The sequence below is a fragment of the Sphingobium sp. genome, from assembly GCA_035196065.1.
Classification (GTDB): Bacteria; Pseudomonadota; Alphaproteobacteria; order Sphingomonadales; family Sphingomonadaceae; genus Sphingorhabdus_B; species Sphingorhabdus_B rara.
On record CP136575.1, the window covers coordinates 2,846,077 to 2,903,074 of the forward strand.

Here is a 56,998-nt window from a genome sequence, read left to right on the forward strand (position 1 = left end):
ACTGGAACGCGCGCGAAGGTTTCAAACCAATATTTCGCGACCATCCCTGCATAAAAGCTGGTGCCGCAAGCGACGATGGTGATGCGCTTCACGCCGACAAGGTCGAAATCCATCTGCGGCAGCGCCACGGTCTGTTCGAGCGACCGGATATAGCTTTGCAGAGTTTGGGCAACCACGGTCGGCTGTTCGAAAATCTCTTTCTGCATATAATGGCGGTAATTGCCCTTTTCGATCTGGGCTGCGCTGACACCTGAAGTCGTAATCTCCCGCGAGACAGGATTATTTTCCTTATCGAAAATCTGCGCGCCTTCACGATAGACGATCACCCAATCGCCTTCTTCAAGATAGGCGATCTTTTGCGTCAACGGCGCCAGCGCCAGCGCGTCAGACCCCAAATAGGTTTCACCATCGCCATAGCCGACCACCAAGGGCGACCCCAGACGCGCGCCGATCAGAAAATCCGGATTTTCGCGGAAAGCGATGGCGAGTGCGAATGCGCCGCGCAGTTGCGGCAGCACCGCCTTCACCGCCTCGGTCGGGGCTTGGCCTGCCTCAATCTGTTCGGAAACAAGATGCGCGACGACTTCGGTATCGGTCTCGCTCTCAAAGGTCCGCCCGCGCGCAGTCAGCGCATCGCGCAGCTGCTTGAAATTCTCGATAATGCCATTGTGGACAAGCGCCACTTCACCCGTCGCATGCGGGTGCGCGTTATTCGTCGTCGGCGCACCATGCGTTGCCCAACGGGTATGGGCGATGCCGATATTGCCAGGCGCAGGGTTTCCAGCCAGCTCCTTGACGAGGTTGCCCAGCTTCCCTTCCGCACGGCGGCGGATCAACTGGCCGTCGAGTACAGTGCAAACACCCGCGCTGTCATAACCGCGATACTCCATCCGCTTCAGGCCATCGACCAAACGGTCTGCCACTGCTTCCTTGCCGACGATGCCAATAATGCCGCACATGCGATTTGCTTTCAATTAGAGTGTATAGGGTACGCGGATGCCCGGCATTTCTGCCGGAAAATCTTTTGTATTTCGTGTAATCAATACGCGTCCGCGTGTCTGAGCCGTTGCAAGAATGATCGCATCCATCGCTTTCAGGCCACGGCGCTCACGACGCAAAGCTGCGGCGCGCTGACCAATCTCTGCGTCGATTTCATCGACACTAAAACCGGTAAGAAGGATTTCTGCCCGTCGCAACCCTTCACCTTCGCCTTTTGACATGACCTCGATCCAGACAGCCCGGCTGATCCAGGCGCGGGACCCAAAATCGGTCGCACGATCAATCTCCGCGCGCGCTTGGGGAAATCCAGACAGCGCGTCGATGATGATGTTGGAATCGAAAGTAAAACCTCTCACTTTGGCTGCGGTCTCTTCGGCTCGGGATATTTCCCCTTCAGCATATCGAGATAGATTTGCCGCTGCCGGTCATCTTCTTCATCAAACAGATCAGGATATTCAGCCTTCACATCCTCATAATCGTCATCCCAATAGCGGGTCCATGAAGCGCGCTCTCTACGTTGCCATTCCACAGAATCACCAATGTCAGTGCGATCTTTCCAGGCACCGAAACCTATATCCAACCAATCCTTATTACCCGCCAACGGCGCTTCAGCACGATAAGCCGACACAGCCTCACGCAGAACAGCCGCGCGCGACTTGCCCTGCTCGGCGGCTAGCTGGTCGAGCCATTTGATGTCTTCATCGGGTAGATCGGCGAGGATGCGAGTCATGATATATTGATATCATATCATGATATCATGTCAAGCTTCACTCGCATTTGACCGCGAAGCCGTCGTCCAGCAGACCTTCGACCGAATCATTTTTGATTGCCTTAGCGATCTTCTCGCTGGCGGGACGCAAAATCGAAAAATGCGTGCAGCCTGGAGCCAGCGCAATATGCACCATTGGATTGCGATTGGTCAGTCGAAACTGGTCAATTGCTCCGACGTTACCTTGCCGGTCGCCTTCAGCAATGAGTGTCGGCATTCTGATTGACGATAGCCAGTGCAGCGGGGCACGTAACTTCGTTGCATGTTGATTGCTTGAATCGAACGGAAGTGCGCCCCACAAAAATGGTCCATAGCCACGAGGATCGGCAACCGGTCCGAACGCAAAAACACTCTTCCACTCATCGGCATATTCCGCAGCGAGCAGGACCATAGTGCCACCGCTGCTGTGACCGCCAAGATATACCTTGTCGGGGTCAACCCACGACTGTTGTTTCAACCATTGCGTGGCCGCGATCAGATCGTCCAGTTCGCCATAAAAACCTTCAATCTGACCCGGATTGCCATTCAAACCACGAACTGCAGGATAGAACACCGCGACTCCAGCTTCGCGAAACGCAGCTGCCGATTGATCGGTTTCTATCGGTTGCTTGCTCCAAAAATCACCGATTGCCGTATCGCCGCCGCTCACCCAAACAATGGCCGGATGCCGATTGCCGTCACCAGGGTCGGAGGTGAGATAACCTGCCATATTCCCCAGCGGCCCAGGCCAAGATACGAGCGTAAGGCCAGATTTTGCCGGTGGCTTTCTCGGCTTAGCCGATTGGCGGAGGTTGTTAATTACCTCAGGTCCTTGACCAGCACGTGCTTCACGCAACGTCTTCTCGGACTGAGCCGCTGCTGTGCTGGATAGTGCTAGTGCGACAAGAATCGCTGCCACGAAAGACGAAACGCAACGCTTCATCACTTCTTCTCGGCCTTCTTCTTTCGCATCGCATCATGGAAGCGATCTGCCCAGCCGGGTTTCACCATTTGCTCGGCGCGCACCATGCGAAGTTCGCCATCGGCTACATCCCGGCTCACTGCGCTGCCCGCCGCGACAATCGCATCACGGCCAATCTTCACCGGGGCAATCAAGGCGCTGTTCGATCCGATGAACGCCCCCTCGCCGATCACCGTCTTATATTTGAAATAGCCATCATAATTGCAGGTGATCGTGCCAGCCCCGATATTCGCGCCCGCGCCGATTTCAGCGTCGCCCAGATAGGTCAGATGGTTGGCCTTTGCGCCTTTTTTCAGATGCGCTTTCTTGGTTTCGACGAAATTGCCGATCTTCGTCTTTTCTTCCAGCACAGTCCCAGGACGGAGGCGAGCAAAGGGGCCGACTTCGGCTCCGCTGGCAATGCTGGTGCCTTCAATATGGCAATTGGCGCAGATCTTCACATTGTCAGCCACCGACACACCGGGGCCAAAAAAGACATTGGGTTCGATCAGCACATCGCGGCCAATCGCCGTGTCATAGGAAAACCAGACTGTGTCTGGCGCAGTTAAAGTCGCGCCATCGTCCATAGCCTGCGCCCGGCGACGAGCCTGCCATTCGCCTTCCATCTCTGCCAATTGCGCGCGACTGTTGATGCCGGCAACATCGAAAGGATCGGTGGCTACCGCCACACAGGTCCTTCCATCGGCATTGGCGATGTTGACGATATCGGTGAGGTAATATTCCTTTTGCGCATTATCGTCGGTCACCCGGGCGAGCAGCGCGAACAAGTCCGCAGCCTTCACCGCCATCAGGCCGGAGTTGGACAATTTGACAGCCTTTTCGAGGTCCGTCGCATCCTTCTGCTCGACCATCTTCACGATCTTGCCACCCTCAACGATCACACGACCATAGCCGGTGGGATCTTCAGGCTCGAACGCCAATACCACTACGGCGGGCGCGTCCACGCCGTTCAGCCGATCAATCATTGCCTGCATCGTCGCTGACGGCACGAAAGGAACATCGCCATAAAGGATCAATACATCGCCATCGAAACCCGCCAGCGCACCCTCAGCCTGCTGCACCGCATGGCCCGTGCCAAGCTGCGGTTCCTGCACCACGGTTTCGGCACTGCTACCCAGCGCGTCCCGCAACTGGTCCGCCTTGTCGCCGACAACGACGACTTTTTTTGCGGGCGAAAGCGCATCAACGCTTGCCATCAAATGCATCAGCATCGGCCGGCCAGCTATCGGGTGCAGCACCTTGTGCAGATCTGATTTCATGCGGGTGCCCTTGCCCGCGGCGAGGATGACGGCAGCAATTTTGTTCATGGACCACGGCTTTAGGAGCAAATGATTGCACTTTCCAGAATTTGCAGACGAATGTTTCGTAAATCATTTCCATTTTGCAAAAACGACGCATCTCGACTTTGCTGCATTGAAAGTTATGGCCCGAACCATGACTGATTTTCCATTCGCTATCGTTGGGTTTGATCTCGACGGAACCTTGCTCGACAGCAGCTATGAACTGGCAGCATCGCTCAACCATGCGCTGGCCAGCATTGGCCGCCCTCCGATCGCAACCAACGGCGTAAAGGCACTGGTCGGGATGGGCACGCGGCATATGCTGAAATTGGGGCTGGAACAGTCAGGCGGTGCAGACGATGAAACGGTCCACGCCCTGCACCCGGTACTGGTCGACCATTATCGCGCAAATCTGGGCAGCAATTGCCCGCCCTTTCCGGGCCTGGAAGCGGCGCTGGATCAACTGGCAGCGACGGGTGCGAAGCTGGCGGTGGTCACAAACAAGTTTGAAAACCTGGCGGTCGAACTGCTTGGCAATGTAGGGCTGGCCGACCGTTTCGCGACCATCATCGGTGGCGACACAATGGGAAAGGGAAATGGCAAACCAAAGCCCGACCCGATCCACGAAATGATCCGGCGCTGCGGTGGTGGCCCAGCCGCCTTTGTCGGCGACACGATCCATGACGTGCACGCCGCGCAAGCCGCGGGCATCAAAAGCATCGCCGTCAGTTTTGGCTTCCTTGATCAACCCGCCGAACAATTGGGCGCCGATGCGGTAATCGGCCATTATCAGGAATTGTTCGACACGCTTCAGCGGCTCGGCTGACCTTTACGCCATTTCACCCATAAATGCCGCGCCAACATCAGCGGCGGCATGCGCAGCAGGTGCGAGCGGATGTAGAATATGAGCCGAAGCCATTTGCGCGTCGGCCGCCCCCAGCCGTCACGTGCGGTGAGGCGGTGGATGAAGAGATAGTCGGTGAATGCAAGCCGTTCCTGTTTTGGATAAACATGGGTTCCATAAAGATGGTGCGAAAGACGTGCAGCACGCATCACCGATGCATATAGATGACGGCACCCGGGCGCAGCGTAGATATCATGCCAGTATTTTCCGCTGGTGCGGTTCTGCATTTCGTTGGCAATACAATGGAAATCCCACAAGTTTCGGAGACCGCCGGTAAGGTCGCCGTCTGCGATCAAATGCGCGGCGCAATGACAAAGAATGTCGTGTGGCGACAAAATATAGGTCTTGCCTGGTTGGAAGGGCGTGGGCAGCGGATAGCGATAATCAAGATCATCGTCAGGATGTTCAAATTGCTCAGGAAGCGGCAGCGCAACCGCGCAATCCAACATCCCTGCAGCATCCGGCGTCGGCCCCGCTGTCAGCGGCAGGATGGTGTGATGCACGTCGATCATCCGGTCGCGCTCCTTATGGATCATCGGGGGGAGTTCGTGCATATGGTCGCGGTAATAGGCGTCGTCATAGGCGTCTTCCTTCACCCATTCCCAGCCGCCTCTGTCCAGCAACAGCGCCTCCACCTGCGGCAGATCTTCGCGCGCCACCATGATGTCGAGGTCGCCAATCGATCTGCCGTCACCGGCAAGCAGCCCAGCGGCGGCATAAGCAGTGCCCTTAAGCAGCACGACCTTGCCGTGATAGTCCGCCAAAGCGCGCCGGGCGCAATCGGCCTCCCAAAGCGCGGACCGCCGCTGATATTCTGCGTTGATCTGCGCTTCGGCTAGGATTTCTGCGACGTTCGAAGGCACTGACTCAAATTTGAGTCGCGCTGCCAAGGTACCGATAAGCTGCTCGGCACGCGCCATGGTGAGCAGATCGGTCCAGCCACGCGCATCAAGACTGGCCGTCGATGCGGGGTGGCGGAGCGCATCGACAAGGAGCATGGCATCGCGCTTCACGGCCGGTCGCCCCAAAGCTGCTCGACCAGCGCAATGGCCTCTTCACCGCTTTCATAATCGATCGCCAGCGACGGCACCGACTTCACAAAACGGGTCAGCGCCGTAAATCCTGCCTCGCCCAGGGCGACATAGTTGGTCGACGCCTGCGTCAGCCGCATGAAGGTTTCCCCGGCCGCCACGCTGCGCACCGCCCTTGGTTCGCCAAAGCGCGGAAAGAGCAGCAGCGCCGGTCGGCCGCCCTCGCCCATGCGTGCAATGGCATCAGCAGGCGGCACCATGTGGCGGATATCGCCTTTAGGCGTATCCCGCATCAACGGGCCAAAGAGCGCGTCTGGCCGGGCCGCCTCCATCGCTGCAATCGCGCTATTCTTTAGGCTGATCAGCCGCGGAAAGGGCATGATGTCGCCGCTCAACGGATCAAGCAGCACAAATTCGTCGCCCAGAAAGCGCCAGCCCCGGCAGGACAGCAAAGCCGCAAGCGTCGACTTGCCCGACCCGGATGCGCCGGTCATCACCAGAACACGCCCGTCGCGCTCAACCGCGCTGGCATGAAGGAGCAGGTGGCGCCGCCAGCCAAGCGCAACTTGCAGGTTCATCGCCATTTCAGCGGCGAGCAGCCCCTGCGAAAGCGGCAAGGGCGCAGCATCGGGCAGCATATAGTCGCCCTTGATCGCTACCGATGGCCGCAGCCAGCGCCGCAGCCGGCTAGCAGCTTCCAACCGCACTGTGAAATCGACATATTCCGGTCGCGGATAACCGGCATATAGCGCGGCCATCCGCTCGATCGGCGCACGCCATACCGAACCGATGCGAAATGCGGCGGGGCCGATGCGGACGTGGAATTCATGCACCGGACACGCGCTCCACTAAGCCCAGATCGGCCAGTTCTTCCAAACGGATGGCAATCAGTGCAACGGCCTCGGCACGCTTGCCAAGGTCGAACTGAGTTGCCAGCCGAGCCGCGAGCGTTGCCGCGTCGACCGCATCGTTGCGCATGGCGGCAAGCATCTGCGGCACCGGCTCTGTCACCATATGGGTGACCCCGGAACGGCGCTGATAGATAAGCGTCAGCATATCGAGCGGGTCGACAATAAGGCTGTCGGCGGGTTCTGCTTGGTAAAGTTTATCGGTCGCGGCCACGGCCAAGGCGTAACGCGTTGCCGTTAAAATTCAATCCGCTCAATCAGCGGGGCATTTGCAACGAGGCAAAACAAGTGAAACCGCTCTGCCCAGCCTGCAGCCGGCGGATATAATTCACATAGGCCTGGCTTTGTTCATAGCTCGTACCCGGCAGGGTCCTGCCTGATAAAGCCCGCTTCACTTCTTCGCCGGTAAATTTCTGGCCGGTGGCAACGAATGATCCCGGCGTATCAGGCGGCACCAGCTTGCCCGCAGCATCAATATTCATGCCTGTGCCATGCGGCCCGGGAACAGGGATCTGACAGTTAAGGACTGAGCCAGCCGTCTGCGCCAGCGCCGGACGGACCGAGACGATTGCGGCGACACCGGCCACGCCAAGCATCAGAGCCCGGCGGCTGGATCCACTCGCTTTGTTCGCGTCGCTATTACCCTCGTCACCAGTCATGCATTTTCCTTAGCAAGATCGCCGCGTAAATCCATGGCCTGAATTGTAAACATCGGGCCGCGTCTTGGAACGGGACATCCCCGCACTGACGGGTTAACGGCACGAAAAAAGGGGCAGCCATACAGGCCGCCCCTTTTCTTTATTCAATGTGATCGAAAATCGATCAGCTGGTCTTTTCCGGCATCATCGAAGAGTGTAGATGGTCGATCTTCCACGCACCATCTTCGAGCCGGTAGATGAAGGAATAGCGCGCCTTCACGTCGGTTTTTACACCGGTCGCAGCGTCGGTCAGGGTCACTGTCCAGGTGCCAAGTCGCGCTGCCTGGTTGCAGCCCATCTTGAAAGTGCTGCTATTGATCGTGCCGACCGGGCTGCCCTTGAGGAAGCCAACGAAATAGTCCTGGATTTCGCTATGGTTGGTGCGCGGCTTGTTCGAAACCGTTGCCAACAGAACGGCGTCCTTGGTGAAAAGCTTGGTCACCGTCGCAGGGTCCTTCGTGGCCCATGCCGCGTTGAATTGGCCAAACAGCCCATCGACCTGCTGCTGCGTCACCGCAGCGCATTTCATCCTCGACGTTTTCGATTTGGCTTCCGCCATAGGCGCGAATGCGACGAGTGCAGCTGCACCGCCTAGGGCCAGGATAGCGTTACGAACCATATTAACTCTCCGATATGCGTAGCGTTTCCCCGCTGCGCATATCGGAACTAATTTATGGCGATTCAACCAGGCGTTACGTCACAGCATGTAACTTGTTACGCCCATCGAACATCAACTAAAATTCGATCTGCATCCGCGCTTGAAACAGATCCGTGCCATAGGACTGGCGATCGACTGGCACAGTGGACAGCGGATCGACCAAAGAGGCAACGGGCCCGCCATTGACCTGGATGCGTCCATAGTTGACCATGAAACGGATATAGTCGATCGGATACCAGTTCAGACCGAGCAGATAGCTTGTCTGCGAACCGCCGCGCCCCAGCCGTCCCGGCAAGGCCGCAAGGCTGCCGATGCCGGTTGTGAAATTGTTGGTGAGGCCGTTTTTCAGCGCGGCATCGTCAAGATCGATATGATCGACGCGCGCCGCAATCTGGAATGCGCCCGATCCACCCTTGTTCAGCGGGTTCAGCACCTTGGTCCGCGTCCAGATACCTTCGCCACGACGATATCCGCGCGTTTCACCGGTCAGGAAGAAACCTATTTCGCCATAAGCGCCGAAGTAAGAAGGATCACCTGTCGGCGTTACGGCCAGATTGCCACCGCTGAATGCATCCAGCCCGGTTGCACGATCGCCGGCACGATAGGCATCAGCCTTCAGCCATTGACCCTCACCCACAAAATAGAGCCCCTTGAACACACCCGCAATCTCGGCCCCGATGATCCGGTCGCTCTTTGCCGCAAAATTGCCGGTATCGACGAAACGTACGTCCGTCAGCTGCGTGTTGGGACGTGCGCGATACCGGGCGACCTGTCCGGTCGATGGTGTATTGACGCCAGCAATGCCGCCATTGGATGCAAATTCACGATGCTGGTAACCGAGGCCGAAATGCAACTGCCCACCCAGAGCCTTGGGCGCGTAAACTAGGCGCGCGGCACCAATATAACCATCATTGTCGAATGTGCTGTCAATGCTGTGCGCAGCAAACATGCCAGCCTCGGCGCGCCAATCGTCATTTCCGCTATGCCAGGCCAAGGCAGCGCCAAGACGGCGGCTGTTCAGGAAGGCATCGTTGAATGCCGCGCGTTCAAGGAAGGAGTTGTTGTTCGAGCTCGAAATCTGCTCCATCCCGTTGAGCGTTTCGAAATTGCCAATGCGCACAACAAGCGGGGCATTGGCCGGGCTGTAGCTTAAAAAGACATCACCGAAGTTAACCGTCGAATTGGCAAAATCTGCCTCGACCTTATAGCCAAATCCACCCGGCATCGTTCCTTCTGCACCCAGGCGGACGCGGCGGACGCGGCTGTTGAAGCCGAGGTTACGGTTGGCGGCATAATCGCCGGGCAGACCAACATATCCGGTATCATAATGCAGGCGGCCACGCGGCTTGAATGTCCATCCACCGTCACCCTTGATTTCAGCCGCCCCTTTGAAGGCGATTTCGGGTGCAGGCTTCGAATCGGGCTTTTTCTCAGGCGCTGGGGCAGGTTGCGGCGCAGGCGCGGCTGCGACCTTTTCGACCTTCGCCGAAAGTTCCGCGAGTTGCGCCTTCAGCGCAGAAACCTCTGCACGCAATGCCTCGACCTCGGCATCGTTCGACTGCGCCGCAGCTGGATCGGCCATTGCCAGGGCGATAACCGCCGTACCTGCGAGATAGATCGATTTTGCCAACGTCATAAAAATTGCTCCTGCATCATGCGAACAAGCATGTTGGTCCGCATGATGCAAGGCCTGCCCGTCGTCGGTGACGGGCAGTATGACGCTTTTGTTGCAGCTATGTTACAATTTAAAAATGCTGCTGTTAGATGATCGTCAGAATGCCACGGTCACTTCCATCCCGACAGTGCGTGGCGCATTGAAATTGGCATAATCACCCAGCACCAGCCTGTTGGCGTTCGAACGGCGGTAGATGATAGAATTGTTGAGAAGGTTCCGCGCCCAGAGCGCGACTGTCATATTCTGGCCGTTATCCGACATCGGAATTTCAGCGAGCGACAGTCGGGCATTGACGATAAAGCTCTTGTCGGTTTTCACATTCTCACTGGCAAAGGTAAAGGCAGGTGACGAATAATTTCCGTCGACATGCAGCTTCAACATTGCGCCATTGGCACTGACCGGAATGTCATAATCGATCGAACCCGACAGTGCGTGCTTGGGCGTGTAAAGGATATACACGTCCTGGAACACCGGCGTTGTCACCGGCGGCGTCAATGATGCGTTAAGCTGTTCCTGAACTGTATTCCGCGCGGGCGGAACCTTGGTGTGGGTATAGGCATAGGACATTCCAAGCGACAGGCCATCTGCCGGCCGCACCGTCAGATCGGCTTCGATGCCGCGAATTTTCGTCGTCCCGGCGGCGTTCACGGTTTCCAGCGTGTTCCGCACGGTGCCATTGGTTTGCGGGATGAAGAAGTTGAAATCGACCTGTGTGTCGGTGCGATCCATGATGTAGCCGGCTAGGTTCAGGCGGACGAGGCGATCGAAAAATTCGGTCTTCGCGCCAACTTCGTAAGACTTCACGGCCTCCGGACCGAACGACCGGTAGTTGAGCGAGCGTGAACTGGCCCCGCCGGCGCGATAACCGGTCGCATATTTCGCATAGAGATTGATGCTGTCGCTTGCCTGCCAGGCAATCGTCGCAAGCGGATCGAAGCGGCGGTCATTTTCGCGGAAGGTGAAACTTGTCGCCGCTCCATTGACGGTGAAAAGGCGACCATTTTTCTCGTCACGGGTCATGCGGCCACCCAGCGTGAGCGCAAGCGTTTTGAGATTATAGGTCGCCTGGCCATAGACGGCATAGCTTTTTGCAAAGGCGACGCTCGCACGCGCAACCGGCGATAGCGGATAGGTAGCCGGATCGATGATCGAATAGGCGGTTCCGTCGGCGTTCCAGCGGTTAGTGTTGGGCGTGCGCGCAGAATCTTCGGCGCGTTCGTTGAAATAATAACCGCCAAAGACATAATCAAGATCGCCGGCTTTGCCGACCACTTGCAATTCCTGGCTGAACTGGCGCTGATCGAGCGTGGCGATGCTGTAGCGGCTGAAGCTGCCATTGGGTGCGAAAACCGGGGTGCGATTGGCAAGACCCGAATTGTCGAACTGCCGGTCGCTTACGGTGCGCCAAGCGGTGATTGAACGGATCTCGGCATCGTCGGTGATGTCCCAAGCCAGTTTTGACGTCACGCCAAAGGTTTTGCCAATGCTGGGCTGTTGCAGCACGCCGACAGAGGCGGTTTTAGCGCGCTCGGGCTGGACGGTTACAAGGGCGGGAAGCGGTGCCACAAAGCCAGACGGCAGGCGCCCGCCATTGGCCTGGATCTGGGCAACGGTTGCAACAGGGCGACCGGTGGGGTTGAAATTGATCAACTGGCTAAGGAAAGCCGTGCTTTCATCATGGCCCGAATCGATCGAGAAATCGGCGGTGAAATCTTCGCTGGGCTTCCAGCGAACGGCGGCGCGGCCACCATAACGGTGAAAATAATTCCAACCCTTTTGCCCGGCGAGCGGGTTTTGGGTGGTGGCATTCTGATGCTGTAGCGACGCGTCCAATTTGATCGAGAAGCCCGCAACTTCAGGCAGATCAAGCCGCAGCGTGCCATTGTAACGCCCGTAATTGCCAAGCCCTGCCGTCACGCGGCCGCCAAATTCGCCGCTCGGTGCGCGCAGCACCATATTCACGGCACCGCCTTCGGTGTTCCGGCCGAACAATGTGCCTTGTGGCCCTTTCAGCACCTCAATCCGTTCGACATCAAGGAAGCCGGCATTCAGACCATGCTGGCGGCCGAGATAAACGCCATCAACATAAACGCCGACACCCTGTTCGCGCGCCGGCTGATTGGCATCATCAGGAACGATACCACGCATGCCGATGGTCAGCGCGGTCTGGCGCGATTCAAAGGTCGAAATGCGCAGCGAGGGGATACCGCCATCACCCAGATCCAAAAGGCTTGATGCCTGACGCTTTTGCAGATCCTCATCGCTCATCACCGCAATTGCGATCGGCGTTTCCTGCAAATTGGTTTCACGCTTGGTCGCGGTCACGACAATGTCGACCAGCCCGCTGCTATCCTGCGCCTCGCCAAAGGCTTCACCGCCAGCTTCAACGGCGCCTGCGTCAGCATCAACAGCCATGGCATCGTTGGCAAATGCCGGCACCGTTGCAAAAGCTGCAAGCGCGGTGCCTGCGAGAAAAGCGGATCTTGGAAACATAATGGTCACCCCGTGTGATTCGTTGCTGTTGGGGCGGCACTAGGGCGGCGACGTTACAGGCGAGCGACGCTTTGGTGACGGATCAGCGTCAGATTATTGACCGATTTATGACAGTGGGACGCCCTGCTTTACGCTTGCGTAAAGCTAAGGGTCGTGCCAAGTCGCGCCGCATCCATTATCTGTGCGGGGTTCGGAAAAGACGCCGCGCGTCAATCTAGCGTCAGGAGAAAAACCATGACCATCAATTTCAAGGATAAAGTCGCAATTGTGACCGGCGCTGGCGGCGGTCTGGGTCGGGCCTATGCGCTCGAACTCGCAAAGCGCGGCGCAAAGGTTGTTGTCAACGACCTTGGCGGTTCGCGCGACGGCACCGGCCATTCGGACGCCGCGCTGCAGGTGGTTGAAGAAATCAAGGCTGCCGGCGGTGAAGCCATGTCGAACGGCGGCAGCGTTACTGAATATGAACAGATGGTGGAAATGGTCGCCAAGGCAAAAGAAGCCTGGGGCGGGGTACATATCCTTATCAACAATGCCGGCATCCTGCGCGACAAGAGCTTTGCGAAGATGGAAATTGCCGACTGGAAATTGGTCATTGACGTCCACCTGAACGGTTCGGCCAATTGCACCAAGGCGGTGTGGGATATGATGCGCGAACAAAATTACGGCCGCATCCTGATGACCGCTTCATCGACCGGCCTGTACGGCAATTTCGGCCAGGCCAATTATGGTGCGGCAAAGCTGGGGCTCGCAGGCTTCACCAAGACGCTGTATCTCGAAGGCGCGAAATATAATGTGAAGTGCAACACAATCGCCCCGATCGCTGCCACCCGCATGACCGAAGACATCCTGCCGCCTGCGGCCTTTGCGATGTTCGATCCGGTCAATGTCGTGCCTGCTGCATTGTTCCTGGTATCCGAAGATGCGCCGTCCAATGTCATCATGGGTGCGGGCGCAGGCTTCTTCCACACAGCCAATGTCACCATGACGCAAGGCAAGTTGCTGTCGGGTGATGATCTAACGCCGGAGGGCGTTGCTGCCAATTTCGCCGAGATCAGCGATCGCGCCGGTGAGATGGTTCCCCAGTCGGGCGGCGAACAGTCGATGCAGGCGATGAAGCTGCTGCAGGCCAAAGCGGGCTAAGCTGCCTTCTGAAAGTTCAAGAAACGCCCTCCTGCCACGCGGCCGGGGGGCTTTTTCTATGGCTCGACCAGTTTCAAAAGTTTGCGTTCGACCGGCGCGAGAACGGGGGCCAGTTCATGCCCACGTTTCAACACCGCGCCGCCCTCACCGATCAACGCCCACATCCCCTGCTTGTTTCGCAATGCAGGGTTTTTGACGATGCGATATTCGGGCCGCTCGGCAGTGCGGCGAAAGGCGGAAAAGACGGCCATGTCGCGACCAAGGTCAATCGCGTAATCGCGCCAATTTCCGGCAGCGACCATGCGGCCATACAGGTCGAGAATGCGGGTCAGTTCGTCACGGTCAAAACCCACTTGGCTGGGCAAGCGGGCGCTGACCGGAAAGGGTGTGATAACCGCGCTCAAGCCGAGGTCCGACCGCCCTTCTTGCCGCTATTGCCCTTTGCCGCTGCCGCAGCATCACGTTCTTCAAGCAACAGGGCCAACCGCTTTTGCAGGGTTTCCATTTCGCACTGCAGGATTTCCAGCTTTTGCGTCGCCGGATCGAATCTTTCGGTGCAGGGGGTACCATAGGGCACAAAATTCTGGGTTTCAGGCTTGACCTCAACCAGCGTCGGCTTGGCAGGAATGCCCACCATTGTCGCGCCTTCGGGAACATCCTTGGTAACCACGGCATTGGCCCCGATACGGCTGTTCGCGCCAACATATATCGGCCCCAATATGGCGGCGCCGAGACTGATGATCACATTATCGCCGATCGTGGGATGGCGCTTTCCGCCCTGCCCTCCGGTCGGGTTAGTGCCGCCGAGCGTCGCACCCTGATAGATGGTAACATTATCCCCGATTTCAGCAGTTTCGCCGATCACGACAAAGCCATGGTCGACAAAGAAAAACCGCCCGATCTGCGCCCCCGGATGAATATCGATCGCGGTCAGAAAGCGGGAAAAATGATTCACAAAACGCGCAAGGAAATACATCTCTCCGCGAAACAGCCAATGCGCAACGCGATGAAGGGCGAGTGCCCACACGCCCGGATAGAGCAAAATCTCCCAGCGGCTGCGCGGTGCAGGATCGCGCGCCTTGATGGAATCAAGATAGTCGACGATGTTTGAAAGCATCGCTGTTACGTCTCCCGCCGCATTTTTTCCGGCCTTTTCCATGGACATTCTCCTGGTCTGGCTCGGGTCGCAATAAGGAACATAGTCATCCCTTGCCGCTTTTGCCATTGTTTCCGTCACAGCAGATGACAATTACACATGGCTTAAATCGGTAAAATCGATTAATGAAGCGTCTATTAATCGACAGGACAGCCATAAATGAGCACCTATCTCCCAACGCTCAAACAGCTTCAATATCTGGTCGCACTCGAACAGCATGGCCATTTTGGCAAGGCTGCGGACGCCTGTTACGTCACCCAGTCGACACTGTCGGCCGGGATTCGCGAACTCGAATCACTGCTCGGCCTGGTGCTGGTGGAACGGACACGGCGGGTGGTACGATTCACCCCGCTTGGCCAGAAAATGGTGCTGAAGGCGCATCGCATCCTGCGCGAAGCCGAAGAACTGGCCGACATGGCGCGTGCCAGTGGAAAGCCGCTCGCAGACGAACTGCGGATCAGCGTCATACCCACCATCGCGCCCTTCCTCCTCCCGCGCCTGCTACCCGAACTGCGCAGTCGTTATCCCGACCTGAAACTTTACCTGCGTGAGGAAACCAGTGCCGCAGCCTGCGATGCGCTACATCGGGGTCAGGTTGATTGTGTGTTGCTGGCACTCCCCTTTGCCTGCGGAGATATCGAGCATGCGACGCTCTTCCGCGACCGGTTCTTCGTCGCTTTTCCTAAAGGTGAACCGGACAATCCACCGAATACGATCCTTCCCGAAATGATCGACGAATCACGGCTATTGCTGCTTGTCGACGGCCATTGCCTGAAAGATCATGCGCTGGCGGCCTGCAACCGCCCCGAACTGCGCGCGTCGGCGATGATGCTGGGCACATCACTGCACACGCTGATCCAGATGGTCGATGGCGGGCTGGGCCAAACACTGATCCCCGAAATGGCAGTGAAATACGGGCTGTTGAATGGAACGCAGGTGCAGGCGCGGCCATTGGAGGCACCCTACGCCAATCGCGAAATTGCCCTCGTCTGGCGCACGAACAGCCCACGCCAGCCCGAGTTTGAGCTTCTTGCAAACATCATCCGCGAGGTCGTTTCTGTCTGACGGCAGCGAGGGTCAACCGGGAACGTCATCCGCGGTCATTGATCCCACCGTTCGGCCCGCGCCATATCGCTATCCTTGGCCTCGACCCAGATGGCCGCACCGTCGCGAAATTCCTTTTTCCAAAAGGGCGCGTCGGTTTTCAGCCGATCGATCAGATAGGCACAGGCTTCCAGCGCATTCGCCCGGTGCGACGATGCCGTCACGACCAGCACAATCGCTTCGCCGACCGTCATCCGCCCGACACGGTGGATGATGGTGCAGCCCGCAAGCTGCCAGCGGCGCATGGCGTCCTCGCAAACTTGCGCCAGACTAGCTTCAGTCATCCCAGGATAATGTTCAAGCTCGATGGCATCGACCCCGCCATCACGCCGGACTATTCCGGTAAAGGTCGCAACCGCGCCGATAGCTTCTCCGTCCAAGGCGGCAATTTCTGCCGCTGTATCAAATGCCGCGCGCTGGATACGGACGGTTATCATCCGCCAGTAACCGGCGGAAAAATCGCAAATTCGCGCGCGCCATCAAGCGGCGCATCAGCCTTCACCATGATCTGGTCCAAAGCGAAACGAAGCCGATCACGCCGTGCAAAAGCAGATGCATGGGCAGGTGACTTGCCGCACAGCCACTCAACCGCATCGGCAACCGTCACGATGCTCTGGGGGAATTCGACCTCTTCACTGTCGGTGGCAATTGCCTCGCGCACCGCCGCAAAATAAACAACCCGCATCATCAATCCATATGCTTGACGCCGGCGCGCAGATAATCCCAGCCGGTGATCAGCGTCAAAATGGCTGCAACCCAGAGCAAACCGAGCGCGGTGATTTTCAGCCAATCCCATAGCGGCAACGCACCTGCAAGGATCAGCCCACCAAAAGCAACAAGCTGCGCCGTCGTCTTCCATTTCGCCATTTTGGAAACCGGAACGGAGACCTGAAGCCCCGCCAGAAATTCGCGCAGGCCGGAAACCGTGATTTCGCGCAGCAATATGACCAGCGCGGCGATGACATGCCAGCCATCGATATCGCGGGTGAAGACGAGCAACAGGATGACCGCACCGACCATGATCTTGTCGGCGATCGGATCAAGAAAGACCCCCAGTTTGGAGACGGTCCCTTGCGTGCGGGCAACATAGCCGTCGAAATAGTCGGTAATCCCCATCAAGCAGTAAAGCGCAAAGGCCAGCCAATAATCGACCGGCAGCGGCTGAATGCTCTCAGGCTTCACCCCCGGCCACAGCAGGAAGACCAGCATAGGCACCGCCAGAATGCGCGACAATGTCAGGATATTGGGGAGGCTCAACATTGTCATTCCATCCTATCTCTGCGATTTGGCAACAACAGCCGCGTTTTGGGTTCGGTCCTCAACTTCAGGGTAGCTGAGCCACAAACTGCCTAATGCCGACTTTAACGGGTCGAGCCATTTTTCATAGGCGCGCCATTGATCGACACCGTCGCGATTGATCGGACGGCGCACCTGTTCACTCGATGCTGTGCGGACTGCGCGGCGGTTTTCATGGAAGTTGAGGCAGGCCTCTTCAAACGGCACGCCAACATAGTCGAGCATTGCCCGCACATGCACCTCGGGTTCCTCGATCAGCTGTTCATGGATCACACGATGCACCCGACCGGGAAGCACGCGATCAAAATGTGCCATCAACCGCACATAATCGGCATAATAGCGCCCCATGTCGGATAGGCTGTAACTGAATGCCTGTCCCTTGGCGAAATGCTGGCGGAAATTGGAAAAGCAGCAGTCAAGCGGATGGCGCCGCGCATCAATGATCTTCGCGTTGGGCAAGATCAGGTGAATAAGGCCGGTGTAGATCCAGTTGTTCGGAAGCTTGTCGATAAAGAATGGACGATCCGTCTTGCGCTGAACGCGGGTGCGGTTCAGAAAATCGTCTCCCAGTTCAGCCAAACGGTCTGCCGACATCTGGACAACGGCATCAACCCAACCGCTGGCCACGCCCTTGCCCTCGCGAAGTGCGATTGCCGGCATGTCGGGCAACTCCATCGTGCCTTCGATCAGGCTATGGCTCGCCAATATCTGTTCAAGCAGCGTTGAACCTGCCCGCGGCATTCCCAGGATGAAAATCGGATCGGCAGCGCCCTCTTCCAGATTGGAACGGTTGGACAGGAATTCTGGGGTGAAGCGCGCGATAATCGCATCGACATGCGCGGTAATGATGTCGGGATCATATTGCAGCTGGCCGTGCCTTATCCGGTTCGCCTGGTCATAATGGCCAAATGATGCCTCCGCCTCGCGCCGGTCGTCATAAGCCTTGCCCAGCGCAAAATGCAAATGCAGCCGATCATCGTCGGAGAGGCTATCGCCGCTGTTCAGCGCATCTTCCATGGCGGCGATATCGGCGGCGTCAAATTGCACCGTTTTCAGATTGGCAAGGCTCCACCAGACTTCGCCCAACGTCGGCTCTTCGGCAAGCGCGCGCCGGTAGGCAGCAATGCCTTCGTTCTGCTTGCCAACGGTTTTCAGCACATGGCCATAGCTCATCCAAAGCTTTGCATGCTGCGGGAACCGCTCAGTCAGCGCGCCATAAAGTGTCAATGCCTCGTCATATTCGCCAATACGGCCTAGCGCGGCAGCCATCAGGCTCTGCCCGCCGGCATCATCACCTTCGGCGGCGAGAACGTCGTTCAACAGCTCGACCGTCTCTTCAAACCGGTTCTGCCGATACAATATGCCGGCAAGATTGCTCCGCGCGACAATGAAATCCGGCGCGAGTTCGAGCGCACGCCGGAGCAGTGCCTCACTATCCTTATATCGCCCGAGCCGCGCCGCCAGTTGCGCCATCAGTCGGATCGCCGCGACATCCAGCGGATCTTGCCGCAAATGGGCGCGCAATAACGGTTCGGCATCCGCCAGACGGTCTTCGTTGATCGCCGACGCCGCTTCGATCAGGTCGGGATTGCGGATGCCACGGTTGACATAGCGACTGACCGGATCGGTGGATTGCGGGATCATGGACGCCATATCTAGCGCAGGCCGTGCGCCGCGCCAAGCGCCACGTCGGAAACATAGATACGCGTTGCGTCATCCCCGGCGCTGTCAAACAAGGCCGCCTCTGTACCAGTCATCCAGACCTGGCTGCCCGTCGCCGCAAGCCGTGCAAAAAGCGCAGTGCGCCGTTCAGGATCAAGATGTGCGGCAACTTCATCGAGCAACAATATGGGCGGTGCGCCGCGTATGTCGGCAACAAGGCCCGCATGGGCGAGGATCAGCGACAAGAGCAGCGCCTTTTGTTCCCCAGTTGAACAGGATGCCGCTGCTTGGCCATGGCCTTCATGCCGGACGATCAGATCATTGCGGTGCGGACCTGAAAGGGTCCGGCCGGCCGCACGATCGCGCGGACGGCCCTGACGCCACATCGCGATATAGGCATCGCGATCAGGTGTGGCAGCATCTTCCAGTTCGATCAGCGGCCGCGCAAAGATGGACGGCGGCATGCCCGCCAACCTTGCCGACAATTGCGCCACCGTGCGCGCCCGGCTTTCGGCTATGGCGACAGCCGGATCGGCCATCGATGCCTCGATCGCATCGAACCAGGCTGCGTCACGCTGCCCTTCGGAGAGCATGCGGTTGCGTTGCCGCATTGCATTTTCATACCGGCTGCTGTTGCGCGCATGGGCGGGTTCGAGCGCGAGTACCAAGCGGTCGAGAAACCGCCGCCGGGCCCCAGAACCATCGACGAACAATCGGTCCATCGCCGGCGTCAGCCACAATATCGCGAGCCATTCCGAAAGATCGTTGATCGCGGCATTGGCGCCATTGATATGAACGATCCGGCGCCCCGGCTGCTGCCCCAGCACGCCTGTTCCCAATGCCGTTGCCCCCATATGCGCGGCCACGGTAAAGCCGCCCGCACCTGCTTGACGCGCCATTTCGTGCAAATTGGCCCGGCGCAGCCCGCGTCCGGGCACCAGCAAGGATAGCGCTTCGAGGATATTGGTTTTGCCTGCCCCGTTCGCGCCATGCAAAATGACAAATCGGCCGGCGGGTTGCACGCTTATCGCCGCATGATTGCGAAAATCGGTAAGGTCCAACCGGTCAATAACCATGACAAGGCCCTAGCGCAGCACAGGCCGCGGTCAACGCCCAAATAAAAAGGCCCCCACGGCCGCGATCGCACGCAACATAGATGCGAATGGTTGGGATATTTTCCCAATGTTCAGCTTTGCGATATGCCACGATAAATATGTAAACTCTCTTATATATTTGTTTTTATTATAATTCCTATTGTTGGCACGGCTCATGCAATCTCATCGATATCACCGGAACATCCCGGAAAGCCAATATAAGGAACTTTAAAATGACCATTTCGACCCGCAATCAATTCGCTTCGCTATTCGCCGCGATCGCATGCGCCTTCATCACCATCGGCACCAGCATCGCTCCTGCCATCACCTCGGTATCAACCCAACTTGCCTGATCGGCAGGTCTGACTTTCAAAAAGGAATTTGAGATGAACACCCAACACCGCAACCAGCTTTTCGCATTCACAGCCGCCATGTTCTGCGCCTTTGTCATGATCGGAACCAGCATTGCACCAGCGCTGAACGGCGGGATCGTCTGATGAGCCTGAAATTTGAAAACAAACCCGCAATCCAACCCCTCAAAGGAAATAGTAAAATGACAAAACTCATGCTTGATCGCACCAACAAGAAAATCTGGGGCGTATGCAGCGGCGTTGCCAAATGGACCGGCATGGATGTGACTGTTATCCGGGTCATTTTCGTACTCGCGACTTTGTTCGGCTTCGGCTCTGCCTTGCTAATCTATGCAGCGCTTGGCCTGATCCTCGATTGATCAGCCGGCGCTGCGCGCGAGTTGCATCCATTTTGGTGTTGGAAACTGGATTTTCACTTTTGGCATGATAAGGCCCATGGAAATCAAGCATGTTTTCGAGGCGGCTTTGGATGCCATATAGCGCAAAAGGAAAAAGCGAGCCCGCCAAGGGCATCGAATTTCGTCGCTATTCGCGTGGCGACGTCAACATTACGATTGACCTGCGGGAATTTGGCGGCGGGCGCATGCAGGCGCAGATTGTCGACATCTCCCAATCGGGATGCCGCATCGCCACCGTCAGCCATCTGAACGACCATGGGCGGATATTCATCACGCTGCCCGGATTCGGCCCGCTCGAGGCAGAGGTCGTCTGGCGGATCGGCGAAAGCTATGGCTGCGCCTTTGTTGCCCCGCTACACCCTGCCGTTTTCGACCATATCCTCGCAAAATTCCCTTCGCTTGGCCCGGGCTGATCTACGGACGGCTTTGGCGCAGCCTTCAATATGGTCGCTGGCAGCCCGATAGCATAACCTTATGCTTTGCGGGATCAGGCCACTTTGCGCACGAACACACTGCCCGCCGAATAGCCTGCCCCAAACGAGCAAATCAGGCCGATATCGCCCGCCGCCAGATCATCGCTATGCTTGTGGAAGGCGATGATCGAACCCGCGCTTGAGGTGTTGGCATAAGTATCAAGTACGGTGGGGCTTTCATCCTCATTGGCTTCATGGCCCAGCACGCGCTGTGCAATCAGGCGGTTCATTCCCTGATTTGCCTGATGCAACCAGAGACGGCGCAGCTTGTTGCTATCCAGTCCCAACTGCGCAGCATGGTCGACGATCATATGCGCGACCATCGGCACCACTTCCTTGAAGACCTTACGCCCTTCCTGCACGAACAATTTGTCCGTCTTGGGGCCACTCTGGTCGACAGGTCCCTTGCCTTCGGCGCGATTCAAAAAGCCGAAATTGTTGCGGATGTTATTGCTATACTGGGTCTTCAAACGGGTGCCGAGGATTTCCCAATGCTTGGCCGGGGCAAGATCCTTCGCCTCGACAAGGATTGCGGTCGCCACATCGCCAAAGATGAAATGGCTGTCGCGATCACGCCAGTTCAAATGCCCCGAGGTAATTTCCGGATTTACGACCAGCACCGAACGCGCATTGCCAGCGCGAATATAGTCTGCGGCGGTCTGTATGCCGAAGGTAGCGGACGAGCAGGCGACATTCATGTCAAAGCCAAAGCCGCGTTCCATCCCCAGTTCATGCTGGATTTCAACAGCCATCGCCGGATAGGCGCGCTGCAGGTTTGACGCTGCGCACAAAACCGCATCGACATCGGCGATATCGCGCCCTGCCTTGGCAAGCGCGTCGCGGCAGGCGGCAACGCCGATTTCCGCCATCAGCGAAATCTGATCATTGGGGCGTTCGGCGTAACGCGGTTCCATAAGCGCCGGATCGGTGATCGCGCTTTTGTCGATTACATGCCGGGCCTTGATCCCGCTTGCCTTTTCGACAAACTCGACCGAGCTGTGCATCAGCGGCTCCGCGTCGGGATTTTCCGTGTTATAGCGATCCACATAAGCGTTGAAGCTCGCGACCAGCTCTTCATTGGTGATGATGTCGCTCGGCGTGTAAAGGCCGGTCGCTGAAATGACCGGGGTATGGGCGTCTGTCATGGCAATCCCGCTTTATTTTTCATTCTGCAATTTGTCGCCTAGCGCCGTGCGATAAGGGAAACAAGCCAATTGCATTTGAATGTAACGGAGGGCATTGTCCTTCGTCAGGGGTAGGAGGGTCGCACCAGAATGGCGTTGCAAACGCGCACACCGAGCTTGATCTCGCGCGCCGTAAAGGCGTTGCTGATGTGGTTTTTCCGGCGTCAGGGCTGGACCGTACAGGGCGTGGTTCCCGAACCGCGCCGCTTTGTCATTATAGCGGCGCCGCATACGTCCAACTGGGATTTTCTCTATTATCTCGGCCTGACACAAACTCTGGGTATCCAGCCGCATTTCATGGCGAAAAAATCGCTGTTCCGCTGGCCGATCACCAACTTTCTGCTCGATATCGGCGGCGTACCGGTCGACCGTTCCAAGGGTGGCAATTATGTGCAGGCGATGATCGATGAATTTGATCGTCGGAAAGAGTTCATGCTGACAATCGCGCCAGAAGGTACGCGCGGGTCGGTCAAGCAATGGAAAACGGGGTTTTACCATATTGCAATGGCTGCCAAGGTGCCCATGGTAGTGGGCATGATGGATTATGGCACCAAAACCGGCGGGCTGGGCCCATTGATCTGGCCGACCGGCGATTATGATGCCGACATGGCGAAGGTCGCCGCAATCTATTCGAGCGTGACGCCGAAGCATCCGGAAAAGCAGATGGCGAGCATAACGGGAGTGAAAGACGCATGACCGATATTTTGAGCCTTTTGGCGCTGAACCTTATGATCCTGTTCGCAGCGATCCTTCTGCTTTGGGCTTATGCGGTACGCATCCGCGATGTGTCTTTCATCGATGCCTTTTGGGCATTCGGGATGGTCATCCTAGCCTGGTCTAGCTGGTTTCAGATCGACGGCGACGGCCGCCGCGCAGATGTACTGCTGGGGCTCACCACCCTTTGGGGCATGCGCCTCGCCATACATTTGGTCACCCGCTGGCGGCACGAAGGCGAAGACCCGCGATATAAAAAGATCATGGGCCATGCGATGGAAACCAAAGGCTGGAGCTGGGCAAAAACCGCGCTGCTGATGGTTTTTCTGACGCAGGCTCCCTTGCTGTTCATCACCGCGCTACCTGCCCAAATGGGCATCTGGGCAAGTGAGGGCGGCCGCACGGTCATGGGTCCGATAGCTTGGCTGGGCATCGCCATCGCATTGATCGGCATTCTTTTTGAAACCGTCGGCGATGCGCAGCTTAAGGCCTTCCGCAGCAATCCGGCCAATAAGGGCAAGGTGCTCGACACCGGGCTATGGCGCTTTACGCGCCACCCCAATTATTTCGGCGACGCTTGCACATGGTGGGGTATCTGGCTGGTTGCGGCCGAAACCGGGCCGGTCGGCTGGGTGAGCGTCATCGGCCCGATCTTCCTGACCTTCACTTTGACCAAATGGTCGGGCAAGCCCTTGCTCGAACGCAGCCTTAAGAAAAACCGGCCCGATTATGCCGCCTATATCGAGCGGACTTCCGGCTTTTTCCCATTGCCGCCTAAAAAATAAATGTTGGGGATTTGTCATTCCTGCGAAAGCGGGAATCCATGGTCTGTCGGGTCAAAGTAAACCGACACTTCCTATCATGGATTCCCCATCAAGTCGGGGATGACAATTTTTCACAGCGGCCGGCTCACTTCACCAGCCAGACCTCACCATAGCCGTTAAATGCCGGCGCGACCTTGTGCTTCACCTCCCGGCCCGGCGCGAAGGCAAGATCGGGGAAGCGTTCGAACAGCAAGGGCAATGCGATTTTCGCCTGCGCCTTGCCGAGCCCTGCACCCAGGCAATAATGCGCGCCGCCGCCAAAAGCGAAATGCTGCACATTTTTCCGTTCAATATCAAATTTATGCGGGTCAGGGTTCATTTCGGGATCCAAATGCACGCCGAAGAGCGACATGTGGATCGTATCACCCTTGGAAATCTGCTTGTCGGCGACCTGCATATCTTGGTGCGCGCTGCGTAGCACCTGCGTCACCGGCGGCTCGACCCGCAGGATTTCATCCATCGCATTGTCATGCAAATCGGGGCGCGCCTTGAACTTGGCAAGCTGATCCGGATTTTTCAACAATTGGACGACGCCCGCCCCGAGCATGTCGGTGGTGGTCGAATTGCCTGCAATCAGCAGCAAGCGGATAAGCAGCACGATATCCTGTGTGGTAAGGCTGTCGCCCTCCTCCTCAGCCTGCGCAAGGCGGGTGATCAGGTCGTCGCTCGGCTGGGTCCGGCGAATATCGACTTCGCGCGCCAGATAATCGGCAAGCACGGTCGTCGATTCCTCATATAGCGCGGTCTGCTCGGGCGTGCGGAAAGGGTTCAGCGCCTGCATGCAGCCCAGCGACCAGCGGCGGAAATCCTTGCGGTCTGCGGCATTGATGCCAAGCAATTCGGCCATGACAGTCGTGGGCAAGGGCGAACCGAACAGCGCGACAAAATCAAACTCGCCTTCTGCCGCTTCAATATCGTCGGCAAGGCCGCGGGCAATTTCTTCGATCCGCGGCAATAACGCATCGACAGAGCGTTTGTTGAACGCTTTTAGCACCAAGGTTCGCTGCCGTTTATGCTCGGGATCGTCGAGCATCAGGATCGACAATTCCTTGCTGTTATTGCCGTAGAGCGTCTTGGAGAAACTGCCTTCATTCGCCTTGCGCGGGTCGGCATTCAGGTCGCGATTCTTGATCAGTTCCGACACCTCCTTGCCGCGCGTCAGGAAATAACGGCCCAATGCCTGATCATGGTGCACCGGATCGGCGGCGCGCAGACGATCAAGCGGCACCCAAGGCGTTTCGCGATAGGTCGGATCAAGCGCAGAAAGCTGGTAGCCGGTGGGAAGCGGCTGATCTTCATCGGACATTTTATATCGACCCCCTCATGTATACCACCTATCCAAAGGATAAGCAGACTGAGCAGCAATTCAAGGCATAGCGCGCATCAATCAGCGAAGGATTTCAGCGCACCGGCATTTCGCGCGTTAGCATCGCCGCAGCCCTGTACAGCGCGATCAGTTCGGCAAAATCAAATTCGGCGCGGATCGGCAGGTCGCCCGACAGTCGCGTCTCGATCACGACAGGCACCGGACCTTCCTGCTTCAACAGGGCATCGCTATAATCCGGGCCTTCGAACACCGCCGTCCAGGCTGCGGCATCATCCGGATCGCCGAGTGACTGGTTCAGCCATTCCGCCATCACCGGTGGACGTGCGCCCGCCGTCAAGGTCACCGGTGCGAGCGGGCGTCCGGTGCCATCAGGCCAGTCATAGGCGCTGATCGACAGGCCAAGGCGGTAATCTTCATTCTGGTTCTGCAAGACGAGCAGGCTCGCCCCCTTGGCGCCAAAGCCGGTCGTGCACTGCATCACCGCCGCTGCGCCGCCGCGATAGCAGCGATATTCTCCCTTGCGGGTCGGATAGGTAGCCGCCGGGGTTTCGCCGCTCAGCGAAAAGACGATGCTGTCGCCTTGATACAAGGCGCGCAATTTTGTGCCGTCGCGGATAAAATCCTCAACAAGGGCAATACCGATAGTGCGGGTCTTGCCGTCAAGCGTTTGGGCACAGCGCAACCGGCCACCAAATTGGGCGCGCGTGACCGTACTGGGCATCAATTGCGGGGTGCGAGCAAACCCGATCTGGTCAGCGCGCGCAGACAGCGCCGGGGACAGTTGGTCGGTTATGCTGCAACTTGGCACCGTCCCGCGGTCGGCAAGGTCAACCTCGGGATTGGCCAGCACAGAAGTTGCTGAAGCGAAGGCGAATAAGCCGGCGACAAGGAATGATAATGCGCGCTTGCGATCCATGTTGATGCCCTAGCTGCCCCGATAGCGACCGACAAGCACCGCTTGCGCTGTGCCGCGACACCGCACATATGTTCGGCCATGAATATCTTGCGCTCGATCAGCTTCGGTTTTGCCCTATTGCTTGCCGCAAGCGAACTGGCCCGCTGGGCGGGGGACATCCGCCTGATCCCTCTGGCTTTTGACGAGCTTGCCGTGGCAGCCGCCCTTTTCGCCGCAGCCTGGATGCTTCCACGCACCGGACCTGCCCCATTGGCGGCGGCATGGGGGCTGTTCAGCGGGCTGATGCTCGGCCTTTTCGTCCCGACGCTGGACCATCTGCTGTTCGGGCCACCCAAACAGGGCGCACTGTTTTACAGCATCGTTCTGGGCGTGATGATGGCCGGAGGATTATGGGCGACATGGGTCGCGGCGCGGGCATCCTCTAATCGGGCCGCATTACCTGCGTCAGACTAAGCCCGTTTCCGTCGGGATCAGAAAAAAACGCAACCTTTGCCGAACCATCAGGCGCGGTCCAGATCCCGGATGCGTCCTGCCCCAGCCCCTCATAGATCGTGAAAACAATCCCCCGATCGGTCAGCGCCCGCACTTGCGCCTCGATATCATCAACCTTCCAGCCGAGCACGGGATGGGGCCCGGGCTGGTAATCGGGAATTTCGGTAATCCGCAAAGATGCACCATCAAGGTCGAAAACGGCGGCAAACCCGTCATCAGCCACAAAGTTTAGCCCTAATTTCTCTCGGTAAAAATCCTCTGCAGTCTTGCGATGGCGGGTCAGTATGAAGGCAATCGGGGTATAATGGGCCAAGCTCATGGCGCGTTCCTCCGCATAAGGAGCAGGTGAGAAAGCATAGCCGAGCAAACGCCTTGGCCTAAAGAAGCGCGATGCGGTGTGCATCTTGTCGCTCCATATCGCGTCGACCTGCTCATGCCTCGCCTGTCCGGACGAGACGACCCGTGGGCTAAAGAGTATAACGCAGCGAGCCCAAATGCAATCGGCCCGCGGCATGACCATCCGCGCAGCAACTGTCGCCGGTTCAAAGCGTCTTGATAATCGCCGAGAAGTCCAAACCGCCCTGCCCGGCCTTGTCGAACGCCTCATAAAGCGCAGCGGCCTTTTCGCCCATCGGCACATCGGCCTCGACCAAAGCTGCGGCTTCCATCGCCAGTTTCAAATCCTTCAGCATCAGTGCGGTCGCAAAGCCGCCTTGATAGTCGTTGTCCGCAGGCGATTGCGGGCCGACGCCAGGAACGGGGCAATAGCTGGTCATCGACCAGTTCTGGCCCGAAGCCTTTGACGAAATGTCGTAAAATGTCTGGAGGTCTAGGCCGAGTTTATCTGCAAGCTTGAACGCCTCGCAGGTCGCGATCATCGATGCGCCCAGCAACATATTGTTGCAGATTTTCGCCGCCTGCCCTGCGCCGCTGGCACCTGCATGGATCACCGCCTTGCCCATCGCGGCAAGGATGGGCTCGGCCCGGGCAAAAGCGCTGCCGCTGCCGCCGACCATGAAGGTCAAAGTGCCACCATTGGCTGCAGCAATGCCGCCCGATACCGGCGCATCAACCATTTCATAGCCGGCTGCGGTCGCATCCGCCGTCACCTTGCGAGCTGTATCGACATCGATTGTGGAGCAATCGAGAAGGATAGCACCTTTGGGCGCTTGGTCGATGACATCGCCTGCATAGACGTTGGCGACGATCTTGCCGTTGGGCAGCATCGATACAACCGCTTCGACATCGGCCACCGCATCGCGCACGTTGGTGAAGGTCGCGCAGCCATTGTCCTTCGCGCGCGCCAGTGCCTCTGCCGACAGATCAAATGCGTTGACGCTATGTCCAGCCTTCACAAGGTTCGCGGCCATCCCGCCGCCCATATTGCCGAGACCGATAAAGCCTATTTTCATTGGCGTAACAAATCCCTTCCGACGATCATCCGCATCACCTGATTGGTGCCTTCAAGGATCGAGTGAACGCGCAGGTCGCGCCAGAAACGCTCGATCGGATAGTCGCGCAAATAGCCATAGCCTCCGAACAGTTGCAGCGCCTTGTTGACCACCTCGCTGCCATTATCGGTTGCAAGCCGTTTCGCCATTGCCGAGAAACGGCTCTTGTCGGGCGCGTTGGCGTTCACCTTGCACGCGGCCATATAGAGCAGCGCGCGCGCAGCTTCGAGGTCGGTTGCCATATCGGCGAGCATGAACTGGGTGTTCTGGAAATCAGCAACCGGCTGACCAAATTGCTGCCGTTCCTTGGTATATTTCACCGCCTCGTCGAGGCAACGTTGCGCCCCGCCGAGCGAACAGGCCCCGATGTTGAGGCGCCCGCCATCAAGCCCCGCCATCGCAAAGCGGAAGCCATCGCCCTCCGCGCCCACACGGTTGGCAACCGGCACGCGGCAATCTTCAAAGATCACCTGCGCGGTGGGCGATGCATTCCAGCCGAGCTTCTTCTCAGGCGCGCCAAAGCTGAGGCCGGGCGTATCCTTTTCGACGACGATGCAACTGATACCCTTCGCCTTTTCATCGCCGGTGCGGACCATGCAGACGTAAAGATCATTGACGCCTGCACCCGAAATGAATTGCTTGGTGCCGTTCAAGACATAATGGTCGCCATCCAGCCGCGCGCTGGCTTTCAACGCCGCTGCGTCCGACCCCGAGCCCGGCTCGGTCAGGCAATAGCTGGCGATTTTCTCCATGCTGACGAGGTCGGGCAGATAGCGCGCCTTCAATTCTGCCGATCCAAAACAGTCGATCATCCAGGCGGCCATATTATGGATCGAGATATAGGCGCTGGTCGCAGGGCAGCCATAGGCCATCGCCTCCATGATCAACGCCGCTTCCAGCCGACCAAGCCCGATCCCGCCATTCTCTTCCGAGATATAGATAGCGCCAAAGCCAAGCTCGCCTGCCGCCTTCCACACATCAACCGGATAATGGCTCTTCTCGTCCCATTCGCCCGCAAAGGGCGTAATCCGATCAGCGGTAAACTTTTTCGCCATATCCTGAATGGCGAGTTGGTCTTCGGTGAGGTCGAACTGGTTCGTCATTGATCACCCCATGGTCGGAATGATGAACGCGTTTGTGCCATCGGGTGAACCATCGGGCCAACGTGCAGTGACCTTTTTCACCTTCGTCCAGAATTTGATGCCTTCCATACCATATTGGTCGGTGTCACCAAAGCCGGAGCGCTTCCATCCGCCAAAGCTGTGATAGGCAACCGGCACCGGGATCGGCACGTTGATGCCGACCATGCCGACATTGACGCGTGCGGCAAATTCGCGCGCAGCATGGCCGTTGCGCGTAAAGATCGCAACGCCATTGCCATATTGATGCTTGCTGGGAAGGCTCAGCGCCTCCTCAAAATCCATTGCGCGGACGATCTGCAGCACGGGGCCGAAAATCTCTTCCTTATAGCTTTCCATGTCGGTGGTCACATGATCGAACAGGGTCGGGCCGACAAAATAGCCGTCCTCATGCCCCTGCAGTTTGAAGCCGCGCCCGTCGATGACGAGTTCGCCGCCTTCATCCGCGCATTTCTGGATCCAGCCTTCGACCTTGGCCTTGTGCTGCGCCGTAACAACCGGGCCATAATGCGCGTCGGGATCGGTCGAGATGCCCAGCTTCAACGCATGGATCGCAGGGATCAGCTTTTCCTTCAGGCGCTCGGCGGTGTCATTGCCGACGGGAACAACGACGGGCAGCGCCATGCAGCGCTCGCCAGCCGAGCCAAATGCCGCGCCGGTCAGGTCGTTCACCACCTGATCAAGATCAGCGTCGGGCATGACGATGCCATGGTTCTTCGCACCACCCATCGCCTGCACGCGCTTTCCGGCAGCAACGCCGCGATTATACACATAATGCGCGATGTCGGAGGAACCGACAAAGCTGACCGCACTGATCGCCGGATGGTCAAGGATCGCATCGACCATTTCCTTGTCACCGTGCACGACCTGGAAAATGCCCTCGGGCATTCCTGCCTCAAGGAACAGTTCGGCCAAACGGTTGGGCACGCTCGGGTCACGCTCCGAAGGCTTTAGGATGAAGGCATTGCCGACGCTGGTTGCTACCGCGCCCATCCACAGGGGGATCATCGCCGGAAAGTTGAACGGCGTAATACCAGCGCCAATGCCCAGCGGCTGGCGCATCGAATAGACATCGATGCCAGGGCCGGCGCCTTGCGTATATTCACCCTTCAACACATGTGGCAGGCCGCAGCAAAATTCGACAACCTCCAACCCGCGCTGGATATCGCCCTTTGAATCGGCGATCACCTTGCCATGCTCGGCGCTGAGCATATGGGCGAGTTCATCCATATTCTTTTCAACAAGCGCCTTGAAATCAAACATCACCCGTGCGCGGCGCTGCGGATTCATCGCGGCCCATGCCGGTTGCGCCGCTTGTGCAGCCGCGACAGCCTGATCGAGAACCGTCTTGTCGCCCAGCACAACTCGACCCTGTACCCCGCCATTATTAGGATCCATAATGTCGCTGAACCGCGATGCTGCAGGCGCGCCGCCCACAAGGAAATGATCAATTTGTCGCACTATGCTGCTCCCGCCCGAATTCGAATTTTTGCGGCCATAGCGATTTGACGCGCAAAGCGAAATGCTGAGTTTGCATAGGGGGGCTCGTATCGTGAAGAAAATGCGATCCGGCCTTGAAAGATTTAATTGCGCGATTAAACCGCTGTTGCACGATCGGCTTTGCCGAACAGGAGAGGATGATCAATGTCGTTGCTTTATGACGAAGGCCAGCAGGCTATCGCGACCGAATCGCGGCGCGTACTTGAAGCAAAGGTGGCCAGCGAAACCTTGCTACCGCTGCTTGAGAAAAAAGGCGAGTTTCACGCCGCCTATTGGGACACGGCGCGCGAACAGGGATGGACGGCGCTGGCGCTACCCGAAGCCTATGGCGGCATAGGATTGGGTCTGGTGGATCTTGGCCTTCTGGCCCATCAGATCGGCCGCAGCCTTGCCGGTGCGCCCTTCCTGACCGGATCTTTCGGCGCAGCGCGCGCCATTCTCGATCATGGTGATGAAGCGCTGAAGCAAGCATGGCTGCCGAAATTGGCCAGCGGCGAAGCAATCGGTGCCGTTGGCTTTGCCGAAGGCCAAGCCGTGCTGGGTACGACCCTCAAGCTCGAAGGCGGTGCGCTCACTGGCACCAAGCCCTCAGTCGTCGGTGCGCTGAAGGCCGACGTTGCAGTCGTGCTCGCCAATGATGGCGGAGAAGCTGTTCTTGCCGTCGCCGCATTGGACGGGGTGGAGCGCCATCTGGTCGACAGCTTCGACAACAGCCGCTGCTATGCCGACCTTGTATTTGCCGGCACAGCTGCCACGGTGATCGCGCGCGGACAGGCGGCGATGGATGCGGCACTTAACAATCTTGCGCTGCAATCGGTCGTCACTGCACATGAACAAACAGGCGGCGCAGAGGCATTGATGGAACGGGCGCGCGACTATGCCTGCACCCGCAAGGCCTTTGGGCAGCCGATCGGCGCATTTCAGGCGGTGAAGCACCGCATCGCCGAAATGTATGGCCTTGTCGAACTTGCCCGGGCGAGCGCAATCCACGCCGCCGGGATGGAAGGAACACCGCAATTCCTGACCGCGGCCGCCGCCGCGCGCATTCAGGGAACCGAAACCTATGATACCGCATCGCGCGATTGTATCCAGCTGCATGGAGGCATCGGCGCGACATGGGAGGCGGGGATCCACCTTCATATGCGTCGGGCCCGCAGCCTCGCAATTGAACAGGGCAACCTCTATTTCTGGGAAGATATACTGACTGCACAGCTGGCAGGAGAAGGCAAATGAGCGATCTTGAAACCTACCGCCAGAAAGCACGCACCTGGCTTGAATCGGTTGCTGGCGAATTTGGCCGTGAGGCACGCCGTGGCAACAATGTCGAGGAAGACCTTGCTGCCGGCCGCCGCTACATGGCCGCGCGCCATGATGCGGGCTATGCCGGGATCAACTGGCCCACGGAAATGGGCGGTCAGGGTCTTGGCCATCTCGAAAAAATCACCTTCGAAGCCGAAGAAATGCAGTTCGGTATGCCGAGCGGCTATTTCGGCATCTCGCTGGGCATGCCCATCCCGATCATGATGCGCTATTGCGAAGACAAGGCCTTTGTGAAGGAGCGCGTAATCAAGGCGCTGCGCGGTGAGGAAATCTGGTGCCAGCTTTTCTCCGAACCCTCCGCCGGATCGGACCTTGCGGCACTGCGGCTGCGCGCCGAACAGGAAGGCAATGGCTGGAAACTGAACGGCCAGAAATTGTGGACCAGCTGGGCGCAATATTGCGACTATGGCGTGATCGTTGCCCGGTCTGACCCGACCGTTGCCAAGCATAAGGGCCTGACCTATTTCTGGGTTGATATGCGCGCGCCGGGTGTCACGGTACGCCCGGTCAAGCTCGCTGGCGGCGACAGCCATGTGAACGAAGTGTTTTTCGACGATGTGAAGCTCGACGACAGCCACCGTCTCTCACCCATTGGCGGCGGCTTTGGCGTAGCGATGACGACGCTGATGATCGAACGCTATATCGCCACCGACAGCGCGGGTTTCGGTCCGCATCTCGACCTGTTCGTGAACCTTGCCAAGGACATTGAAGTCAATGGCAAGCCTGCGATCGAGGATGGCCGCGTACGTTCGGCAATTGCGCGCAACTATGCCATGCGCAATGCCCTTGACGCGATTACGGCACGGGCAATGAAGATGATGCAGGCCGGCATGGAGCCGGGGCCGGAAGGTAGCCTGCAAAAACTGGTCGCGGTGCGTTCACGACAGAAACTGTCTGAACTGGCACTCGATCTGATGGGCACCGACGCCTTCCATTTCGACGAACATGCCTATGTGAAGGAAAATTGGCAGACGAGCTGGATCAACGCGCCCACTGGCCGGATCGCCGGCGGTTCGGACGAAACGCTGCTCAACAATATCGCCGAACGCATCCTCGGCCTGCCGCAGGATCATCGCCCTGACAAGGGCATCCCGTTCAACCAAATTCCTGCCTGAGGAAACGCATATGAAACTCGACAATAGCATATCAGCCGTCGTCACCGGCGGGGCCTCTGGGCTGGGCCGGGCAAGTGCAGAGGCGCTGGCGGCACAGGGTGTCAAAGTTGCCATTTTCGACGTCAACGAAGCCATGGGCGAAGAAGTTGCGGCCAAGATTGGCGGGCTGTTCTGCAAGGTCGACATCACCAGCGAAGATTCGGTGGTCGCAGGCTTTGAAAAGGCCCGCACTGCGCATGGCCAGGAACGCATTCTCGTCCATTGTGCGATGACCTCGAAGCGTGGCAAGACGTTGTCCTTCGACAAGACGGCCGGCAAGTATAAGCGCACCTCGACCGAGGATTATGAATATGGCGTGCAGGGCATCCTCGTCGCCTCCTATCGCCTCGCCTCGCTTTCAGCGCTCGGCATGAGCGAGTTGGAACCGATGGAAGATGGCGAACGCGGCTGCATCACGCTTACTGCATCGGTGGCCGCGCAGGACGCGCAAATCGGCCAGGTCATTTACGGTTCGGCCAAAGCTGGCGTGAATGGGCTCGTCCTGCCGCTGGCGCGCGACCTGATGGACCTCGGCATTCGCTGCAATTCGATCATGCCCGGCATTTTCGCAACGCCGCTGATGCTGGGCGCGGCCCAAAATGTGCTCGACAGCCTTGCCGCATCAGTGCCCTTCCCCAAGCGCCTCGGCAAGCCGGAGGAGTTTGGTAGTCTGGTGCTTGAACTCAACCGCAATACCTATTTCAACGGCCAATGCCTGCGCCTCGATGGCGCAATCCGCATGGCCCCTCGCTAATTCAACCGAAAGGATTTCCCATGGGCGAAGCTTATATCATCGACGCAGTCCGCACCCCGCGCGGCGTCGGCAAACCCGGCAAGGGCGCATTGTCACACCTCCACCCGCAGCATCTGGCCGCGACGGTGCTCAAGGCAATCCGCGACCGCAACAATCTCGACACCTCGACCGTCGATGACATCATCTGGTCGACTTCCAGCCAGAATGGCAAGCAGGGCGGCGACCTTGGCCGCATGGCTGCGTTGGCCGCTGGCTATGACATTTCGGCTTCGGGAACCACGCTGGACCGTTTCTGCGGCGGCGGCATCACTTCGGTGAACCTCGCCGCTGCAACGGTGATGTCGGGTATGGAAGATTGCGTCATCGCCGGCGGCACCGAGATGATGAGCTTTACCGGGGCTTATGGCGCAGAACTTGCCAATGCAGGGGTAAAGCCGCTCGGCATGGGTTCGGGCAATGCTGCGCTCGACGCGATCCACCCGCAAAGCCATCAGGGCATTTGCGGCGATGCCATTGCCAGCATGGAAGGCGTCAAGCGCGAGGAACTCGATGCACTTGCACTTTCGAGCCAGGAAAAGGCCGCCCGCGCGATCCGCGAAGGCCGTTTCGACCGTTCGCTGGTTACCGTCTATAATGAAGACGGAACCGTCGCTCTCGACCATGAAGAATTTCCGCGCCCCGAAACGACCGCCGAAGGCCTGGCCGCGCTGAAGCCCAGCTTTGCCGGAATGGCCGATTTCGATCTTGGCAATGGCACGACCTTCCGCAAGCAGATCAACCGTCGCTATCCCGATCTGAAGATCGAACATTTCCACCATGCCGGCAACAGCTCCGGCGTGGTTGATGGCGCAGCTGCATTGCTGATCACGTCAAAGGATTATGCCGAAAAGCATGGGCTGAAACCACGCGGCCGCATCGTTGCTTATGCCAATATCGGCGACTGCCCGACTTTGATGCTCAACGCACCCGTACCTGCGGCGAAGAAGGTGCTCGAAAAGGCCGGCCTCAAGGTCGAGGATATCGACGTGTGGGAAATCAACGAAGCATTTGCGATCGTTGCCGAAAAATTCATCCGCGACCTCAATCTTGATCGCGACAAAGTGAACATCAATGGCGGCGCCTGCGCGCTGGGCCACCCCATTGGCGCCACCGGATCGATCCTGATCGGCACTGCGCTCGACGAACTGGAACGTTCGGGCGGACGTTATGGCCTGATTACCATGTGCGCTGCTGGCGGCATGGCACCGGCCGTAATTATCGAACGCATCTGATGTGCATTTGGGGGCAGTCCTTTGCGGGACCGCCCCCAATCTCAAATGTCGAACCGCACACCCTGCGCCAAGGGTAGCGCGCTGCTGTAGTTGATGGTGTTGGTGGCGCGGCGCATATAGGCCTTCCAAGCATCAGACCCGGACTCGCGCCCACCGCCGGTTTCCTTTTCCCCGCCAAAGGCTCCGCCAATCTCCGCGCCTGATGTGCCGATATTGACATTGGCAATCCCGCAATCGCTGCCCGATGCCGACAAGAACAGTTCACATTCGCGCATGTCGAGCGAGAAGATCGACGATGACAGGCCTGCGCCGACACTATTCTGCAAAGCGATGGCCGCATCCAGTTCCGAATAGCGAAAGACATAAAGGATCGGCGCAAAGGTCTCACGCAAGGCCGGGCCGGCATGATTGCCCATTTCCACAATGGCGGGGCGCACATAGACACCCGGTTGGTCGAGCCGTTCGCCGCCGCTGATGATCGCGCCCAACCCCTCCGCCTCATCCAGCGCTGATATCATACGCGCAAAAGCATCTTCATCGATCAACGGCCCGGCAAGATGCACCGTATCGAGCGGGTCGCCCACAGGAATGCTCGCCGCTGCGGCCTTCAGTTTTGCGACAAAGCCATCATAGACACCGTCATGCACGAACAGCCGGCGCAGGCTGGTGCAGCGCTGCCCGCTGGTACCCACAGCCGAAAACAACACCCCGCGCAGCGCAAGGTCTAGGTCAGCCTTGTCACTAACAATCGCGGCATTGTTGCCGCCCAGTTCCAGGATCGCCTTGGCAAAACGCGCCGCTGCCGCCTGACCGACTGCGCGTCCCATTTCGGTGCTGCCCGTTGCGGAAACCAGCGCGATGCGGCGGTCAGCGACCAGCGCCGCCCCGGTATCGCGGGCACCCACAATAACCTGCGACAAACCACCGGGCGCATCGTCAAATTCCGCCAATACGCCATCCAGCAGCGCCTGTGTTGCCAGCGCGGTTAGCGGTGTTTTTTCCGAAGGTTTCCAGACAATGCTGTTGCCGCACACCAGCGCAAGCGCAGCATTCCATGCCCAGACCGCGACGGGAAAGTTGAACGCACTGATGATCAATGTCGGCCCCAGCGGATGCCATTGTTCCATCATCCGGTGGCCGGGCCGTTCGCTGGCGATCGTCAAACCGTGCAACTGGCGCGAAAGACCGACTGCGAAATCGCAAATGTCGATCATCTCCTGCACCTCGCCCTCACCTTCGCTGATCGGCTTACCGCATTCGATGGTGACGAGGCGGGCGAGGTCGGCCTTATGGTCACGAAGGGCATTTCCGAAACGGCGGACAAGCTCTCCCCTGCGCGGCGCAGGTACGCTGCGCCATTTGAGGAAAGCCGACTGCGCACGATTGAGCGCGGCATCGATTTCGGCCGCTGTTGCAAGCGGGATCGAGGCTATCTTGCTGCCATCGATAGGGGTGTGAACGGGGAAGTTGCCCGAGGGAATTGAAGAACCAAATCGCCCGAGCAATAGTTCGACTTCATTCTGAAATAGCACTTCCGCCTCCTGGATGCGTCATCCTGAACTTGTTTCAAGATCCATTCCGCCTCCCACCTTACATCCTTAGCTGCACGATAGACCCTGAAACAAGTTCAGGCTGACATTGGGTGAAGCAACTTGTTTCATTTCAGCGAAAAGTCTAGCGAGCCGGAAACGCATATGGAGATTCCCATGGCCGAAATGGCAGCCTTTGACTGGTCCGATCCTTTCTTCCTCGACGATCAATTGACCGAAGAGGAACGCATGATCCGCGACGCTGCGCATGGCTTTGCGCAAGACGAATTGCAGCCGCGCGTGATCAAGGCATTTCGTGAGGAAGTCGACGCGCCCGAGCTTTTCCCGCTCATGGGTCAGGCCGGGTTGCTAGGTGCAACCATCGATCCCGCCTATGGCGGCGCAGGTGCCAGCTATGTGGCTTATGGCCTCATTGCCCGCGAAATCGAACGCGTCGATTCCGGCTATCGTTCGATGGCGTCGGTACAATCGAGCCTTGTGATGCACCCGATCAACGCCTTCGGAACGGAAGAGCAGCGCCGCAAATATCTGCCGGGGCTTGCTGCAGGCACATTGATCGGCTGTTTCGGTCTTACCGAGCCCGATGCGGGCAGCGACCCTGCCGGAATGCGCACCGTCGCGAAAAAGGTTGATGGCGGCTATGTTATCCACGGCAGCAAGACCTGGATTTCAAACGCGCCCTTTGCCGATGTCTTTGTCGTCTGGGCAAAAAGCGAAGCGCATGGCGGCGGCATTCGCGGTTTCATCCTTGAAAAGGGCATGAAAGGCCTGTCCGCGCCGAAAATCCAAGGCAAGCTGAGCTTGCGCGCGTCGACCACCGGCATGATCATGATGGACAATGTCGAGGTGGGCGAAGATGCCCTGTTACCCGAAGTGCAGGGCTTGAAGGGTCCGTTTGGCTGCCTCAACCGGGCGCGTTACGGGATCAGCTGGGGCGCATTGGGTGCGGCGGAATTCTGCTTTCATGCCGCGCGCCAATATGGCCTTGATCGGCACCAGTTCGGCAAACCGCTTGCCGCAAACCAGCTTTACCAGAAGAAACTGGCCGACATGATGAGCGACATTGCACTTGGCCTGCAGGCCAGCTTGCGCGTCGGCCGTCTGATCGACCAAGGTCGCTTTGCCCCCGACATGATCTCGATCGTCAAGCGCAACAATGTTGGCAAGGCGCTCGATATTGCCCGGATGGCGCGCGACATGCACGGCGGCAACGGCATCAGCGAGGAATATCAGGTGATCCGCCACATGGTGAACCTGGAAACGGTGAACACCTATGAAGGCGCGCATGATGTTCATGCGCTGATCCTGGGCCGCGCAATTACCGGCATCGCGGCGTTTTGATCTAACTCCCCTCCCGCTTGCGGGAGGGGAATATGTTACCGCCCGAGCAACGTCCGCGCCTGCCCCGCAATCTGCGCGAGCATCGCCGGTGTCGGCAAGCCGCCCCGGCGCGCACGATCGATCATCGTCCGGAACATGGCCACACGATCCTGATGCTTGGTCAGCCATGTGCCAACGGCATCCGCATCCATCGCCTTTTGTCGGCGCAAGAAATCGAGCCGCATCGCCTGGAAATCACGCGCCAGCCCAGCCACCAGCAAGCGTTCCCAAGGGTCCTTGGGGTCCATCTGCATCGCACTATTCTGCGCCCAGCCAAGACCGAGCGCGTCGCCCAGTCGAACGAAACCTTTGGTCAATTCCTTCGCATCCGCATGTCGCTCAATCGCAAGCGCGGCAAGGCCGATGGCGCCGTCAAGCTGCGCCATGCGCACCAGCTTCGCCACCAATTTGGCGGGTGCACCGGCATTGGTGAGCTTGTCGCCATAGGCTTCGGTCTGGGCGGCGACATCAGGAGTGAGCAATTCCTTGCGGGCCGCTGACAATTGGTCAATCACCGCGCCATAATCCGCGACGGCGCCCCCGACACTGCGACCTTCCTTGCCGTTACGGATCATGTCCGCCATGTGCGCGCGGGTTTCGACCGCCACCTGATTGTACAGCATGATCCGGGCCGATTCAGGAATTTTGGCAGCGTCGATTTCGGCCCAAAGTGCGGGCAGGTCGAACAGTTGTTCGGCAATGGCAAAGGCTTCCGCGACGATGGCGAGCGAGCAGCCCTCTTCCTCTGCCAGTTCGAACGGGTGCAGCATCCCCATGCGATTGATCATGCGGTTTGCAAGCTTGGTCGCGATGATCTGGGGGCGCAGCCGGTGCGACAGGATCGCTTGCGCATGCCCCTCTGCCATAGGCCGGGGAAAGGCGGCGAGCAGTTCTGCATCCATTGCCGGATCGGCGGCCAGCGGGCCTTCCTCTGCCGCATCCTGCGCGACCAACTTCGCAGTGGATAGCAGCACGGCAAGTTCGGGCCGTGTCAGGCCATGGCCATCGGCTTCGCGGCGCAGATATTCGTCATTGCCCTCCAGCCCCTCGACAGCGCGGTCAAGACGCCCCTGCCCTTCAAAGGTTTCCATCAACCGAACATAGGCTGGCAGATCGCCTGCTCCCCCGCTTTCGGCAATCGACAGCGCCAGCGTCTGCATCCGGTTGTCTTCGAGCACCAGCGCGGCGACATCGTCGGTCATGCTGGCCAGCAGCTTGTTGCGCACATCAATCTGCAGCCGCCCTGCGGCCATTTCGGCATTGAGCGCAATCTTGATGTTCACCTCATTATCCGAACAATCGACGCCCGCGCTGTTATCGATAAAGTCGGTGTTGATGCGTCCGCCCGCAAGGCCAAAGGCAATGCGCGCGGCCTGGGTGATACCCAGATTGGCGCCCTCACCAATCACCTTCGCGCGCAGATCCTGCGCGTTGATCCGGATGGCGTCATTGGCTGGATCGCCCACCTCGACATTGGCCTCACTTGCATCCTTCAAATAGGTGCCGATGCCGCCGAACCAGAGGAGCCCGACCTGCGCCTTCAATATGGCCTTCATCAGCGCGGCCGGCTCCATCACAGCCGCGTCAACGCCCAGCAGGGCGCGCACTTCAGGCGATAATTTGATCTCCTTCTCGCTGCGCGCAAAGACGCCGCCGCCCTTGGAGATCAGCTTTGCATCATAGTCTGCCCAGCTTGATCGTGGCAGGTTGAACAATCGCTGCCTTTCCTTCCAACTCGCCGCAGGATCGGGATCGGGATCAAGGAAGATGTGGCGATGATCGAACGCTGCCACCAACTTGATCGCCTTTGACAACAACATGCCGTTGCCGAAAACATCACCTGACATGTCGCCGACACCGGCGACGGTCACAGGCGCGTTCTGCACGTCGACACCCATTTCGGCGAAATGGCGCTGCACCGAAACCCAGCCGCCGCGCGCGGTAATCCCCATCGCTTTATGGTCGTAACCGACCGACCCGCCGCTGGCAAAGGCATCGCCCAGCCAAAAACCCCGTTCGAGCGCGATGGCATTGGCAACGTCAGAGAAAGTCGCCGTGCCCTTGTCCGCCGCGACAACGAAATAAGGGTCATCACCGTCGCGGATCACGACGCTGTCGGGATGGACGACCTTGTTTTCGACCAGATTGTCGGTGACCGACAAAAGGCTGCGGATGAAGATGCGATAGCTTTCGGTGCCCTCTGCCAACCAAGCATCGCGATCGGTTCGCGGATCGGGCAAGCGCTTCGGATAAAAACCGCCCTTCGCACCCGTCGGCACGATCACCGCATTTTTGACCCGCTGGGCCTTCATCAGGCCAAGGATTTCGGTGCGGAAATCATCGCGCCGGTCAGACCAGCGCAGCCCGCCACGGGCAACCGGCCCGGCCCGCAGATGGATACCTTCGACACGTGGCGAATAGACGAAAATCTCACGCCAGGGCAGCGGCGCAGGCAGGCCCGGCACTTGCGCGCTGTCCAGCTTGAACGCCAGTGCCTCATGCGCTGCGGGCGCAAAGGCGTTGGTCCGCAGACAGGCCTTCACCACCGCCTGCATCAGCCGCAGGATGCGATCCTCGTCAGCTGCGGCGACTTTCGACAGGCCGTGCTTGATCTCATGATCGATCTTGGCACTGGCGGCGATACGGTCTCCGGCAAAGGCCGGATCATGCAAGGCTTCAAACTGCGCAATGATCGACCGCACGATGCCCGCATGCGCGCTCAACGCAGTCACCACCGTGGGGATGCCATAGGATATCCCCGTCTGGCGCAGATAGCGGTACCAGGCACGCAACCAGACCACCGAACGCGGTTCAAGCCCGGCAAGCGTGATCAACTGGTTGAACGGATCATTTTCCGCCTTGCCATCAAGTACCTGTGTCAACGCTGCCTCGACCACAGCCTTGCGATCAAACAGCGGGGTCGTGTCCGCGCCGCTGCGCAGACCAAGGTGGAAATCATGGATATAGGCAATGTGGCCATCACCAACCTCGGTCGGCATTTGCTCGATCACGGTGAAGCCGAAATTTTCCAGCACCGGAACCGCATCAGACAGCGGCATCGCCCCGCCCTGATTATAGACTTTCAGGCTGAGTGTATTGTCGTCGCTGTCATCATCGGCAATCAGTCGCGCGACCCGGCTATGGTCGCGCTCCATCGCCAGCAGGCCCAGCATATCCTGCGCAGCCTCTGCCACGGGATAGGCCATGCGATGCGATTGCGGGAATGCCGCGGCGTAACGCTCCATCATCGCGGCGGCGCGCTTTTCATCGGCAAGCCGCGCCAGTTCGCTTTCCACCGCCGGTTCCCAGCCGCGCACCATCAACTGCACACGCCGGTCAAGCGCGGCCTCGTCTATGGTGACATTGCGATCCTCGAAATCGAGAAGGTAGCGCAGCAGACCCATGCCTCCATCTTCAAGCCCAATCGACCAGCCAAGCACCTTCGCGCCGCGGGTCTCTGTCAGCATCGCCTCGATCGAACGGCGCAGCCCTGTTGAGATATCGTCGCGCGGCAACCAGACGAAGACGAACAGATGCCGCCCTAGCGCCGACCGCACAGCCAGCAATTTGGGCCTCGGCCGGTCAGTCAGCGACATGGCGGTCAGCGTGACGCGTTCAAGATCGGCGGGCTTGAACGATACCAGCAGGTCGTGAGGCAGCGCGGTCAGCGCATGCGCCATCGCCTTGCCAGCATGGCCCGATGGGTCGAAACCATGGCGCGTCATTAGGTTCGACAGATGCATGCGCAGCAATGGGATTCGTTCGGGCGGGGTCGCCAGCGCCGCGCTGGTCCACAATCCACCGGTGACCGAAAGCGCCGCCAATGTGCCATTTTCGCGCAACGGTGCGACTATGATGTCAAGCTGAACCGCGCGGTGCACCGTCGAATTGCGGCTGGATTTCAAAAGCAGGGGCGCATCGCCGCCCCCGGCAAAATAGGCGAAGGCGCGCTGCACACTCTCTTCAGACAACAGCACCGCGTCACTCGCCCGGGAAAGACCCAGCCGGCCACTGCGACTGCCATCAAGTGCAATCTGTTCATGGGCAAGCACCGTCATGCTGCCATCCATGAACCAACGCAGCAGCGCCGCACCCTCACCTTCGGGAAGGCTGTCGGCATCGGCGGCCATCGCGGCCTGCATCTTGCGCCAGTCGGTTACCGCGCAGCGCACATCATGCAGCACCGACGCGAGCGCATCGGCCAACGCATGGCGGGCCTTTGCATCGACGCGCGCAGTTTCCAGATAGATATGGCTTTCGCGCTTTCCGATCGATCCGCGCTGGCTGCTGAGTGCGACCAGCCGTCCCTGATCATCGCGTTCGACATCGAGCACGGGGTGGAGCAGCCGTTCGATGGTGACATTTGCCGAAGCCAGCGCGGCCGCGACCGAGTCGACAAGGAAGGGCATGTCGTCATTGACGATCGCGATGCGCATCGCCAGCCGGCCCGCAGCCGTCGAAAAAGTCTCGATACCGATATTGGGCGATCCCGGGGGCCGGTCGAGGCCGACCGCGAGCAGATAGGCCGCCGCCGCCCGGCTTATATCTCCGTCGAAACCTTCATTATCGCCGGGCAGCATGCGTGCGGTCATCGCCGTGAGCAATGGTTCGAGCAGGGGAGAGTTAAGGGCAAGGTCGGTTTTGGCGCTGGTCATCGTTTTTTCCGGACTCCGCGATCGGTTTTTCTGTGTCTATGCTCCCCTTGCTACGGCCAAACAACAAGATAGTTGCGTTTGTAACGATATTTTGCATCTCTTGGGGTGGGCCTTGCCCATCGCGCAACGCTCGTTTACGAGCCTTGCCAACCAGAAAAAATCGAGGGGAAAACGATAATGGACCGCCGCCTTACCTTGTGGATTCTGCTTGGCATGCTGCTGGGCGTGATCGTCGGAGCCGCTTTATATTATTCGGTCGATGCAACGGTCATCAAGGAACAAATCTCCCCTTGGTTCAAGCTGTTGTCCGACATTTTCCTGCACCTCATCAAGCTTTTGGTCGCGCCGCTGATCCTCTCTACTATCGTCGTGGGCATTGCCCATATGGGCGACAGTTCGGCGCTGGGCCGCATCGGTTTCCGCGCAATCAGCTGGTTCATTATCGCCAGTTTCATTTCGATCGGGCTTGGCCTGTTGATGGTCAACATCTTCCAGCCCGGCGTCGGCGCGCCCATTCCGGAAACAGCCGCCGCCGCAATTGGCGAAGTGAAGGAATTGAAGGCGACCGAGTTCATCCTTTCGGTCTTCCCCAAAAATGCCTTTGAGGCGATGGCGACCAACAACATCCTGCAGATATTGGTATTCTCGCTGTTTGCGGGCGTGGCTCTCTCTGCCATTGGCGAAAAAGGTGCGCCGCTGGTACGCGGTGCCGATGCGCTTGCCGAAATGATGCTGCAAATCACCGGCTATGTGATGCGCTATGCGCCGATTGCGGTGTTCGGGGCGCTTGCCAATGTCGTTGCAGTCAGCGGGCTTGGCATTTTGGGAACCTATCTCGAACTGCTGGTCGAATTTTACGCTTCGCTGGTGATCCTGTGGGTTATCCTCTTGTCGGTTGGTTTCCTGTTCCTGCGCGGGCGTATCTGGACACTGATCCGCTATATCCGCGAACCGATGCTGATCGCCTTTTCAACCGCATCGTCCGAAGCGGCATTGCCCAAGCTGTTCGAACAGCTTGACCGTTTCGGCGTGCCCCGCCGTATTTCAGGCTTCATGCTGCCGCTGGGCTACAGCTTCAACCTTGACGGTTCGATGATGTACATGTCCTTCGCGACCATCTTCATCGCACAGGCCTATGGCATCGACCTGTCGATCAGCACGCAAATCTTGATCCTGCTGACGCTGATGATCTCGTCCAAGGGTGTCGCCGCCGTTCCGCGCGCCAGCCTTGTGGTCATCACCGGCACGCTTGCGATGTTTGGCCTGCCGGTTGAGGGCGTGGCAATCATCCTTGCGATTGACCAATTCCTCGACATGGGCCGCACTGCAACGAACGTCGTTGGCAATGCAGTTGCAACGTCGGTGATCACCAAATGGGAAGGCATGTTGGAGGTCGAGGAGCCCGATTTCGTGGCGCATCCTCACGCCCCGGCGCACACCGTGGCAGGTGGCAAGGCCGGACTTGAGCTGGCTGAAGACATGGTCGAAGACCAGCGGACCAAGCGTTAAGCAATGGCGTCGCCCCGGCTAGTGCCGGGGCTGACGGCCGGCATCAGATTACAACATCGTCCGCAACGACCAGAGTTCCGGGAAGGCCCGCTTGGCCAATGTGGATTGCAAATAGCTGACCCCGGCGGTGCCGCCGGTACCGCGCTTGCCGCCGATCACCCGTTCGACCGTCACCACATGCTTGTGCCGCCATGTCGCCATGGCATCATCCAGATCAACCAGCTTTTCAGCAAGCTGGTATAGCTCCCAATAGCGTTCGGGCTGGCGATAGACCGCAAGAAACGCCGCCTCCACCCCCGCATGTGCCGCATAGGGCTGGCTGAGATCCCGGCCAAGCACCTCTGCCGGGATAGGCAGGCCGGCACGGGCGGCAGCGGCAATGGCATCATCCCAGATACTTGGCGCATGCAGCGCGGCCTGCATCGCAACCAAGGCATCAGGGCGATCATCCTGATATTTCAGAAAGCCGCTATCTTTCAGGCCCAGCATATATTCGACCGTGCGGAACTGGTCTGACTGGAAACCCGAGCTCGGCCCCAGCACATGGCGGAACCGGCTGTAATCCGACGGCGTCATGGTAGAGAGCACGTCCCAGCTTAATGTCATCACCGCCTGAATCCGGCTGACCCGCGCCAGCGCCTTATAGGCCGGCACCAGTGCATCCGCCTGCACCTGTTCCTTCGCAAGGTGCAATTCGCGAATAATCTGTTTCAGCCACAATTCCTTGGTCTGATGAATGATGATGAACAGCATCTCGTCATCCAGTTCAGACTTTGGATGCTGGCAGGCCAGCAGTTCATCGAGCGCCAGATAGCGAGCATAGGTCATCGGTGGGGTAGTTTCAGTCATAACCGACCGATACAGTTGCAAATGAAACTATGCCAGCCTGTTGCACGGGGTGCCATGCGGCGATAATGTTCAGGGCAGGAGAAAATGATGAGCAAAATGGCGTCAAGCTTTACCGAATTCTGGCCCATCTATCTGCGTGCGCACAGCGTGCCGCTGTGCCGGGCGCTGCATTATTGCGCCTCCATCTGCGGGCTGGCGGCGCTTGCGCTGGTGTTTGCGACGGGCAATTTGTGGTGAATCGCCTTTGGCCTTGTCGGATCCTACGCTTTTGCCTGGGCTGGCCATTTCAAGGTCGAACATAATGTACCGCTGACCTTTCAGCACCCATTCTGGTCGCTGATCGCAGATTACCGGATGTTCTTCCTTTGGGTGGACGGCAGGTTGGGCGCGCATCTGGCGGCAGCAGGCGTCGTGGCCAAGGGCTAAACCAATAGCGCATCCAGCCATTTTTCAACGAGCGCGCCTGCCTCGTCTCGGCTGAAAGGGGCATCGCCCAAGCTGAGTTCGAGCCACAGGCCATCAACCAACGCTGTCAGCGCCACCGCAGTCAACCGATGCTCCCCCGGCTGGCATCGGGCGAGCAGCGCCTCCAGATCGGCGCGATAATTGCGATAAATCTCGCCATGCAGCCTTGCGATCTGAGCATCGGTCTTGGTCAACGCCCAAAAGGCAAGCCAGGTCGCCAGCAATTCCGGATTGGCAATAGGTGGAACAAAGCTTGCCGTCAGATAGGCAAGCAGCCGGTCGCGCGGGGTATCGGGCGCGGCAGAAACGGCGTCGGCAAGGGCCTTCTGCACCCGGTCGCCGGTCGCGCGGTAGGTCGCTGCAATTAGGGCGTCGATCCCGTCATAATAATGCCGCAGCAGCCCAGGTGACACGCCCGCCTCGGTGCAAATCACGCGCACCGAAGTGCCCGGCACGCCATTGCGCGCCAGTGAGCGCGCGCAGGCCTCGATCAACGCTTCTCGGCGGGAATCGGCACTTTCGCGGGTAAAGCTCTGGCGCGAATTTTGGGTTGGGCGTGCTTGCATATTGTTATACGACTGTATAATAAGCCATCCATGATCGCAAGCATCCATAAGCTCGACATAGGTAAGGACCCTCTGGATGGCTGGAGCCTTCCGGCATGGACCTATCATGATCCCGAATTTGCAAAGCTCGAAATAGAGCGGATTTTCCGTCCCGGTTGGCAGGTCGTTTGCCATGTCTCCGATGTACCGGACGCCGGCGATTGGCACAGCCTCGACTATGTCGGCGAAAGCGTGATTGTGGTGCGCGGCACCGACGATATTGTCCGTGCCTTCACCAATGTCTGCCGCCACCGTGGCAGCCGCCTTGTCGATGGTGCAAGCGGCTGTGCAAAGAAACTGGTCTGCCCCTATCATGCCTGGACCTATGATCTCGACGGCCGACTGACCGGTGTTCCCGACAGCGCCTCCTACCCCACGCTGGACAGGAGCAAGGCGGGCTTGGTGCCGGTCGAACTCGAAATCTGGCGCGGCTTCATCTTCGTCCGCCTCGAAAGCGGCGGCCCATCTGTGGCAGAGATGATGGCACCTTATGAAGAACAGGTCGCCCCCTATCGTTTTGAGGAATTAAGGGCGCTTGGCCGCGTCACCTTACGCCCGCGCGATGTGAACTGGAAAAATGTCGGCGACAATTATTCCGACGGCCTTCACATCCCCGTCGCACATCCCGGCCTGACTCGTCTGTTCGGCAAAAGCTATGGCGTAGAGGCCGAACCACATGTTGATCGCATGTGGGGCGATCTGGTTGATCGACCGTCGAACAACTGGTCTGAACGTGCCTATCAAAATCTGCTGCCATCGGTTCCCCATCTTCCCGATGCCAACCAGAAACGCTGGCTCTATTTCAAGCTCTGGCCATCGGTTGCGTTTGATATCTATCCAGATCAGGTCGATTTCATGCAGTGGCTGCCGACTGGTCCCACCAGCTGCCTGATCCGCGAGATCAGCTACGTCTTCGATGATGACAGGCGGGAAATGCGCGCCGCGCGCTATCTCAACTGGCGAATAAACCGGCAGGTCAATGCCGAAGACACGGTGCTGATCACAAGAGTTCAGGAAGGGATGGCAGGCCGCAGCTTTTCAATGGGGCCGCTGTCCGACAAAGAAGTCTGTCTTAAAAATTTCTGCCGCAAGGTGCGCGGCCTCATCCCTGAGGCCAGCTTCGAACATCAACCCGCACCCGGCTGGAGCCATAAATGACCCAAAAATATGATGCTGTAATCATTGGCGCTGGTCACAACGGACTTGTCTGCGCCTTTTATCTTGCCCGCGCCGGAATGAAGGTACGCATCGTCGAGCGACGCGATGTCGTAGGCGGCGCGGCGGTGACCGAGGAATTCCACCCCGGTTTCCGCAATTCCGTCGCGAGCTACACCGTCAGCCTGCTGCAGCCCAAGGTGATCGAGGATATGCGCCTGGCAGACCATGGCTATCGCGTCATCGAGCGGCCGATCAGCAACTTCCTGCCGCAGGAAGATGGCGGTTATCTGAAACTCGGCGGGGGACTGGAACGAACACAAGCCGAATTTGCGCGCTTTTCGAAGCATGATGCAGACATCCTTCCCGAATATTATGACAGCCTTGAAGTCGTCGCAGACGTACTGCGCGACCTAGCGATGAAATCGCCGCCCAATATAGGTGATGGCGTCAAGACCTTGATCGACGGAGCCCTTCAGGGTCGCAAGCTGGCAGGCCTTCCGATCGAGCGGCAGCGTGACGTGCTTGACCTGTTTACCAAGTCGGCACGCACGCTGCTTGACGGTTGGTTCGAAAGCGAAGCTGTAAAGGCCGCCTTCGGTTTTGATGCTGTTGTCGGCAATTATGCCAGCCCAGACACCCCGGGCAGCGCCTATGTCCTGCTTCACCATGTTTTCGGTGAGGTAAATGGCAAGAAAGGCGCTTGGGGGCACAGCGTCGGCGGCATGGGCGCAATCACGCAGATAATGGCCAAGGTTTGCCGCGATCTGGGCGTCGAAATCAGTCTGGAAAGCCCGGTCGACCGCGTATTGGTCGACGGCGGCAAGGTCGCTGGCGTTCGCCTTGAAAGCGGCGAGGAAGTGATCGCCAGCCGGGTCGTTTCCAATGTCGGCCCCAAACTTCTTTACGGAAAGATGTTCGACGACTCCGACCTGAGCGCCGAATACAAGCGCCGCATTAAGGGCTTCAAGGTAGGCAGCGGTACCTTCCGGATGAATGTGGCACTTTCCGAACTGCCGCGCTTTACCTGCCTCCCCGAAGCCGGGGAGCATCACCAGTCCGGGATCATCATCGCGCCAACCCTCGATTACATGGACGAGGCTTTCTTGGACGCAAAACGTTATGGTTGGTCCAAACGCCCGATCGTCGAAATGCTGATCCCCTCGACCGTCGATGACAGCCTTGCCCCGCCGGGCCAGCATGTCGCCAGCCTTTTCTGCCAGCAATTCGCACCCGAACTGCCCGATGGCCGCGACTGGGATGCCGAAGAAGGAAAGGCGGCAGATACGATCATCGATACCGTTGAGGCCTATGCGCCAGGTTTCCGCGCGTCGATCCTGGGCCAGCAGATCCTCAGCCCCAAGGGGTTGGAGCGCAAGTTTGGGCTGGCCGGCGGTGACATCATGCACGGCAATATGAGCCTCGACCAACTCTGGTCGGCGCGGCCCGTTCTGGGCAACGGTGCTTATCGTGGCCCGGTGAAGGGCCTCTATATGTGTGGCGCAGGGGCACATCCTGGCGGCGGCGTAACTGGTGCGCCGGGGCATAATGCCGCACAGGTCATTCTGCGCGACCAAAGCGCCTGGCTAAAACCACGCTGGAATTGAGGGTTTCGGCAGGCAGGCTCCGATAGGAGCACGTGCAGGCAAAGCGCGCGCAGCGACCTAGTTTTGTTGGGCACCAGCTTCACGCCGCGCCCACCAATAAAGCGGCAGGCCTGCCAGCATCAGGGCAATGCTCGAAAGCGAAATGGTGAGGCCTGCGCCCCAGAGGCTCCAGAAGCAGAAAGCGATACCCAGTGCCGCCACCGGCCGCGCCAGCTTCCGTTTCCATGCAATGATTGCCACCACAAGATACAGCCAGAGAACCACCGACGTGGTCAGAAGCGCGGTATAGGTAAACAGCGCCCCCATCGACTTGCTCGAATTCGACCAGATCAGCAAACTGGCAAGCAGGCTGGAAACAAGCAGCGAAATTGCCGGCGTCCCCCAACGGTTATTGCGCGCGAAAAAGGCTGGCATCATGCCGCGTTCCGCCATGTCGCGCGGCACTTCGCCTTCGACAAGGATCCAGCCATTGACCGCGCCAATCGCGCTTATCGCGGCAAAGGCAGCAATGAATGCAGCAGGGCCGCTGCTCCAATAGGTTGCGACGAACAGCTCAAATGGCGCATTTGAACCTGACACCTTGTCTGCGGGAAGCATCAGCGCGATCCCCGAACAGACAATCAGATAGAAAAGACCCGTCAGTCCTGCCCCGACCAGCGTGGCACGCGGGATCACTTTTTGTGCGTTCGCGACCCGCGACGCGGCAAGGCAGGCCGATTCAAAGCCGAGCATGGCCCAAAGTGTCTGTGCTGCAGCCTGATTGACCAGCGAAAGCGAAAGACCCTCTTTCGGAAGCGGCGTCACGGTTTGGGTGCCCGTGCTGCCGGCGACAAAAGCGATCAGTCCGACCACGACCAGCAATGGCACCAGTTTGATGACCGTCGTCACAAGCTGAAAAGCCCCAGCCTGACGCGTTCCTGCAATGTTCAGCAAGGTCAGCAACCAGATAACGCCGAGCGAGGCGAGCGCGGGATGTTCGGCCAGCACGGGCCAGAAACTGCTACCATAAGAGACGGCCGCGATCGAAATCGTGACCATCCCTGCCCATACATAGACCCACAGGCTGAAACCAATGAGGAAGGCGGGGATCCGGCCAAATTCCCGATCCACAAGCGGGATCGGTGCCTCACCCGTTCCGGCCATCAGACGCGCGAACAACCAAGCGAGGCAAAGCGCGCCAGCAATGGTAACGATCCAGCCGGCCACTGCATTCCAGCCATATGGCGCAAGGCTTGCTGGCAAGAGGAACACGCCCGAACCGATCATGTTTCCCATGACCAGCGCGACGGCCATGAAAAAGCCGAGCTTTTGGCCCGGCTTTCTCGTTTCAATTGTCATCGCAGCAGCGATCAGAAATCGCGGCTGAACTTAAGCCCGATTACACGCGGCTTGATGACCGTATCGTAGAATGCACCGCCTGTCGGCGTCGCAGGGGTCGGCCCTGTTCCGCATACGGTTTCAACGCATGACACGCCGGTGTTCACAACACCAAATTCATCCAGCAGGTTCGTGGCAAATGCCTCGATGCTCCAGCTGTCATTCTTGACGCCAAAGCTAAGGTCGAGCGTCGTATAGGCATCAAGCCCGCCCTTCAGCGCCTTTTGTGCCGTACGGAGATCTGTCGACCGGCTGCCGGTATGATTGGCCGCCAACTGCACATGGCCATTCCATTCCGCCACAGGGAATTCGTAACGCGCGATGAGATTGCCCTTGAACTTGGGTGTGACCGGCAGGCGCGATCCGGCAGGTGCCAGCAGCGCGTTGCCCGCGGTCGTGCAATCAAAGGTCGCGTTAGCGATGCGGCAGAAATCGCGGCGGATTTCAGCGTCATTATAGCTAAAGCCTGCATTCAGGCTGAGACCGCCCGCACGATAGCCGACATCAAATTCGGCACCCCGGATGCGCGCGATGCCCGCATTGCGGATTTCGGTCAGGCCGTTGGCCCCAAGGAACGAAAGCTGGATGTTGTTCCAATCCAACTGGTACAGCGCACCATTGAACCGGAAGGCACCAAAATTGGTCTTCCAGCCCAGTTCATAATTGTCGAGTTCATCGGGACCATAAGGCGGCAGGGTACCGCGGCGGTTGATACCACCAGGCCGGAAACCGCGCGACCAAGTCGCATAAACCAGCGCGTCTTCGCTCAGCTTATAGGTTGCGTTCATCTTGAAGATCGCATCGCTGTCCGATGTGTTCTTGTTCACATTGGTGCAGGGCGCGCCATCCAGAATGGGCTGCGCGAAGGTGCCCGTTGGGTTGGCACGGAAATCCGCTCCCGTCGTGGTGATGCAGCGCGCCACCCCGGTGTTGCCCGAATAGCCGCGGGCAAAACCGAAGAACCCAAACAATGAATTGTCATATTTGTACAGGCGTGCACCGCCGGTCAGCGTAAGTTTTTCGGTAACGTCGAAGCTGAGTTCACCAAAGGCGGCATAATCACGATCGGTGCGCTGCTGCTTGGTCAGCCAGATGTTGCTGGCGGTACCCGGAACGGTGATCGAATCCGCAATATTGTCGATGATGTAATTTTGCTCGATATTGTGGCTCTGCCGCTGCCAGAAAAGGCCACCGATGAAGCGCAACGAAGCATCCTGCGGGGACGCGATGCGGAACTCGCCAAAGCTTTTGCGATAACGATCAATGCCTTGGATATATTGATTGGCGCTGACAGGGTTGCCCGCATTGTCGTACCAATAGGCGCCATATCCGTTGAGCGCGTCATAGAAATAGCCATAATCCGAGTAGTCGCTCTCGGTCTCGGTCTTGCGGCGAAGGTGACCACCGGTCAGCGTCATGTCCCAATTGCCAAGCTTACCCTCGATCGTCAGCGCAGCGTTGATCCACTTGTCACGGCTACCCTCCGGATTGTACTGAACCGTCGTATATTCACCGGTCGACTGGCCCGAACGTTCGCGAGCATAGCTGCCCTCAGTGTTCTGGACCTGACCCATCACGGTAGGCTTGATCGTCCAGTTATCGTCAAGGTCGATACCAAGCGCGAGGCGCGCACCATAGGTTTCGGCGTCGTTGTAATTTTTTTCCACCAGCGCCGCATTATTCTGACGAATGCCGGAAGTCGCATAGCGACGCGAGCCAGGCAGATTGTCGATGTAACCGCCATCGTCGCGATACCAGCCCACAAGCCGCATTGCCGCCTTTTCACTCAATGGCGCGTTGACGAAACCTTCAAAGACCGAACCAAAGTCACCATGGGCGACATTGTTGATCTCGACACCTGCATTTCCATAGAAGCCCGACGTGTCAGGCGCGTTGGTGACCAGCTTGAGCGTCCCTGCCATCGAGCTTGCGCCATATAGCGTGCCTTGCGGTCCAGCCAGCGCCTCGACACGAGCAAGGTCATAAGCGTGAATGTCGAGCGCGCCTTGGATGGTCGTGATCGGCATTTCATCAAGATAGGTGCCAACCGTGGGCAGCGAGGCCGAGTGGTTGGCATTTTCGCCAGAGGATACGCCGCGGAAATAGACCTGGGCAAAACCCGGGCCGCCCTGCTGGATCGTGACCGACGGCAGGAACTTCACGACATCCTGAAATTCGTTCACCTGCAACTGGTCCAGCTTCTCGTTGCCGATTGCCGTGATCGCGACAGGTACATCCTGCAAATTCTGTTCGCGTTTCTGGGCTGTAACGACGATCTCGTCGCTATCGGCAGCATCGGCTGCATCCTGCGCCATTGCCGGCATGGCGATGGCCATCGCACTGGAAGCCATCAATGTTGCGACGGCTGCCTGCTTGTAAACTTTCCCCGAAAACTTGCGCATTGCGCACCCTCCATAAAAAACAATGCTCTACCTCCGCATATTTCTGAATCCGAGGCAATGTTTTTTCGCCCCTAGCAACGGTTGGAACAATTTTTTGAAAGTGCTTGTGACATTCACGCAACGCTGTTGCGCGTTAAGGGCCGCCAACTTGCAAGATAAAAGCTACAACGCCTAAAACTGGTAAAAGCGCTTTGCGGCGCTGCCCCCTACGGCTAGGGGTGTCGGACCTAGAGGGGACCAATCGGACCAAACATGCAGACTTCGATGGCATTGCTGGGCAAAAGGCGTTTCTTGCCGCTTTTTGCGACCCAATATCTGAACGCGTTCAACGACAATTTCTACAAGATGGCGATGGTGGTGCTGATCACCTATTCCATCCTGCAGGGGGGCGAAGCCGAAGAAGCCTATTATAACGCTCTTGCCGGCGCGATCTTCATCCTGCCCTTTTTCCTGCTTTCTGCCATTTCAGGGCAAATTGCGGACAGCATCGACAAGACCCGGGTCATTCGTTGGGTCAAGACCGCCGAAATCGCTATCATGCTGGTCGGCGCCGCCGGTATCTGGTTGCACAGCATCCCCATCCTCTTTGCGGCCTTGTTCGCGATGGGTGTGCACTCGACATTTTTCGGCCCGATCAAATATGGTATTTTACCCCAGCATCTGAAGGATGATGAAGTATTGGGCGGCACCGGACTGGTCGAGGCCGGCACCTATATCGCCATCCTGACCGGAACAATCGTGGGCGGAATACTCGATCCGAAAATTTCGGCGGTCGGGGTTGTGCTCGTGGCGCTTATCGGGCGCGTCACCGCGCAATATGTCCCCCCTGCTCCGCCCGAAAGCGATGCACCCACAGCCAAACTCGACTGGAATATCTTTCGTTCAAGCTGGCGACTGGTGCGCGACACGATGCATGTCCCACGGCTATTTCTGGCCATCATCGCCATCAGCTTTTTCTGGGCAATTGGCGCGGTTTTGGCTGCGCAGTTCCCACCCATGGTAAAGCATGGACTGGGCGGAGACCGCACAGTAGCCACGCTGTTCACCGCAATTTTCTCGGTGGGCGTTGCCATCGGTTCGGTTGTGATCAACCGGTTGCTCAAAGGCCGGGTATCGGCCGTCTATTCTCCACCATCGGTGATTGCGATGGGGCTTTTCGTGCTGCTTCTTTGGTGGTCGATCAAGGGCTGGGCACCCGTGCCCGATACCCCGCTCGATCAGGATCAACTTCTGAACTTCATCGAATTTGTATCGATCCGGCAGGGCGATATCATCCTGTTCGCCCTGTTCGGCATAGCCGTCGCCGGCGGTATGTTCGTTGTGCCGCTCTACGCCTTTTTGACGACTACGGTGGAAAAGTCGGCCACTGCGCGAACGATTGCCGCGAACAACATCGTCAATTCAGGGGCGATGGTGATTGGCGCAGTGATGTACGGCGAATTGGCGCGACTGGGCGTGAGCATTGCCGATACGCTGTTCCTTATCGCTGCGGCCTGCGTCTTTTCCGCTTGGATAAGCTGGAAACTGCACAAGGCCTGCGACTGAACCTTCAGGCGATGAAGCTATAGAAGACCGTAAAAAAGGCGCCGAAGCTGACGACGAAAAGATGCGCGTCCTCACCCTGCCACCATTTCAGCGGTTTGGGCCTCCACTCTGCCGGCACGGCCAGCACATGCGGAGCGAGCCGTTGGCGAAACGGGTGCCTTGCGGCTTCGCTTGTATAAACCAGTTTGCGCTTCATCGGTGCGACCTTATCCAATGTTCTTGGAAAAGACGTTAACGATTTGTTAGCCATATTGGCGAGACACAATGGTGGTTAATAACGGTCGGGATCCAAACCGTTCCAGTTTGCGACAGTTTTCTGGACAATGCGCCCTGGGCACACCCCCATCGGAATGTCTCTCACCATCCAATTCCGGCAAGATGTATTTGACATTATATCATTGATATATATTGTGTATTTTTGAAATAATGTCGAGTTCAACGAGTTTTTACGCGCGAGCCAAACAGCAGCATGCAGAAACGTCATGTGATCGCCCAAAGGCAGTCACTTGAACGCAAACAATTTTTCCGATTGAAATAAAGAATTCAATCACGCGATTTCTATCGTCGTTGCATAAGCGGCAAGCCTTAGCCCCGGAGCACCATGATGACACTCGAAAACGATCCACTTGCCGCATTCTGGATGCCCTTCACTGCGAACCGGGCGTTCAAGGCGCATCCACGCCAGCTAAAATCCGCCAAGGATATGCATTATACCAGCGATGACGGGCGGCAGATCCTTGATGGCACAGCCGGTCTGTGGGCAGTCAATGCCGGCCATTGCCGGACACCCATAATCGAGGCCATCCAGAAAACGGCGGCGGAACTCGATTATGCACCGCCATTCCAGCTCGGTCACCCGCTCGCTTTCGAACTGGCCTCGCGCGTTGCAACCCTGATGCCCGAAAATCTTGACCGGATATTCTTCACAAATAGCGGATCGGAATCGGTCGATACCGCGCTGAAGATCGCACTCGCCTATCAACGATCCATCGGCCAAGGCACCCGCACGCGACTGATCGGCCGCGAACGCGGCTATAATGGCGTTGGTTTTGGTGGAATTTCCGTTGGCGGAATCGTCAATAACCGCCGGCAGTTCGGTACACTTCTGACCGGCGTCGATCATCTTCCGCATACGCTCAATCTGGAGCACAACGCCTTTTCGCGGGGCCTACCCTCATGGGGTGGGCATCTTGCCGATACGCTCGAATCCATTGTAACGTTGCATGGTGCCGAAACCATCGCCGCCGTCATTGTCGAACCAATGGCAGGTTCCACAGGCGTGCTTCCGCCCCCGGTTGGCTATCTTCAGAAGCTGCGCGACATTACGACGAAGCATGGCATATTGCTCATTTTTGATGAAGTTATCACCGCGTTCGGTCGCGTGGGCGGGGCCACCGCTTCAGAGGTTTTTGGCGTAACGCCAGACCTGATCACCATGGCCAAAGGCCTTACAAACGCGGCCGTGCCCATGGGCGCTGTCGCGGTCAGCCGCCATGTACACGACGCCATTGTAGAGGGCGGGCCAGACGGAATCGAGCTTTTCCATGGCTACACCTATTCCGGCCACCCCCTCGCCGCCGCCGCCGGCATCGCAACGCTCGACATCTACAAGTCGGAAGGCTTGTTTGAACGCGCCGCCGATTTAAGCGGCTATTGGGAAGATGCAGTCCACAGTCTGAAGGACAAGCGTCATGTGATCGACATCCGCAATGTCGGTATCGTTGCCGGCATAGAAATTGAGGCTCGGGCTGGTGCTGTCGGCAAGCGCGCGATGGAAGTCTTTCACCGCTGCTTTGACACCGGCCTGCTGATCCGCGTAACCGGAGACATCATAGCGCTTTCGCCGCCTCTCATCCTTGAGAAGGTGCATATAGACGAGATGATTGGGCGTATCGGGGATGTGCTCGAGATGGTGGACTAAAGCGTCAGTACGATCTTACCGACATGGCCTTTGGTCAGAAATGCTTCTTGGGCAGCCACAATTTCGAAGAGCGGGAATGTCTTCGCGACCAATGGTTTAACTTCTCCGCCCTCGATATATCTGATCAGATTGCTGAACACTTCCGGTTCAAGGACGGTGCAGCCGATTAGTGTCAGGTCCTTCAGATAAAGGGTTCGCAGATCGAGGTCGACCACCGGCCCAGCGATGGCACCGGCAACTCCATATCGGCCTCCGCGTTTGAGGACGTTGAGGATCGCCCCGAACTGGGCTCCGCCGACTATATCGACGACGGCATCGAAATGGTCCTGGCCGAACAAGGCCTCAATATTAGCGTCGCGGAAGATAACATGATCAGCTCCAAGATCACGTAACGCCGACGCTTTCTCCACCCCGACTATCGCGCTCACTACTGCGCCACGGCGTTTGGCAAGTTGCACAGCCGCAGAACCAACCCCGCCCGATGCGCCTGTTATCAACACCTGCTCCCCTGCGGCCAGCTTGATACGCGAAAGGATGTTTTCCGCAGTCGCATAAGCACAGGGAAAGCTAGCCAGTTCAGCGTCAGAAAACGGAGAGGTAACTGCAAAAGCATTGCCGGCAGGCACACAGGTGTAATCTGCGAAGGCCCCGTCCACTTCGGAACCGAAATAGCGAATATCATACCGCCCGGTTCCCGGGAGATTGGGCATAATCAAAACGCGTTCGCCGATGCGTGCGGGATCGATATCAGAGCCGACCGCGACGATCCGACCGCAGGCATCCGCGCCTTGGATGCGCGGAAACTGGAACGCCTCGCCCGACCAGCCGTCATCCTCGGCAGATGCAATGCCAGTCGCAGCTC

52 protein-coding genes and 1 pseudogene (2 of these 53 running past the window's edge) are annotated in these 56,998 nt (G+C 58.3%); 19 read left to right on the top strand and 34 right to left on the bottom strand.

The genetic code is table 11. The features are described from left to right. From glmS to glmU, 5 genes are all read right to left on the bottom strand, one after another. On the bottom strand, positions 1–959 hold the 5' portion of the coding sequence (gene glmS, locus RSE16_13770) for a glutamine--fructose-6-phosphate transaminase (isomerizing) (protein WRH75753.1). 865 nt of this gene lie to the left of the window's left edge; 959 of the gene's 1,824 nt are visible here — the first part of the coding sequence; it begins with the start codon at positions 957–959; its stop codon lies off the left edge, out of view. Between the two features lie 15 nt (positions 960–974). After that, positions 975–1,355 (bottom strand): PIN domain-containing protein, encoded by a 381-nt coding sequence (locus tag RSE16_13775; protein WRH75754.1) that lies wholly within the window; start codon positions 1,353–1,355, stop codon positions 975–977. Beyond that, positions 1,352–1,729, bottom strand: coding sequence for a ribbon-helix-helix domain-containing protein (locus RSE16_13780; protein WRH75755.1), 378 nt, complete (start codon positions 1,727–1,729; stop codon positions 1,352–1,354). Before RSE16_13780 ends, RSE16_13775 begins: the two co-directional genes overlap by 4 nt. 37 nt (positions 1,730–1,766) lie before the next feature. Beyond that, positions 1,767–2,477, bottom strand: a complete 711-nt coding sequence (locus tag RSE16_13785) for an alpha/beta fold hydrolase (GenBank protein WRH75756.1) — start codon at positions 2,475–2,477, stop codon at positions 1,767–1,769. 212 nt (positions 2,478–2,689) lie between these two features. Beyond that, complete coding sequence (glmU, locus tag RSE16_13790) at positions 2,690–4,036, bottom strand: bifunctional UDP-N-acetylglucosamine diphosphorylase/glucosamine-1-phosphate N-acetyltransferase GlmU (protein ID WRH75757.1); 1,347 nt, start codon at positions 4,034–4,036, stop codon at positions 2,690–2,692. Between the two features lie 127 nt (positions 4,037–4,163). Between glmU and RSE16_13795 the strand changes: the two genes are divergently transcribed. Beyond that, positions 4,164–4,835 (top strand): HAD-IA family hydrolase, encoded by a 672-nt coding sequence (locus RSE16_13795; GenBank protein WRH75758.1) that lies wholly within the window; start codon positions 4,164–4,166, stop codon positions 4,833–4,835. Here the strand turns inward: RSE16_13795 and RSE16_13800 are convergent. The 7 genes from RSE16_13800 to RSE16_13830 all read right to left on the bottom strand — a co-directional run bounded on the left by RSE16_13800 (position 4,820) and on the right by RSE16_13830 (position 12,376). Next, positions 4,820–5,911: a nucleotidyltransferase family protein gene (locus RSE16_13800; protein ID WRH77369.1), complete on the bottom strand. Its 1,092-nt coding sequence runs from the start codon at positions 5,909–5,911 to the stop codon at positions 4,820–4,822. The genes RSE16_13795 and RSE16_13800 overlap by 16 nt on opposite strands. Positions 5,912–5,922: 11 nt before the next feature. Then, on the bottom strand, positions 5,923–6,702 hold the full coding sequence (locus RSE16_13805; protein ID WRH77370.1) for an HprK-related kinase A: 780 nt from the start codon (positions 6,700–6,702) through the stop codon (positions 5,923–5,925). Between the two features lie 67 nt (positions 6,703–6,769). Continuing rightward, positions 6,770–7,066: an HPr-rel-A system PqqD family peptide chaperone gene (locus tag RSE16_13810; GenBank protein WRH75759.1), complete on the bottom strand. Its 297-nt coding sequence runs from the start codon at positions 7,064–7,066 to the stop codon at positions 6,770–6,772. A gap of 43 nt (positions 7,067–7,109) precedes the next feature. Beyond that, the gene (locus RSE16_13815; GenBank protein WRH77371.1) at positions 7,110–7,448 is read right to left on the bottom strand and encodes a hypothetical protein; all 339 of its coding nucleotides are present in this window, start codon (positions 7,446–7,448) and stop codon (positions 7,110–7,112) included. Between the two features lie 226 nt (positions 7,449–7,674). Beyond that, positions 7,675–8,169, bottom strand: coding sequence for an SgcJ/EcaC family oxidoreductase (locus RSE16_13820; GenBank protein WRH75760.1), 495 nt, complete (start codon positions 8,167–8,169; stop codon positions 7,675–7,677). Positions 8,170–8,284: 115 nt separating this feature from the next. Continuing rightward, complete coding sequence (locus tag RSE16_13825; GenBank protein WRH75761.1) at positions 8,285–9,844, bottom strand: porin; 1,560 nt, start codon at positions 9,842–9,844, stop codon at positions 8,285–8,287. Between the two features lie 135 nt (positions 9,845–9,979). Further along, positions 9,980–12,376, bottom strand: coding sequence for a TonB-dependent receptor (locus tag RSE16_13830; protein WRH75762.1), 2,397 nt, complete (start codon positions 12,374–12,376; stop codon positions 9,980–9,982). Positions 12,377–12,610: 234 nt separating this feature from the next. On the opposite strand from RSE16_13830, the gene RSE16_13835 reads away from it, so the two are divergent. Further along, positions 12,611–13,516 (top strand): SDR family NAD(P)-dependent oxidoreductase, encoded by a 906-nt coding sequence (locus tag RSE16_13835; GenBank protein WRH75763.1) that lies wholly within the window; start codon positions 12,611–12,613, stop codon positions 13,514–13,516. Between the two features lie 56 nt (positions 13,517–13,572). On the opposite strand, the gene RSE16_13840 is transcribed toward RSE16_13835, so the two are convergent. Together RSE16_13840 and epsC are read right to left on the bottom strand one after the other, a co-directional pair. Then, complete coding sequence (locus tag RSE16_13840) at positions 13,573–13,920, bottom strand: DUF2794 domain-containing protein (GenBank protein WRH75764.1); 348 nt, start codon at positions 13,918–13,920, stop codon at positions 13,573–13,575. Next, on the bottom strand, positions 13,917–14,633 hold the full coding sequence (epsC, locus tag RSE16_13845) for a serine O-acetyltransferase EpsC (protein ID WRH77372.1): 717 nt from the start codon (positions 14,631–14,633) through the stop codon (positions 13,917–13,919). The genes RSE16_13840 and epsC overlap by 4 nt, the downstream gene beginning before the upstream one ends. Positions 14,634–14,831: 198 nt before the next feature. On the opposite strand from epsC, the gene RSE16_13850 reads away from it, so the two are divergent. Then, positions 14,832–15,737 (top strand): hydrogen peroxide-inducible genes activator, encoded by a 906-nt coding sequence (locus RSE16_13850; protein WRH75765.1) that lies wholly within the window; start codon positions 14,832–14,834, stop codon positions 15,735–15,737. 35 nt (positions 15,738–15,772) lie between these two features. Here the strand turns inward: RSE16_13850 and RSE16_13855 are convergent, their stop codons facing one another. Genes RSE16_13855 through recF form a run of 5 tightly spaced genes read right to left on the bottom strand, consistent with a single transcriptional unit; the run spans position 15,773 to position 19,810 of the window. Further along, positions 15,773–16,213 carry a molybdenum cofactor biosynthesis protein MoaE gene (locus tag RSE16_13855; GenBank protein WRH75766.1) on the bottom strand — a complete coding sequence of 147 codons (441 nt, stop codon included), beginning with the start codon at positions 16,211–16,213 and terminating at the stop codon, positions 15,773–15,775. Next, on the bottom strand, positions 16,210–16,464 hold the full coding sequence (gene moaD / locus RSE16_13860) for a molybdopterin converting factor subunit 1 (GenBank protein ID WRH75767.1): 255 nt from the start codon (positions 16,462–16,464) through the stop codon (positions 16,210–16,212). Before moaD ends, RSE16_13855 begins: the two co-directional genes overlap by 4 nt. Then, complete coding sequence (gene pgsA, locus RSE16_13865) at positions 16,464–17,036, bottom strand: CDP-diacylglycerol--glycerol-3-phosphate 3-phosphatidyltransferase (protein WRH77373.1); 573 nt, start codon at positions 17,034–17,036, stop codon at positions 16,464–16,466. The genes moaD and pgsA overlap by 1 nt, the downstream gene beginning before the upstream one ends. Before the next feature lie 12 nt (positions 17,037–17,048). Continuing rightward, on the bottom strand, positions 17,049–18,716 hold the full coding sequence (locus RSE16_13870) for a sulfotransferase (GenBank protein WRH75768.1): 1,668 nt from the start codon (positions 18,714–18,716) through the stop codon (positions 17,049–17,051). 11 nt (positions 18,717–18,727) lie between these two features. Then, complete coding sequence (gene recF, locus RSE16_13875; protein ID WRH75769.1) at positions 18,728–19,810, bottom strand: DNA replication/repair protein RecF; 1,083 nt, start codon at positions 19,808–19,810, stop codon at positions 18,728–18,730. Positions 19,811–20,381: 571 nt separating this feature from the next. Between recF and RSE16_13880 the strand changes: the two genes are divergently transcribed. Next, on the top strand, positions 20,382–20,558 hold the full coding sequence (locus RSE16_13880; protein ID WRH75770.1) for a PspC domain-containing protein: 177 nt from the start codon (positions 20,382–20,384) through the stop codon (positions 20,556–20,558). 110 nt (positions 20,559–20,668) lie between these two features. After that, positions 20,669–21,010 carry a PilZ domain-containing protein gene (locus RSE16_13885; protein ID WRH75771.1) on the top strand — a complete coding sequence of 114 codons (342 nt, stop codon included), beginning with the start codon at positions 20,669–20,671 and terminating at the stop codon, positions 21,008–21,010. 74 nt (positions 21,011–21,084) lie between these two features. Here RSE16_13885 and RSE16_13890 read toward each other — a convergent pair whose 3' ends face one another. Continuing rightward, entirely contained in the window at positions 21,085–22,215 is a 1,131-nt protein-coding gene (locus RSE16_13890; protein ID WRH75772.1) for a beta-ketoacyl-ACP synthase III, read from the bottom strand. Positions 22,216–22,344: 129 nt separating this feature from the next. Here RSE16_13890 and RSE16_13895 point away from each other — a divergent pair, with 129 nt between their 5' ends. Both RSE16_13895 and RSE16_13900 read left to right on the top strand, forming a co-directional pair. After that, on the top strand, positions 22,345–22,950 hold the full coding sequence (locus tag RSE16_13895; protein ID WRH75773.1) for a lysophospholipid acyltransferase family protein: 606 nt from the start codon (positions 22,345–22,347) through the stop codon (positions 22,948–22,950). Beyond that, the gene (locus RSE16_13900) at positions 22,947–23,753 is read left to right on the top strand and encodes a DUF1295 domain-containing protein (protein WRH75774.1); all 807 of its coding nucleotides are present in this window, start codon (positions 22,947–22,949) and stop codon (positions 23,751–23,753) included. Before RSE16_13895 ends, RSE16_13900 begins: the two co-directional genes overlap by 4 nt. Positions 23,754–23,877: 124 nt before the next feature. On the opposite strand, the gene RSE16_13905 is transcribed toward RSE16_13900, so the two are convergent. Both RSE16_13905 and RSE16_13910 read right to left on the bottom strand, forming a co-directional pair. After that, entirely contained in the window at positions 23,878–25,098 is a 1,221-nt protein-coding gene (locus tag RSE16_13905; GenBank protein ID WRH75775.1) for a cytochrome P450, read from the bottom strand. A gap of 94 nt (positions 25,099–25,192) precedes the next feature. Beyond that, positions 25,193–26,035, bottom strand: coding sequence for a hypothetical protein (locus tag RSE16_13910; GenBank protein WRH75776.1), 843 nt, complete (start codon positions 26,033–26,035; stop codon positions 25,193–25,195). 78 nt (positions 26,036–26,113) lie between these two features. Between RSE16_13910 and RSE16_13915 the strand changes: the two genes are divergently transcribed. Continuing rightward, positions 26,114–26,488, top strand: coding sequence for a hypothetical protein (locus tag RSE16_13915; protein WRH75777.1), 375 nt, complete (start codon positions 26,114–26,116; stop codon positions 26,486–26,488). On the opposite strand, the gene RSE16_13920 is transcribed toward RSE16_13915, so the two are convergent. The 4 genes from RSE16_13920 to RSE16_13935 form a co-directional block, all read right to left on the bottom strand. After that, entirely contained in the window at positions 26,457–26,846 is a 390-nt protein-coding gene (locus tag RSE16_13920; protein WRH75778.1) for a VOC family protein, read from the bottom strand. The two genes, RSE16_13915 and RSE16_13920, sit on opposite strands and share 32 nt — an antisense overlap. Positions 26,847–27,069: 223 nt before the next feature. After that, on the bottom strand, positions 27,070–27,939 hold the full coding sequence (gene mmsB / locus RSE16_13925; protein ID WRH75779.1) for a 3-hydroxyisobutyrate dehydrogenase: 870 nt from the start codon (positions 27,937–27,939) through the stop codon (positions 27,070–27,072). Continuing rightward, complete coding sequence (locus RSE16_13930) at positions 27,936–29,081, bottom strand: acyl-CoA dehydrogenase family protein (protein ID WRH75780.1); 1,146 nt, start codon at positions 29,079–29,081, stop codon at positions 27,936–27,938. The genes mmsB and RSE16_13930 overlap by 4 nt, the downstream gene beginning before the upstream one ends. A gap of 3 nt (positions 29,082–29,084) precedes the next feature. Further along, positions 29,085–30,578 (bottom strand): CoA-acylating methylmalonate-semialdehyde dehydrogenase, encoded by a 1,494-nt coding sequence (locus tag RSE16_13935; protein ID WRH75781.1) that lies wholly within the window; start codon positions 30,576–30,578, stop codon positions 29,085–29,087. A 183-nt stretch (positions 30,579–30,761) separates the two neighbouring features. On the opposite strand from RSE16_13935, the gene RSE16_13940 reads away from it, so the two are divergent. From RSE16_13940 to RSE16_13955, 4 genes are read left to right on the top strand one after another with little or no spacing between them, the layout of a single operon-like run. Next, positions 30,762–31,850 carry an acyl-CoA dehydrogenase family protein gene (locus tag RSE16_13940; protein WRH75782.1) on the top strand — a complete coding sequence of 363 codons (1,089 nt, stop codon included), beginning with the start codon at positions 30,762–30,764 and terminating at the stop codon, positions 31,848–31,850. After that, positions 31,847–33,052, top strand: coding sequence for an acyl-CoA dehydrogenase family protein (locus RSE16_13945; GenBank protein WRH75783.1), 1,206 nt, complete (start codon positions 31,847–31,849; stop codon positions 33,050–33,052). The genes RSE16_13940 and RSE16_13945 overlap by 4 nt, the downstream gene beginning before the upstream one ends. 10 nt (positions 33,053–33,062) lie before the next feature. Continuing rightward, positions 33,063–33,845, top strand: a complete 783-nt coding sequence (locus RSE16_13950; GenBank protein WRH75784.1) for an SDR family oxidoreductase — start codon at positions 33,063–33,065, stop codon at positions 33,843–33,845. 20 nt (positions 33,846–33,865) lie between these two features. Beyond that, on the top strand, positions 33,866–35,116 hold the full coding sequence (locus RSE16_13955; protein WRH75785.1) for an acetyl-CoA C-acetyltransferase: 1,251 nt from the start codon (positions 33,866–33,868) through the stop codon (positions 35,114–35,116). 41 nt (positions 35,117–35,157) lie between these two features. Here the strand turns inward: RSE16_13955 and RSE16_13960 are convergent, their stop codons facing one another. Next, positions 35,158–36,648 carry an aldehyde dehydrogenase family protein gene (locus RSE16_13960; protein WRH75786.1) on the bottom strand — a complete coding sequence of 497 codons (1,491 nt, stop codon included), beginning with the start codon at positions 36,646–36,648 and terminating at the stop codon, positions 35,158–35,160. 174 nt (positions 36,649–36,822) lie between these two features. On the opposite strand from RSE16_13960, the gene RSE16_13965 reads away from it, so the two are divergent. After that, positions 36,823–38,007 (top strand): acyl-CoA dehydrogenase, encoded by a 1,185-nt coding sequence (locus tag RSE16_13965; GenBank protein WRH75787.1) that lies wholly within the window; start codon positions 36,823–36,825, stop codon positions 38,005–38,007. Positions 38,008–38,042: 35 nt separating this feature from the next. Here RSE16_13965 and RSE16_13970 read toward each other — a convergent pair whose 3' ends face one another. Next, positions 38,043–42,701 carry an NAD-glutamate dehydrogenase gene (locus RSE16_13970; protein WRH75788.1) on the bottom strand — a complete coding sequence of 1,553 codons (4,659 nt, stop codon included), beginning with the start codon at positions 42,699–42,701 and terminating at the stop codon, positions 38,043–38,045. Between the two features lie 177 nt (positions 42,702–42,878). On the opposite strand from RSE16_13970, the gene RSE16_13975 reads away from it, so the two are divergent. Next, a complete protein-coding gene (locus tag RSE16_13975; GenBank protein WRH75789.1) occupies positions 42,879–44,210 on the top strand; it encodes a dicarboxylate/amino acid:cation symporter in 1,332 nt (443 codons plus the stop codon). A 48-nt stretch (positions 44,211–44,258) separates the two neighbouring features. Here RSE16_13975 and RSE16_13980 read toward each other — a convergent pair whose 3' ends face one another. Beyond that, complete coding sequence (locus RSE16_13980) at positions 44,259–45,059, bottom strand: tryptophan 2,3-dioxygenase (GenBank protein WRH75790.1); 801 nt, start codon at positions 45,057–45,059, stop codon at positions 44,259–44,261. Between the two features lie 96 nt (positions 45,060–45,155). Between RSE16_13980 and RSE16_13985 the strand changes: the two are divergent. Then, positions 45,156–45,485: pseudogene (locus RSE16_13985) on the top strand (DUF962 domain-containing protein). On the opposite strand, the gene betI reads toward RSE16_13985, so the two are convergent. Beyond that, entirely contained in the window at positions 45,482–46,090 is a 609-nt protein-coding gene (betI, locus tag RSE16_13990; protein ID WRH75791.1) for a transcriptional regulator BetI, read from the bottom strand. The pseudogene RSE16_13985 and the gene betI sit on opposite strands and share 4 nt — an antisense overlap. A 30-nt stretch (positions 46,091–46,120) precedes the next feature. Here betI and RSE16_13995 point away from each other — a divergent pair, with 30 nt between their 5' ends. Continuing rightward, complete coding sequence (locus tag RSE16_13995; GenBank protein WRH75792.1) at positions 46,121–47,287, top strand: aromatic ring-hydroxylating dioxygenase subunit alpha; 1,167 nt, start codon at positions 46,121–46,123, stop codon at positions 47,285–47,287. Further along, positions 47,284–48,891: an NAD(P)/FAD-dependent oxidoreductase gene (locus RSE16_14000; protein ID WRH75793.1), complete on the top strand. Its 1,608-nt coding sequence runs from the start codon at positions 47,284–47,286 to the stop codon at positions 48,889–48,891. The genes RSE16_13995 and RSE16_14000 overlap by 4 nt, the downstream gene beginning before the upstream one ends. Before the next feature lie 57 nt (positions 48,892–48,948). Here the strand turns inward: RSE16_14000 and RSE16_14005 are convergent, their stop codons facing one another. Next, entirely contained in the window at positions 48,949–50,229 is a 1,281-nt protein-coding gene (locus RSE16_14005; GenBank protein WRH75794.1) for an amino acid permease, read from the bottom strand. 11 nt (positions 50,230–50,240) lie between these two features. After that, positions 50,241–52,670 carry a TonB-dependent receptor gene (locus RSE16_14010; protein ID WRH75795.1) on the bottom strand — a complete coding sequence of 810 codons (2,430 nt, stop codon included), beginning with the start codon at positions 52,668–52,670 and terminating at the stop codon, positions 50,241–50,243. A 252-nt stretch (positions 52,671–52,922) separates the two neighbouring features. On the opposite strand from RSE16_14010, the gene RSE16_14015 reads away from it, so the two are divergent. Continuing rightward, positions 52,923–54,215, top strand: coding sequence for an MFS transporter (locus RSE16_14015; GenBank protein WRH75796.1), 1,293 nt, complete (start codon positions 52,923–52,925; stop codon positions 54,213–54,215). 4 nt (positions 54,216–54,219) lie between these two features. Here the strand turns inward: RSE16_14015 and RSE16_14020 are convergent, their stop codons facing one another. Beyond that, the gene (locus RSE16_14020) at positions 54,220–54,411 is read right to left on the bottom strand and encodes a hypothetical protein (protein ID WRH75797.1); all 192 of its coding nucleotides are present in this window, start codon (positions 54,409–54,411) and stop codon (positions 54,220–54,222) included. A 405-nt stretch (positions 54,412–54,816) separates the two neighbouring features. Here RSE16_14020 and RSE16_14025 point away from each other — a divergent pair, with 405 nt between their 5' ends. Then, a complete protein-coding gene (locus RSE16_14025) occupies positions 54,817–56,136 on the top strand; it encodes an aspartate aminotransferase family protein (GenBank protein WRH75798.1) in 1,320 nt (439 codons plus the stop codon). Here the strand turns inward: RSE16_14025 and RSE16_14030 are convergent. Beyond that, positions 56,133–56,998, bottom strand: the 3' portion of a protein-coding gene (locus RSE16_14030; protein ID WRH75799.1) for an alcohol dehydrogenase family protein. It continues 205 nt past the right edge of the window; only the last 866 of its 1,071 coding nucleotides appear in the window; its start codon lies off the right edge, out of view — the gene reads right to left on this strand; it ends in the stop codon at positions 56,133–56,135. The two genes, RSE16_14025 and RSE16_14030, sit on opposite strands and share 4 nt — an antisense overlap.

What these genes read in the sequence shown, in the direction of transcription:
- RSE16_13780 (WRH75755.1), bottom strand. Translation starts at nt 1,729, where the DNA reads ATGACTCGCATCCTCGCCGATCTACCCGATGAAGACATCAAATGGCTC.
- RSE16_13785 (WRH75756.1), bottom strand. Translation starts at nt 2,477, where the DNA reads ATGGCAGGTTATCTCACCTCCGACCCTGGTGACGGCAATCGGCATCCG.
- glmU (WRH75757.1), bottom strand. Translation starts at nt 4,036, where the DNA reads ATGAACAAAATTGCTGCCGTCATCCTCGCCGCGGGCAAGGGCACCCGC.
- RSE16_13795 (WRH75758.1), top strand. Translation starts at nt 4,164, where the DNA reads ATGACTGATTTTCCATTCGCTATCGTTGGGTTTGATCTCGACGGAACC.
- RSE16_13800 (WRH77369.1), bottom strand. Translation starts at nt 5,911, where the DNA reads ATGCTCCTTGTCGATGCGCTCCGCCACCCCGCATCGACGGCCAGTCTT.
- RSE16_13805 (WRH77370.1), bottom strand. Translation starts at nt 6,702, where the DNA reads ATGGCCGCGCTATATGCCGGTTATCCGCGACCGGAATATGTCGATTTC.
- RSE16_13815 (WRH77371.1), bottom strand. Translation starts at nt 7,448, where the DNA reads ATGCTTGGCGTGGCCGGTGTCGCCGCAATCGTCTCGGTCCGTCCGGCG.
- RSE16_13820 (WRH75760.1), bottom strand. Translation starts at nt 8,169, where the DNA reads ATGGTTCGTAACGCTATCCTGGCCCTAGGCGGTGCAGCTGCACTCGTC.
- RSE16_13825 (WRH75761.1), bottom strand. Translation starts at nt 9,844, where the DNA reads ATGACGTTGGCAAAATCGATCTATCTCGCAGGTACGGCGGTTATCGCC.
- RSE16_13830 (WRH75762.1), bottom strand. Translation starts at nt 12,376, where the DNA reads ATGTTTCCAAGATCCGCTTTTCTCGCAGGCACCGCGCTTGCAGCTTTT.
- RSE16_13835 (WRH75763.1), top strand. Translation starts at nt 12,611, where the DNA reads ATGACCATCAATTTCAAGGATAAAGTCGCAATTGTGACCGGCGCTGGC.
- epsC (WRH77372.1), bottom strand. Translation starts at nt 14,633, where the DNA reads ATGCTTTCAAACATCGTCGACTATCTTGATTCCATCAAGGCGCGCGAT.
- RSE16_13850 (WRH75765.1), top strand. Translation starts at nt 14,832, where the DNA reads ATGAGCACCTATCTCCCAACGCTCAAACAGCTTCAATATCTGGTCGCA.
- RSE16_13855 (WRH75766.1), bottom strand. Translation starts at nt 16,213, where the DNA reads ATGATAACCGTCCGTATCCAGCGCGCGGCATTTGATACAGCGGCAGAA.
- moaD (WRH75767.1), bottom strand. Translation starts at nt 16,464, where the DNA reads ATGATGCGGGTTGTTTATTTTGCGGCGGTGCGCGAGGCAATTGCCACC.
- pgsA (WRH77373.1), bottom strand. Translation starts at nt 17,036, where the DNA reads ATGTTGAGCCTCCCCAATATCCTGACATTGTCGCGCATTCTGGCGGTG.
- RSE16_13870 (WRH75768.1), bottom strand. Translation starts at nt 18,716, where the DNA reads ATGATCCCGCAATCCACCGATCCGGTCAGTCGCTATGTCAACCGTGGC.
- recF (WRH75769.1), bottom strand. Translation starts at nt 19,810, where the DNA reads ATGGTTATTGACCGGTTGGACCTTACCGATTTTCGCAATCATGCGGCG.
- RSE16_13880 (WRH75770.1), top strand. Translation starts at nt 20,382, where the DNA reads ATGACAAAACTCATGCTTGATCGCACCAACAAGAAAATCTGGGGCGTA.
- RSE16_13885 (WRH75771.1), top strand. Translation starts at nt 20,669, where the DNA reads ATGCCATATAGCGCAAAAGGAAAAAGCGAGCCCGCCAAGGGCATCGAA.
- RSE16_13890 (WRH75772.1), bottom strand. Translation starts at nt 22,215, where the DNA reads ATGACAGACGCCCATACCCCGGTCATTTCAGCGACCGGCCTTTACACG.
- RSE16_13895 (WRH75773.1), top strand. Translation starts at nt 22,345, where the DNA reads ATGGCGTTGCAAACGCGCACACCGAGCTTGATCTCGCGCGCCGTAAAG.
- RSE16_13900 (WRH75774.1), top strand. Translation starts at nt 22,947, where the DNA reads ATGACCGATATTTTGAGCCTTTTGGCGCTGAACCTTATGATCCTGTTC.
- RSE16_13905 (WRH75775.1), bottom strand. Translation starts at nt 25,098, where the DNA reads ATGTCCGATGAAGATCAGCCGCTTCCCACCGGCTACCAGCTTTCTGCG.
- RSE16_13910 (WRH75776.1), bottom strand. Translation starts at nt 26,035, where the DNA reads ATGGATCGCAAGCGCGCATTATCATTCCTTGTCGCCGGCTTATTCGCC.
- RSE16_13915 (WRH75777.1), top strand. Translation starts at nt 26,114, where the DNA reads ATGAATATCTTGCGCTCGATCAGCTTCGGTTTTGCCCTATTGCTTGCC.
- RSE16_13920 (WRH75778.1), bottom strand. Translation starts at nt 26,846, where the DNA reads ATGAGCTTGGCCCATTATACCCCGATTGCCTTCATACTGACCCGCCAT.
- mmsB (WRH75779.1), bottom strand. Translation starts at nt 27,939, where the DNA reads ATGAAAATAGGCTTTATCGGTCTCGGCAATATGGGCGGCGGGATGGCC.
- RSE16_13930 (WRH75780.1), bottom strand. Translation starts at nt 29,081, where the DNA reads ATGACGAACCAGTTCGACCTCACCGAAGACCAACTCGCCATTCAGGAT.
- RSE16_13940 (WRH75782.1), top strand. Translation starts at nt 30,762, where the DNA reads ATGTCGTTGCTTTATGACGAAGGCCAGCAGGCTATCGCGACCGAATCG.
- RSE16_13945 (WRH75783.1), top strand. Translation starts at nt 31,847, where the DNA reads ATGAGCGATCTTGAAACCTACCGCCAGAAAGCACGCACCTGGCTTGAA.
- RSE16_13950 (WRH75784.1), top strand. Translation starts at nt 33,063, where the DNA reads ATGAAACTCGACAATAGCATATCAGCCGTCGTCACCGGCGGGGCCTCT.
- RSE16_13955 (WRH75785.1), top strand. Translation starts at nt 33,866, where the DNA reads ATGGGCGAAGCTTATATCATCGACGCAGTCCGCACCCCGCGCGGCGTC.
- RSE16_13965 (WRH75787.1), top strand. Translation starts at nt 36,823, where the DNA reads ATGGCCGAAATGGCAGCCTTTGACTGGTCCGATCCTTTCTTCCTCGAC.
- RSE16_13970 (WRH75788.1), bottom strand. Translation starts at nt 42,701, where the DNA reads ATGACCAGCGCCAAAACCGACCTTGCCCTTAACTCTCCCCTGCTCGAA.
- RSE16_13975 (WRH75789.1), top strand. Translation starts at nt 42,879, where the DNA reads ATGGACCGCCGCCTTACCTTGTGGATTCTGCTTGGCATGCTGCTGGGC.
- RSE16_13980 (WRH75790.1), bottom strand. Translation starts at nt 45,059, where the DNA reads ATGACTGAAACTACCCCACCGATGACCTATGCTCGCTATCTGGCGCTC.
- betI (WRH75791.1), bottom strand. Translation starts at nt 46,090, where the DNA reads ATGCAAGCACGCCCAACCCAAAATTCGCGCCAGAGCTTTACCCGCGAA.
- RSE16_13995 (WRH75792.1), top strand. Translation starts at nt 46,121, where the DNA reads ATGATCGCAAGCATCCATAAGCTCGACATAGGTAAGGACCCTCTGGAT.
- RSE16_14000 (WRH75793.1), top strand. Translation starts at nt 47,284, where the DNA reads ATGACCCAAAAATATGATGCTGTAATCATTGGCGCTGGTCACAACGGA.
- RSE16_14005 (WRH75794.1), bottom strand. Translation starts at nt 50,229, where the DNA reads ATGACAATTGAAACGAGAAAGCCGGGCCAAAAGCTCGGCTTTTTCATG.
- RSE16_14010 (WRH75795.1), bottom strand. Translation starts at nt 52,670, where the DNA reads ATGCGCAAGTTTTCGGGGAAAGTTTACAAGCAGGCAGCCGTCGCAACA.
- RSE16_14015 (WRH75796.1), top strand. Translation starts at nt 52,923, where the DNA reads ATGCAGACTTCGATGGCATTGCTGGGCAAAAGGCGTTTCTTGCCGCTT.
- RSE16_14020 (WRH75797.1), bottom strand. Translation starts at nt 54,411, where the DNA reads ATGAAGCGCAAACTGGTTTATACAAGCGAAGCCGCAAGGCACCCGTTT.
- RSE16_14025 (WRH75798.1), top strand. Translation starts at nt 54,817, where the DNA reads ATGATGACACTCGAAAACGATCCACTTGCCGCATTCTGGATGCCCTTC.